Source organism: Paenibacillus sp. FSL L8-0641, assembly GCF_038006265.1.
Taxonomy (GTDB): Bacteria; Bacillota; Bacilli; order Paenibacillales; family Paenibacillaceae; genus Paenibacillus; species Paenibacillus polymyxa_D.
Genome location: NZ_JBBOUW010000002.1, coordinates 250,343 through 301,926, shown reverse-complemented (window position 1 = coordinate 301,926; position 51,584 = coordinate 250,343). Strand labels below are relative to the sequence as shown.

The following is a 51,584-nucleotide window of genomic DNA, read 5'->3' as shown; positions in this document are numbered from 1 at the left end:
CTGACAGCTCTGGGCACTGCAATTCAGGAGTGGGCGGGCATCCGTCAGGTGCTTGTAAATCTGGAGGGTCATGGACGGGAAGCCATTTTGCCGGATATGGATATTACGCGCACGGTCGGTTGGTTTACCAGCCAATTCCCGGTTGTACTTGATATGGACGAGGACCGGAATGTAGGACGGCGTGTCAAGAACGTCAAAGAAGGGCTGCGCCGTTTGCCGCATAAAGGGATTGGATACGGGATTTTGAGATATCTTGCTAGCGGTGAAGGAGAAGCAGCTTTTGTTGCCGAGCCAGAAATCAGCTTTAACTATCTCGGACAATTCGATCAGGATTTAAAGAATAATGCGTTCCGCATGTCTCCTTATTCCATCGGAGCTTCCATGAGTGACACGTTGACCAAGCGGTATGCTCTGGATATCAACGGCATGATCACGGACGGTGCACTGGAACTGACGATCAGCTACAGCAACAAAATGTTTATGAAAAAATCAATCAAAAAGCTGGCTGATCTGCTTCAAGAGAGCTTGCGTGAGGTATTGGCTCACTGTGTGGGCAAAGAGTTGCCGGAGCTGACACCAAGCGACTTGTCCTTCCAAGGACTGACGGCTGGAGAGCTGGATCATATTGTAGAGCAGACGGCTGCTGCGGGAGAACTGGAAAACATTTATTCGCTCACACCCATGCAAAAAGGCATTCTGTTCCACGGCTTAATGGAGCCGCAATCTGGGGCGTACTTTGAGCAGGCGACATTTGATCTGCAAGGCAGCTTTCAAGTGGAGGCTTTTGCCGAAAGCCTAAATCAGCTGGTGGATCGCCATCAAATATTCAGAACGAATTTTTATAGCGGATGGAATGAGCAGCCTTTACAGGTGGTGTACCGTCACAAGCACGCCGGGTTCCGTTTTGAAGATGTACGTTCGATGGAACAAGGTGAGCAGGACGCATATATTGCTGATTTTGCTGAGCGCGACAAAGCCGAAGGCTTTCATTTCAGCTCAGGCGAGCTGATGCGGGTGTCTATTTTACGTACAGGCGAGGAGTCGTATCGTTTTGTGTGGAGCTTCCATCATATTTTGATGGACGGTTGGTGCTTGTTCCTTGTTGTAGGGGAAGCATTTAATACGTACTTTGCCATCCTCGAAGACCGCAAGCCGGAGCTCGCTCCGGTAACACCATACAGCGAATACATTGAATGGCTGGATCGGCAGGACAACGTGGAGGCTGAACGGTTCTGGAGTGATTATTTTGCTGGCTTTGAGCAGCAGACCGTATTACCGCAGGTAAAACAGCTGGACAGTCACGCTAAAGAATATGAAGCGGACAAGCTTTCGTTTACACTGGGCCACGAAGTGACGGAACGGATGAACAAGCTGGTTAAGCAGAAGCAAGTAACGGTCAATACCCTTCTGCAAGCAGCGTGGGGCGTTGTGCTGCAACGGTATAACAACAGTCGGGATGTTGTATTTGGCAGTGTCGTATCCGGCAGATCAGCGGATATTCCGGGCATCGATAAAATGATTGGTTTGTTCATTAATACGGTTCCTGTACGAGTTCACAGTGAGAAAGATATGACGTTTGCTGCGTTAATGAAGCAGATACAGGAGCAGGCACTGGCTTCCCGTGCCTATGAAACCTATCCGTTGTATGAAATTCAGGCCCTGACTGAGCAGAAACAGGACCTGGTGAACCATATTATGGTGTTTGAAAACTATCCGGTGGAACAGCGTATAGAGCACATGGGGAGCCGTGACACGAACGGTTTTACGATTGTTAATGCTTCAATGTCAGAGCAAACGAATTATGATTTTAACATTACGGTTGTGCCAGGCGATGAAATAGACATTCATTTGGAATTCAACGCGCTGGTGTTTGAACGTGCAGCTGTCGAGCAAATCCGCGAGCATTTGCTGCATATGATTGAAGAAGCGATTAACAGACCAGATGCGCTGGTAGATGAGTTGGAGCTGGTGACTGCTGCGGAAAAAGCAAAAATCATCGATGGTTTTGGATCAGTAGGCGTATCTGCATGGAGTGACGAAAAAGAATCTGAATTGTTGTTCCATGCCTATGTGGAAGAACAAGCGCAGCTTGTGCCGGATCACGTGGCAGTGGTATACGAGGAGCGGCAGCTTACGTATCGCGAGCTGAACGAGCGTGCGAACCAGCTTGCCCGCCGATTGCGGATTGAGGGCATTGGGCGCGAATCCATTGTTGGTATTTTGAGCGAGCGCTCGGTGGACATGATGGTCGGCGTATTGGCGGTGTGGAAAGCCGGAGGTGCATATGTACCGTTAGATGCAGATTATCCGTCCGAACGGATCCGCTTTATGCTCGAGGACAGCGGTGCGACAGTGCTGCTAACGCAAATCGGTCTGCAGGAGCGTGCACAAGCATGGCTGGGGGAAAGCGGGCAGGTCTTGGTCGGACAGGCGGAGGGCGAACTGGAAACAGCGGCTGGCGCTGAAACGATGGAAAGAGACAACCTGAATGAAGGCGTGAGCTTGAAATTAGATTCGAATTCTGACAACGAAGAAGCATCCGAACCGGCAACAGGGCTGCGTCTGCATACCGTATTGGCATTGGACGATGAGTCGTTGTATACCGGGGATGCCACGGATATCGAACCGATCAATGAACCGCACGATTTGGCATATGTGATCTATACGTCTGGGACAACCGGACGTCCGAAGGGCGTCATGATCGAACATCGCAGCTTGGTGAATACGGCTGCGGCGTATCGCCGGGATTACCGTCTGAACCAGTTCCCGGTGCGACTGCTGCAACTGGCCAGCTTCTCCTTCGACGTATTCGTCGGGGATATCGCGCGGACGCTTTATAACGGGGGGACGATGGTCATCTGTCCGAAAGATGATCGCATTGATCCAAGCCGTCTGTACGGATGGATTCGCGATTACCAAATCACGGTGTTCGAATCGACTCCGGCCTTGATCGTACCGTTTATGCAGCATGTGCATGAACAGGGACTGGACATGAGCAGCATGGAACTGCTGATCACCAGCTCGGATAGCTGCAGCGTGACGGACTACCGGGTGCTGCAAGAACGGTTTGGCGCAGATATCCGCATCATGAACAGCTACGGCGTCACCGAAGCGGCGATTGACTCCAGCTTCTATGACGAAGAGCTGTCGAAGCTGCCAAGCAGCGGCCATGTGCCGATTGGTCAAGCGTGGCTGAACGCACGCTTCTACATCGTGGACAGCCAGCTGAATCCGGTGCCGATCGGTGTACTGGGCGAGCTGTGCATTGGCGGTGCTGGCGTGGCACGGGGGTACCTGAACCGTGCGGACTTGACCGCCGAGAAATTCGTAGTGAACCCATACGTGCCGGGGGAACGTTTGTATCGCACAGGCGATTTGGCGCGGTGGATGCCGGACGGTAATGTGGACTTTATCGGCCGGATGGACTACCAGGTCAAAATCCGGGGATACCGGATTGAGCTGGGCGAGATTGAAACGGCTATCCAGCAGGTGCCGGGTGTGCGTCAAGCCGTAGTCATCGACCGGACGGATGAGCGTGGACACAAATATTTGTGCGGATACATGACGGGGGAAGCCGAGCTGCGGATCGAGGAGGTACAGACAGCGCTGGAAGCCGGGTTGCCAGCGCACATGATGCCTGCACGTCTGATGCGACTGGAGACCATCCCGCTGACCAGCAACGGCAAAATCGACCGCAAGGCTTTGCCGGAGCCAGAAGGCAGCATCCATACAGGAGCAGCCTATGTAGCCCCGCGTACCAAGGTGGAGCAAGTACTGGCTGCGGTATGGGCTGGGGTGCTGGGCGTGGAAGCCGTAGGCACGCAGGATAACTTCTTCGAGCTGGGTGGCGATTCGATCAAAGCCTTGCAAGTCTCGTCCCGATTGCTGCAAGCAGGTTATCGATTGAACATGAAGGATCTCTTCAGTAATCCGACGGTAGCGGCACTCAGTCCTTTGCTTCGTACAGATGGCAAGATGGCCAGTCAGGAAGAGGCAGTAGGCCCGGTAGAACTGACACCTATTCAGCGATGGTTCTTCGAGCAGCAGCCGGCCGACCTGCACCACAGCAACCAGGCGATGATGCTGTACCGAGCTGGGCGCTTTGATATCGACGCGCTGCGCCGTACGATGGACCGTATGGTCCAGCATCATGACGCATTGCGCACGGTATTCCGTGAGACGGAGCAGGGTTATGTTGCTTGGAACCGCAGTGTAGCGGAAGGCGAGCTATACATGCTGGATATTGTAGATTTCAGCGCAGTGGAAGACGAATCCACCGCTGTTGAAGCCAAGGCGAGTGAAATTCAAGCCAGCATTCATTTGGGCAATGGTCCACTTGTGAAGCTTGGTCTGTTCCACTGCGCTGAGGGCGACCATTTGCTAATCGTCATTCATCATTTGGTTGTGGACGGTGTATCGTGGCGTATTTTACTGGAAGATTTGGCATCCGGTTATGAGCAGGCTGTTGCAGGTCAAACCGGCACAGCGATCCGACTGCCGCATAAAACAGATTCATTCCAGGTATGGGCCAAACAGCTGTCAGCCTATGCCAGCAGTGCGACGATGGAGCGGGAGCTTGCTTACTGGCAGCATATCGAACAAGCAGAAGCTAGCCTTGCGAAGCCTTTGCCGAAGGATTTTGCAAATGACAATGCTCTGCTTGGAGACAGTGAGGTTGTGACGGTCCGCTGGACGAAGCAGGAAACCGAGCAGCTGCTCAAACAAGCTCATCGCGCGTACAACACGGAAATGAATGACCTGTTGCTGGCTGCGCTCGGAAAAGCAGTCTATGACTGGTCTGGTTCCGAACGGGTGCTGGTCAATCTGGAGGGCCATGGACGGGAAGCCATTGTACCGGATGTGGATATTACGCGCACGGTCGGCTGGTTTACGAGCCAGTTCCCGGTTGTACTGGATGGAAGTTTGGGACAAGGGGGACATACCGCTCGTCTGATCAAAAGGATCAAGGAAGGGCTGCGTCATATTCCGCAAAAAGGCATCGGCTATGGTATTTTACGATACCTGTCAGATATGAACATGCTGGAGAAAGCAGGCGTGCAGTTACAGGCTCAGCCTGAGATCAGTTTTAACTATTTGGGCCAATTCGATCAGGATTATAAAGGCAATGATCTACAGCCTTCCGCCTATTCTATCGGTGTGCCTGTCAGCACGAACGCGACTATGGATTTTGCGCTGGATATCAATGGAGTGATCGAAGATGGCGAGTTGATGTTCACGATTCGCTACGGCACAACGCAGTTCCGTCATGAAACGATTGAACGGCTTGGAGAGCTGCTGGCATCCAGCTTGCGTGAGGTGATTCATCACTGTGTTGCCCAAGAAAGAACGGTGCTGACCCCAAGTGATGTTCTGCTAAAAAACATCACGCTGGACGAGCTGGAGCAATTGGTGGAAGATACGCGAGATCTGGGCGAGCTGGAAAATGTGTATGCCTTGACGCCGATGCAAAAGGGGATGCTCTTCTACAGCCTGATGGATGAAAATTCGGCAGCTTATTTTGAGCAGGCCACCTTTGAGTTGAACGGGCGTTTTGATGTGGTTACTTTCGGTAAAAGCTTTGATCTGCTCGTGCAGCGTCATGAGGCATTGCGGACGAACTTTATCAACTCCTGGAAGGATGAGCCTGTACAGGTCGTTTTCCGCAATCGTAGCGGACAATTATACTATGAAGACCTCCGCGGACTGGAAAAAGAAGAACGAAAAGCTCAAGTTGAAGCTTTTACCCTTGCCGATAAAGCGAAAGGATTCAAACTCGCAGAGGGCGCACTCATTCGTATCTCCATCCTGCAAACCGGGGATGAAACGTATCACTTTATCTGGAGCTTCCATCACATTTTGATGGATGGCTGGTGCTTGTCCTTTATGACACAGGAGGTATTCGGTAGCTATCTGGCACTGCGTGCGGGAGGGGAGCCAGTACTGGAGCCAGTCACGCCGTTCAGTCGATTTATTGAATGGCTGGAACGTCAGGACCGTGAGGCAGCCTTGCAATACTGGAGTGGGTATTTGGCGGACTATGAGCAGCAAATTACGCTTCCTCAGCAAAAAACACAGCCTAAATCGATGCACGTCGGGGAATATATCGCTGAAGATCTGGATTGCGAATTCCAGACAGAGCTGGTTGCCCAGATTGAACGGGTGGCGAAGCAAAATCAGGTCACGATCAACACACTGATTCAGACGGTATGGGGCGTCTTGTTGCAAAAATATAACAATAGTTCGGATGTTGTGTTCGGCAGCGTTGTGTCTGGCCGCCCAGGGGATATTCCAGGTGTAGAGCACATGATCGGGCTATTTATTAATACGATTCCAGTGCGTGTGCAGTCTGAACAAGGCGAAACCTTTGTCGAGCTGATGAAACGAACCCAGCAGCAGGCGCTGGCTTCCAATGCCTACGATGCGTTCCCGCTGTATGAAATTCAGGCGCTGACCGAGCAGAAACAGGATTTAATCAATCATATTATGATATTTGAAAATTATCCGGTGGAGCAACAGGTAGAGCAGTTGGGCAGTGAAGGAAAGGAGCCCTTCACAATTTCGAATGTGGTGTCTACAGAGGAAACCAACTACGATCTGAACGTCGTCGTTATGCCGGGAGAAGGCATTAAAATTCGTTTTATGTATAACACGCTCAGCTTTGATCAAGCAGGTATTGAGCGTCTATATGGGCATTTTGCACGTCTGCTGGAGCAAATTTCGCTCAACCCGCATATTCGGGTTGAAGAGCTGGAACTACTCACAGCAGCGGAAAAACAACAGATTACAGCGGCATTTAATGACACCGCTTGTGCATTCCCATGCAAACAGACGATCCATCAGCTGTTCGAGGAGCAGGTAGAATATACGCCAGACCAGGTGGCATTGGTGTTTGGACATCAGAGTCTGACTTATCGGGAACTGAATGAACGGGCCAACTCATTGGCACGCATACTTCAAGCACAGGGAGTAGGACCTGACAAACTGGTCGGCCTGATGGTGCATCGCTCAGTGGAAATGATCGTAGGTCTGCTGGCCGTTCTAAAAGCAGGTGGTGCTTATGTGCCAATTGATCCCGAATTTCCGTCCTCTCGTATTGCATACATGCTGGAAGATAGCGAGGCCACAGTGCTTCTGACCAGTCGTGATCTGTTGGAAGAGCATCATTGCCACGCCAATGCAATATTACTTGAGGATAAAGAACTGTATCAGGGAGAGAACGGCAACCTGGAGACAGTTGCTCAGCCAGAGCATTTGGCATACGTCATCTATACGTCTGGTTCGACTGGAAATCCGAAAGGAGTTATGCTCCAGCACCGCTCGGTCCTCAATTTTATTACAGGGATGCGCGAAGTCATTGACTTTGAAGCCAGCCAAACCATTTTGTCACTGACGACCATTTCATTCGATATTTTTGTCTTGGAAACCATCTTGCCTCTGCTGGGTGGAATGACGGTCGTGCTTGGCGACAGCCAGCATCAGGTGAATCCTCAGGCACTAGGTGATTTGATTGCTCATCATCATATTGAGATGTTGCAAATGACACCATCCCGGTTACAAATGCTGTTGGGTCATGAAGCAGGCTCGCGCGCGCTGCAAAGCGTGAAGGCAATTATGGTCGGGGGCGAAGCCCTTCCGTCCAAGCTGCTCGCGGCACTGCAAGCAATAAACGGTCCCCGTATTTATAACATGTACGGACCTACAGAAACGACGGTGTGGTCAGCCGTACAGGAACTGACCCATGCCCAAGAAATTAATATAGGACGTCCGATTGCGAATACCCAAATCTATATCATGAATGCGAATGGGGAATTGCAGCCCGTCGGCGTGCCGGGCGAGTTATGTATTGCCGGGGAAGGCTTGGCCCGTGGATATTGGAAACGTGAAGAACTGACGGCTGAGAAATTTGTAAATAATCCGTTTGCTGGTGGCAAGGCAGGCCATGAGCGGATGTATCGTACAGGCGATTTGGCAAGATGGATGCCGGACGGCAACATTGAATATTTGGGGCGAATGGACCATCAGGTGAAAATCCGGGGCTACCGGATCGAACTGGGTGAGATCGAATCGCAGCTGTTGCAGGTCGAGTCGGTACGAGAAGCGGTCATCATGGCTCGGGCGGACGAAACTGACCAAAAACAACTAGTAGCGTACTACGTCGCGAGTCAAGAGCTTGGAGCCGGTGAACTGAGACATGAGCTGGGACAAGAACTGCCAAGCTATATGATGCCGTCGTATTTCATCTGGTTGGAGCAGATGCCGCTGACACCGAACGGTAAAATCGACCGCAAGTCCCTGCCAGCACCGGAAGGCAATCTGCACAGCGGTGCGGATTATGTAGAGCCGCGCACTGCACCGGAACGAGCGCTTGTAGCGGTCTGGCAGTCCGTCCTGGGTGTGCCAACCGTCGGTATGTTGGACAATTTCTTTGATCTGGGTGGCGATTCGATCAAGGCGATTCAAATCGTATCCCGTGCGTTCCAGGTAGGCTACAAGCTGGACATGAAGGATTTGTTCCGCTATCCCATCGTCGCAACCCTGGCACCGCATATGCACGAGGTCAGTCGTACGGCAGATCAGGGAGAAGTAAGCGGAGAAACGGCATTGCTTCCGATCCAGCACGAGTTCTTTGCGCAGGAGCAAGTAGACGTGCATCACTTTAATCAGGCGGTGATGCTGCACCGGGAGCAGGGGTTTGACGAGTCGGCTCTGCGTCAGGCGCTTGGCAAGCTGACAAAGCATCATGATGCTTTGCGAATGGTGTTCAGCAAGACCGCGCAAGGCTATCAAGCATGGAATCGCGGAATACAGGAAGGCGAGCTGTATCAGCTGGACGTGCTGGACTTTAGGGATATAACGGATGAAGCCATGCTCAGCGTAGCAATGGAGGCGAAAGCTACCGAAATTCAAAGCAGTATCCAACTGCAAGAAGGGCCGCTGTTTAAAGCAGGTTTGTTCCACTGTGTAGATGGCGATCATTTGCTGATGGTGATTCACCATTTGGTGGTGGACGGGGTATCCTGGCGTATCTTGTTTGAGGATTTGGCTACTGCCTATGAACAGGCCATCCATGAAGAGGTGCTTCAGTTACCGGACAAAACGGATTCCTTCCGATCCTGGTCACAAAAACTTTCCGAGTATGCGAATAGCGCAGCCATGGACAGTGAACACGCCTACTGGGAACAATGGAACGCAGCTGCTTTGGCTGACCAAGTTCGTTTACCTGAGGATCAAGCACAGGCTGACTCATTTACTTTGGCTGACACAGATACAGTGGTCGTCAAGCTTACGAAAGAAGAGACAGAAAGACTATTGAAGCAAGCACACCGCGCATATAACACGGAAGTGAACGATCTGTTGCTGACGGCTTTGGGCATGATGCTGTATACGTGGACGGGTCATGAACGCAGTCTGATTCATTTAGAGGGACACGGACGTGAGAACATTTTGCCGGATACGGACATTTCTCGTACCATAGGCTGGTTTACGAGTCCATATCCGATATGGCTGGACATCGGTCGTGATCAGGCTTTGTCGGAACGCATCAAACAGGTCAAAGAGAGTCTGCGTGATATTCCGAATCAAGGAATGGGCTACGGAATTTGGAGATATTTGAGTGAATCTGGCCAAGCCATGGGTCAGCAAGCAGATGCACTGCATCTCGCTCAACATCAAGCTTTTGCCGAGCCGCAAGTGAGCTTCAATTACCTCGGACAGCTGGATCAGGACTTGCAAAACAGCGATATCCGTATGTCTCCTTACTCGATGGGATCGGCCGTTAGTGACCGGACGAAAATGAAATATGCGCTCGATGTGAGCGGGATCGTAACGAACGGCATTCTGGAACTCGATATTCGGTATAACGGCAAAGCCTTCCGTAAAGATACGGTCCAAATGCTGGCCAATCTGCTGAAATCCAATCTGCTTGAAATAATCGAGCATTGTGTCACACGGGAGCGGGCCGAATTGACTCCAAGTGATGTGCTGTTTAAAGGCCTGACAATGGAGCAATTAGATACGATTAAGGAGCAGACCCAGACGGTTGGGGAATTGGAAAATGTATATCCGTTAACCCCCATGCAAAAGGGTATGCTGTTCCACAGTCTGATGAATGCAGAAACAGGCGTGTATTTTGAACAGGCGACCTTTGATCTGGAGGGCCATTTTGCACCGTCCACATTCGAGGAAAGTCTGAAGCTGCTGATTAGTCGACATGCTATATTACGGACGAATTTCTACAGCGGCTGGCATGGACAACCCTTGCAAATCGTCTATCGTCATAAAAGTCCGAGCTTCCATTATCAAGATGTCAGAGGGCGTGAACATGCTGTAGCTGAGTTTGTGGTTCAAGATAAAGCTCGAGGCTTTGATCTAAGCAAGGATGCGCTTATGCGAGTATCCGTCTTCCGCACGGGTGAAAGCTCATACCGTTTTGTATGGAGCTTCCATCATATTGTGATGGACGGCTGGTGCCTGTCGCTGATGACAGACGAAGCGTTTGGTGCCTATGTTGCCATGCTGGAGAATAAGCAGCCAGAGCTCGCACCTGTCAAGCCGTATAGTGACTATATCGAATGGTTGGAACATCAAGATGCACAGGAAGCGACCCGTTATTGGAGTGACTATTTGGCAGGTTTTGAGCAGCAAACCTTGTTGCCTAGTGAGAACGTGCAAGCTTCTGTAGTAGAACGCGATGAAGATACAGATAGAAGCGGTGGAAGTTCAAATTCCGGTTATGTTTCGGAAAAGCTGCCATTTATGTTGGGTAAAGAACGGAGTGCCACATTAAACCGAATTGCCAAGCAACAACATGTAACGATTAACACATTGCTGCAGAGCGTTTGGGGCGTTATTTTACAGAAATACAATAATAATCAGGATGTTGTGTTTGGTAGTGTTGTATCCGGTCGTCCGGCAGAAATTGCAGGCGTAGAGAACATGATCGGTTTGTTTATCAACACGATTCCGGTACGGATATGCAGTGCACCGGATGCTACATTTGCTGAAGTATTGCAGCGTACACAGGAACAGGCTTTGGCCTCCAGTGTCTATGATACGTTTCCGCTCTACGATATTCAGGCACGGACTGAACAAAAACAAGACCTGATTCATCACATCATGGTCTTTGAAAACTACCCGATTGGGCAGCAGATGAAGCAGATGGGCGGTTCCGGCGAGACAAAGGCACAAACAGGCTTCTCGATTGCCAATGTGGCACTTGCCGAGCAAACCAACTACGATTTTAACCTGATTGTCGTGCCTGACGAAGATATCTCTATCCTGCTTGAATACAATGCGCTGGTGTATAACCGGTCTGCAATGGATCGTATCCAGGGTCATATCAACCACGTCATCGGACAAATCGTAGACAACCCACATATCCGTGTGAATGAGCTGGCATTGGTGACCCCGCAAGAACAGGCACAGATCGTTCAGGTCTGGGGCGATACGGCGGTAGCCTATCCGCAGGATCAAACGTTAAGCAGTCTGTTTGAGCAGCAGGCAGCGAACACGCCGGAGCAAGTGGCAGTGTTGCGCGGAGCGGAGTCGTTGACCTACGCGGAGCTGAACGAGCGAGCCAACCGTCTCGCACGCACCATGCGTGCGGAAGGGGTTAAACCAGATCAGCCTGTGGGCATTCTGGTCCACCGCTCGCTGGACATGATCGTAGGCATCTACGCGATCCTCAAGGCAGGCGGAGCCTATGTGCCAATCGATCCGGAATATCCGGCCGACCGCATCCGCTTTATGCTGGAGGACTCGGGCGCGAAGCTGGTGCTGACGCAATCGCATCTGGCGGAGCAAGCCTCACTGAGTTTCGACGGCCAGGTGCTGGTGCTGGATCGTCAGGAGCAGGATGGCCAAGACATTTACCACAAAGACGGTTCGAATTTGGAGCCACTGGCTGGGCCGCATCATGTAGCCTATGTCATCTATACCTCCGGCTCCACAGGAAAACCGAAGGGCGTGATGGTGGAGCATCATTCCGTGCTGAACCGGATTTTGTGGATGCATGATCGTTACGGCTTGAGTGCGGAGGATACGATCCTGCAAAAGACCGCCTTCACGTTCGACGTGTCGGTGTGGGAGCTGTTCTGGTGGTCAATGGTCGGCTCGAAGGTAAGCCTGTTGTCCGTGGGCGGGGAAAAGAACCCGGAAGAGATCGTGGACACGATTGCCCGCGATGGCGTAACCACGATGCACTTTGTACCCGCTATGCTGCATGCGTTTCTGGAGTACGTGGAGCAGCAGCCTCGGGAAGTGATGCAAGCGAAGCTGGGCACGCTGCGCCATGTCTTTGTCAGTGGTGAAGCTTTACCGCCACAGCATGTGGCCCGGTTCCAACGACTCGTGTCGAGCCTGACCGGAGCGAAGCTGATCAACCTGTATGGACCAACCGAAGCGACGGTGGACGTATCGTACTTCGATTGCGAGCCGGATGAGGAATATGCGGTGATTCCCATCGGGAAACCGATTCAGAATATTCGTCTATACATTGTGAAGGAAGGCACGGAACAAATGCAGCCGATTGGGGTTGCGGGTGAGCTGTGTATCGGCGGTGTCGGCGTAGCCCGAGGTTATCTGAACCGTCCAGAGCTGACGGCCGAGAAATTTGTGAAAGACCCGTTTGCCGGAGGGGAAGCCGGGTATGAACGGATGTATCGCACCGGCGATTTGGCGAGATGGATGCCGGACGGCAACATTGAATATCTGGGCCGGATCGACCATCAGGTGAAAATCCGCGGGTACCGGATCGAGCTGGGCGAGGTCGAATCGCAGCTGCTCCAAGTGGAATCGGTACGCGAAGCGGTTGTCATGGCGCGTGCAGATGAAACGGGCCAAAAACAAATGGTGGCGTACTATGTTGCGGGGCAAGAGCTAGGAGCCAGCGAGCTGAGGAGTGAGCTGGGCCGGGAGCTGCCAAGCTACATGGTGCCATCGTACTTTGTACAGCTAGAGCAGATGCCGCTGAGTCCAAATGGAAAAATTGACCGCAAGGCCCTGCCAGCACCAGAAGGCAGTCTGCAATTCGGAACGGATTATGCAGAGCCGCGTACCGCGCCAGAACGCGCTCTGGTAGCGGTCTGGCAGTCGGTACTGGGGCTGCAGACAGTCGGTATTTTGGACAATTTCTTTGATCTAGGCGGCGATTCCATCAAGGCCATCCAAATCGCATCGCGTGCGTTCCAGGCCGGCTATAAGCTGGACATGAAGGATTTGTTCCAGTATCCAACGGTTGCAACACTGGCACCGCATATGCATGAGGTCAGCCGTATGGCAGATCAAGGAGAAGTAAGCGGGGAAACCGCGCTACTTCCGATCCAGCATTGGTTCTTTGCGCAGGAGCGCGAGCGCCCGCAGCACTTTAATCAGGCGGTCATGCTCTATCGTGCCGAGGGCTTTGATGAGACGGCGATTCGCCAAGTCATGGATCACATCGTGAAGCATCATGATGCGCTGCGTACGGTATTCCGTCAGACTTCATCCGGTTACGAGGCTTGGACACGCGGTGTAGATGAAGGCGCGTTGTATACGCTGGAAACCGCAGACTACCGTGAACAAGTAGTCTATGCGGAAGCGCTGGAAGCGAAGGTAAATGAAATTCAAAGCAGCATTCACCTGTCCGAAGGACCGCTGGTGAAGCTGGGAGTGTTCCGCACAGCCGAAGGCGACCATCTGCTAATCGCCATTCACCACTTGGTGGTGGACGGAGTGTCGTGGCGGATTCTGTTCGAAGATTTCTCGACAGGCTACGAGCAGGCGAGCAAGGGTGAGCCTGTACGATTGCCCTATAAAACGGATTCCTTCCAAGCATGGGCACGGGAGTTGTCGTCTTACGCCAACCGTCCTGAGGCTGCCTCGGATGAAGTTTATTGGAAGCAGCTGGAACAGGCCAAAGCGGAAGCCGCACCGCTGCCTAAGGATTTTACCTACGAGGGCTCCTTAAACGCAGACAGCGAAGTGCTGACGGTAGAGTGGACCGAAGCTGAAACGCAGCAACTGTTAAAGCAGGTCCATCGCGCCTACAACACCGAGGTCAATGATTTGCTGCTGACCGCGCTGGGACTGGCGGTGCACAATTGGACAGGCGCAGGACAGGTACTGGTGAATCTGGAGGGCCATGGCCGGGAAGCGATCCTGCAAGAGGTGGATATTACACGTACCGTAGGTTGGTTTACGAGCTTGTATCCAGTGCTGCTGGAGACCGGCAAGGAAATGACACTGGCTCAGCGGATTAAAGAAACGAAGGAAGGTCTGCGCCGGATTCCACATAAAGGGCTGACCTATGGAACTTGGCGCTACTTGTCTCCTGCGTCTGCATCGGATGAAGCGCATACGATTGCAGCAGAACCGGAAATCAGCTTTAACTATTTGGGTCAGGTCGATCAGGATCTACAAAACAGTGGAATCGCATTGTCACCCTATAGTGCAGGGGAGACAGAGGATGCACATTCACCGCTGCAATATACGCTGGATTTAAACGCGATGATCTCGGAAGGCACGCTGCGCTTGACGATTGCTTACAGCCGCAAGCAGTATGGCAAAGAAACGCTGGAACGTGTGGCAGGACTGCTGCAATCCGCTTTGCAAGAGGTGATTACGCATTGCGTCGCTCAGGAACAGCCGGAACTGACCCCGAGTGATGTATCCTTCAAAGGTCTGACGACTAGAGAACTGGAACAAATTGCGAAACAGGCGGCACATACCGGTGATTTGGAAAATGTATACGCACTGACGCCGATGCAAAAGGGGATGCTCTTTTACAATCTGATGGATTCGCAATCGGGAGCTTATTTTGAACAGGCCTCCTTTGATCTGCGAGGAGAGTTTAATATCGCTGCCTTTGCGGCCAGTTTGGATGTTTTGGTGCAGCGGCATACAGTACTGCGTACGAACTTCTACAGCGGCTGGCAGGATGAACCGCTTCAGGTCGTGTACCGGAATAAGCGCAGCGAACTGTATGTTGAGGATTTGCGGGATAGGGAGGAAGAGCAGCAAAACGAGTACATGCTCGAATTTACGCGCCAAGACAAACAAAGAGGTTTTGATCTGGCGCAGGATGCTTTGATGCGTGTCGCTGTTTTGCGCACAGGTGAGGATGCGTACCGTTTTGTATGGAGCTTCCATCATATCGTGATGGATGGCTGGTGCTTGTCGCTGGTGACCAACGAAGTGTTTGCGAGTTATTTTGCGATCCTGGCCCATAAACAACCGGAACTGGCCCCTGTAACGCCGTACAGTCAATATATCGAATGGCTAGAGCAGCAGGATCTTCAGGCCGCATCGAGCTACTGGAGCAAGGCTCTGGAAGGATACGAGGAGCAGTCCCGCTTGCCACAGGCAAAAATCCAGGGCAAAACAGGGTATCAGACTGAGCGTCTGGATTTTGATTTGGGCGCGGAGCTAACAACTGGTATTCAGCGCATAGCCAAGCGTTATCAGGTGACGATCAATACGTTGATGCAGACCGTTTGGGGCCTTTTGCTGCAAAAATATAATGGCACCGATGATGTCGTGTTTGGCAGCGTGGTATCTGGACGTCCGGCAGACATTCCGAATGTGGAGCATATCATTGGTCTGTTTATCAATACGATTCCGGTGCGTATCCGCAGTCAAATGGACAGTGTGTTCTCTGACGTGATGAAGCAAACCCAAGAGCAATCGATTGCTTCCCATGCCTATGATACGTATCCGTTATATGAAATTCAGGGGCTGTCGGAGCTTAAGCAGGATTTGATCAATCATATTCTTATTTTTGAGAACTATCCGGTCGAGGAACAAATCGAGCAATTAGGCAGCGGTGATGAGTCCAGCTTCACGATCACCGGAGCCGAGTCTGTCGAGCAGACCAACTATGACTTTAACCTGGTGGTACTGCCCGGGAACACCATTCACATGAGCTTTGGCTATAATGCCCTGGCCTTTGAACGGGAAAGCGTAGAGCAAATTCGAGGTCATCTGGTGCAATTGCTGGAGCAGGTGACTGCGAATCCGAACATCCGTGTACATGAACTGGATGTGATAACCGCGCAGGAGCGTGAGCAAATCGTTAAGGTTTGGGGGAATACAGCAGCAACCTATGCAAGCGAGCAAACGATCCATGGCTTGTTCGAGACGCAAACGGCGCAGACACCGGAGCAGACAGCCTTGTTCTTTGAAGGAGAAACGCTGACTTATCGCGAGCTGAATGAACGCGCCAATCGCCTGGCTCGTACCTTGCGCAGTCAAGGCGTGACGAAGGATCGTTTGGTGGGTCTGATGACCGAGCGGTCGGTGGATATGATCGTGGGCATCTTCGGGATTTTAAAAGCCGGAGGCGCATATGTCCCCATCGATCCAACCTACCCGGAAGAGCGTATCCGCTATATGCTGGACGACTCGGGTGCGAAGCTACTGTTGACACAAAGTCATCTGGTGGACAAAGCAGTTATCGATGGCCAAGTGCTGGTGCTGGATGGAACGCAAACGGTGTATCACGAGGATGGTTCCAACCTGGAGCCGTGGTCCGGTCCAAATGATTTGGCGTATGTGATTTATACATCGGGTACAACAGGGCAGCCGAAGGGCGTTATGCTGGAGCATCACGGGCTGTGCAATCTGAAAACGTATTTTGATCAGACGCTTCGAATCCGCACGTCGGATCATGCGTTGCTGTTCGCTAGCTATTCGTTTGATGCGGCTTGCTGGGAAATCTTCCAAGCGCTGTTCTGCGGAGCCACGTTATATGTGCCAACGACAGAGACGATTTTGAACTACGAGCGGTTTGAGCAATATATGGCGAATCACCGGATTACGGTGGCCGCTTTGCCGCCGACCTATGCGGTGTATCTGGAGCCAGAGCGGATGCCACACCTGCGTATTCTGTTCACTGCGGGTTCAGCATCTTCCACCGAACTGGTATACAAGTGGAAGGATCAAGTGGCGTACTACAACGGCTACGGTCCAACTGAAAACTCAGTTGCAACGTCCATCTGGCCGGTGTCCGAGGATGCAAGGGCTGGACAACTCATTTCCATTGGACGTCCTGTGCCGAATCATCGGGTATACATGGTGGATGGGCATGGACATTTGGCTCCGGTAGGCGTAGCAGGTGAGCTGTGCGTGTCTGGTCCAGGTCTGGCGCGTGGATATCTGGATCGTCCAGAGCTGACGGCGGAGAAATTTGTAGCGAACCCGTTTGCGGTTGGTGAAGCAGGCTATGAACGAATGTACCGTACGGGTGACTTGGCGAGATGGATGCCAGACGGCAACATCGAATATTTGGGCCGGATTGACCATCAGGTGAAAATCCGGGGCTACCGGATCGAGCTGGGTGAGGTCGAGGCACAAATCTTGAAAGTGGAAGACGTGCAAGAGGTCATCGTACTGGCCCAGGTGGACGAACAGGGGCAAAACCAACTGGTGGCGTACTATGTCGCTGAAAGAGACGTAAGCGCTGGGGAGCTGCGTAGCTTACTGGGTGAGGATCTGCCCAACTATATGGTGCCTTCGTATTTCATCCAGCTGGAGCAGATGCCACTGACACCGAACGGTAAAATCGACCGCAAGGCACTGCCAGCACCGGAGGGCAGCTTGCAAAGCGGAGCGGATTATGTAGAGCCGCGCACAGCACTGGAGCAGACGTTAGTGTCCATTTGGCAGGCTGTATTAGGAGCAAAGAGAGTCGGCATTTTGGATAATTTCTTTGATCTGGGCGGCGATTCGATCAAAGCGATCCAGGTATCGTCCCGCTTGCTGCAAGCGGGCTACAAGCTGGAGATGAAGGATTTGTTCCAATATCCGTCCATTTCACTGCTGAGCAGTCATGTACACAAAGTTAGCCGCACAGCCGATCAGCGGGTGGTCTCGGGAGCAGTTAAATTGACCCCAATACAGCAATGGTTCTTTGGACAATCCTCAGCAGAGCCACATTATTTCAACCAATCGGTGATGCTGTATAGAGCACAAGGATTCGATGAAGCCGCATTGCATCAAACGGTGACCCAGGTGACGGAGCATCATGATGCATTGCGTATGGTCTTCCGTCAGACCGAACAGGGCTATGAAGCGTGGAATCGCGGTGTGAACGAAGGCGAGCTGTACAGTCTGGACGTTGTTGATTTGACAGGCGTCGAAGACACGGCAGAGGTGGCGATGGCGATTGAAACGAAAGCCAATGCCATCCAAAGCTCTATTCGTCTAGATGAAGGACCGCTGGTGAAGCTGGGACTTTTCCGCTGCATGGATGGAGATCATTTACTGATTGCGATCCACCATTTGGTCGTAGACGGGATTTCATGGCGGATTGTGTTTGAGGATTTTGCCACTGGGTATGAGCAGGCCGTGCGGGGAGAAGCGATTCGCTTGCCATATAAAACGGACTCTTTCTCTGCTTGGGCAGAGCAGTTGTCTCAATATGCGAACAGTCCGGCGATCGACAACGAACGCGAATATTGGCAGCATCTTGCCCAAATGGAAGTTGCATCGTTGCCTAAGGATCAAGAGAGAGCGGAGGGACAACATTCTCTAATCAGAGACACTGCGACGGTGAGCGTGGCTTGGAGCGAACAGGAAACCCGGCTACTGCTGCTGGAATCGCATCGTGCGTACAACACCGAGGTCAATGATCTGCTGTTAACTGCACTCGGCACCGCGTTATATAACTGGAGCGGTCAGGAGCGCGTACTGGTCAATCTGGAGGGCCATGGCCGGGAAGCCATTGTTCCAGATATCGACATCACACGTACCGTGGGCTGGTTTACGAGCCAATATCCGGTGCTGCTTGATGTGGATGGGAAGGCAGAAGTAGGGCAGCGAATCAAGCGGGTGAAGGAAGACCTGCGCCATGTACCGCATAAGGGCATTGGCTACGGCATTTTGAAATATATGTCTCAGCATGATGTCCATCCTTCCTTGACCTTGCAGCCTGAAATTAGCTTTAACTATTTGGGACAGTTTGATCAGGACTTGGAAAATGGGGATATCAGGCTGTCTTCGCATCCAGGTGGAGAGCCGATGAGTGATCATACCGTTCTGGAGCAGCCGCTGAATGTGAACGGCATGATTACAGCAGGCGGGCTGACACTGGACATTCGCTATGACAGTAAGGTATATCAACAGCAAAATGTAGAGAACTTTGCGCAGTTGCTGCAGGAAAGCCTGCAGGAAGTGATCGCGCATTGTGCCTCCCAAGAGCGGAGCGAACTAACTCCAAGCGATGTCTTGTTCAAAGGCTTGTCGTTGGAACAACTGGAGCAATTGACGGAGCAAACGGCTTCTGTGGGCGAACTGGAAAATGTGTATGCTCTTTCGCCGATGCAGAAGGGGATGCTGTTCCATAGCTTGATGGAGCCAGACTCAGCTGCATACTTCCAGCAAGCATCGTTTGATCAAAAAGGCAGCTTTGATGTTGCTATTTTCCGTAAGAGCCTGGATCTGCTGACACAGCGTCATGAAGCACTGCGGACGAATTTCCATCGGTTTGAGACAGGGCACAGTCAGGAGCCATTGCAGATCGTGTTCCGTCACAAAGATAGCGACCTTTCCTTCCAGGATATACGCGAAATGCCGAAAGCGGAGCAACAGGCGTATATCCAGGCGTTTAAGCAGGAAGACCAAGCTAGAGGTTTTAATCTGGGTACGGATGCGCTCATGCGCGTACAGGTATTGCAGACCGATGAAGAAACGTATCACTTGGTCTGGAGCTTCCATCACATTGTCATGGATGGCTGGTGCTTATCGCTTGTTACAGGCGAAGTGTTTGGTACGTACTTTGCGCTGCTGGAGCAGAAGCAGCCGGAGCTTGCTCCTGTTACATCATATGGTCAATATATTGAATGGCTGGAGCGTCAGGATGAACGTGCGGCAAAAGAGTATTGGAGCAGCTATTTGGCGGGCTTTGAACAGCAGACGTTGTTACCTGGACCGGATACTTCATCGAAAGACCACGTGGCGGACAGCAGGGATCATACGGTGTCCACTACAGCAAGTGAAACCAGCGAATATATTTCTGAAAAAATAACGGTAGATCTGGATTCAACGCGGAGCGAAGCCATGTACCGGATTGCAAAGCAGCAGCAGGTCACGATTAATACACTGATGCAGAGCGTGTGGGGCCTTATTTTGCAGAAATATAACAACAATGAGGATGTTGTATTCGGCAGTGTCGTATCTGGACGTCCGACGGATATTGCGGGTGTAGAGCATATGATCGGTCTGTTCATTAATACGATCCCGGTTCGGATTCAAAGTGAACGGAATGCCACGTTTGTGGACATCATGCGGAAAACGCAGGAGCAAGCGTTGGCTTCGGGGGTATATGACAGCTTCCCGCTATATGAAATTCAGGCGCTGACCGAGCAGAAGCAAAATCTGATTAACCACATTATGGTATTTGAGAACTATCCGGTTGAGGAGCAAGTCGAGCAGTTGGGTGAAGTTCGTCCATCCGCTTTTGAAATTACGAATGTAGAGGTTGTTGAGCAAACGAATTATGATCTGGACTTGATTGTGATGCCAGATGAAACCTTCCGTATCATGTTTAGATATAACGCCAATGTATACGATCGGTCTACGATCGAGCGGATGCAGGGACATGTACTGCATGTCATCGAGCAAATAATTGACAATCCGCATATCCGTGTGAATGAGCTGGAATTGGTGACACCGGAAGAGCAGGCACAGATCGTTCAGGTCTGGGGGGATACGGCGGTAGCCTATCCGCAGGATCAAACGCTAAGCGCACTGTTCGAGCAGCAGGTAGCGAACACGCCGGAGCAAGTGGCGGTGTTGTGTGGAGCGGTATCGTTGACCTACGCGGAGCTGAACGAGCGAGCCAACCGTCTCGCACGCACCTTGCGTGCGCAAGGGGTTAAACCGGATCAGCCTGTGGGCATTCTGGTTCACCGTTCATTGGACATGATTGTAGGCATCTATGCGATTCTCAAGGCCGGCGGAGCCTATGTGCCGATTGATCCGGAATATCCGGCTGATCGTATCCGCTTTATGCTGGAGGACTCGGGCGCGAAGCTGGTGCTGACGCAATCGCATCTGGCGGAGCAAGCATCGCTGAGTTTCGACGGCCAGGTGCTGGTGCTGGATCGTCAGGAGCAGGCTGGCCAAGACATTTACCACGAAGACGGTTCGAATCTGGAGCCACTGGCCGGACCGCACCATGTCGCCTATGTCATTTATACCTCTGGCTCCACGGGAAAACCGAAGGGCGTGATGGTGGAGCACCATTCTGTGCTGAATCGGATTTTGTGGATGCATGATCGGTACGGCTTGAGTGCGGAAGATACGATCCTGCAAAAGACCGCCTTTACGTTCGACGTGTCGGTGTGGGAGCTGTTCTGGTGGTCGCTGGTCGGCTCGAAGGTGAGCTTGCTGTCGGTAGGCGGGGAAAAGAACCCGGAAGACATCGTGGACACGATTGCCCGCGATGGAGTGAGCACGATGCACTTTGTACCTGCCATGCTGCATGCGTTCCTGGAGTATGTGGAGCAGCAGCCACGGGAAGTGATGCAAGCGAAACTGGCAACGCTGCGCCATGTCTTTGCCAGTGGTGAAGCCTTGCCGCCACAGCATGTGGCTCGCTTCCAACGGCTCGTGTCGAGCCTGACCGGAGCGAAGCTGATCAACCTGTACGGTCCAACCGAAGCGACGGTGGACGTATCGTACTTTGATTGCGAGCCGACGGAAGAATATGCAGTCATTCCGATCGGAAAACCGATTCAAAACATTCGCCTGTACATCGTGAAGGAAGGCACGGAGCAATTGCAGCCGATTGGGGTTGCAGGGGAGTTGTGCATCGGTGGTGTCGGTGTGGCACGTGGGTATCTGAACCGTCCGGAGCTGACGGCCGAGAAATTCGTAGCCGACCCGTTTGCCGGCGGGGAAGCCGGGTATGAGCGGATGTACCGCACCGGCGATTTGGCGAGATGGATGCCGGACGGCAACATTGAATATTTGGGCCGGATCGACCATCAGGTGAAAATCCGAGGGTACCGGATTGAGCTGGGCGAGGTCGAAACGCAGCTGCTCCAAGTAGCGTCCGTGCGAGAAGCGGTTGTCATGGCTCGTGCAGACGAAACGGGACAAAAACACATGGTGGCGTACTATGTCGCGGGGCAAGAGCTAGGAGCCAGCGAGCTGAGAAGTGAGCTGGGCCGAGAGCTGCCAAGCTATATGGTGCCGTCCTACTTTGTACAACTGGAGCAAATGCCGCTGAGTCCCAATGGCAAAATTGACCGTAAGGCCCTGCCAGCACCGGAAGGCAGCCTGCAAAGCGGAGCCGATTATGTCGCACCGCGGACGTGGGTGGAAGTGAAGCTGGCGCAAATTTGGCAGGATGTACTGGGCCTGGCGCAGGTCGGCGTGAAGGAAAACTTCTTTGAGATTGGTGGACACTCGCTGCGGGCGACGACACTGGCCTCGAAGATTCACAAGGAGTTGAACAAGCCGCTTCCACTGCGCAGTATTTTTGAAGCACCCACGATTGAACAACTGGCAGCCGTGCTGGAAGGTCTGGATCAGGTGGCGTATGCGTCCATTCCGGTAACGGAAGAGTGTAGCTTCTATCCACTATCCTCGGCACAAAAACGACTGTATGTACTGCATCAGTTTGATCCAAGTGATGTGAACTACAACATGCCGTCAGTGCTGCAAGTGAGCGGTCCGCTGGATGTGAAACGAGTAGAAGACGTGTTCCGTCAACTAATTGATCGTCATGCAACCTTGCGTACCCGCTTTGAGCTGGTAGACAATGAGCCGATGCAATGGATTGAGGATACCGTGCCATTCGAGGTGGAATATACGAAGGTACAGGTAGAGAGTACGACTACGGCTACGTACACGAGGATTAGCGAGGAAGCACAAGAACGGGTACGGCAGTTTATCCGTCCGTTTGATCTAAAAGCTGCACCGCTGCTGCGGGTAGGCTTGGTGGATCTGGGTGTCCAAGGAGTAGAGCAAGAATCCCAGCATTTACTCATGCTCGACATGCACCATATCGTTTCGGATGGCGTGTCGATGGAGGTACTGACCGATGAGTTTGTCCGCTTGTATGGCGGTGAAGAACTGTCGCCATTGCGGATTCAGTACAAAGACTATGCCGTATGGCAACAAAGCGAAACCCATCAGGAGTGGATGCAGCGTCAGGAAGCGTACTGGCTGGGCACCTTCCGGGGCGGAGTGCCTGTACTGGATCTGTCAACCGACTTTGCCCGTCCGGCGGTGCAGAGTACGGCAGGGGATACGATCGAGTTTGCACTGGGGCGTGAGGTTAGTGAACGCCTGAAAGAACTGGCTTCGCAAACAGGCTCTACCCTGTATATGGTGCTGCTGGCGGCGTACACTACGCTCTTGCACAAATATACAGGCCAAGAGGACATTGTCGTCGGCACGCCGATTGCAGGACGACCGCATGCGGAGCTCAGTAATCTGGTGGGTGTCTTCATTAACACGCTGGCGATTCGCAATTATCCGTCCAGCGACAAAACGTTCCTGGATTATCTGCAAGAGGTGAAGGAGCATGCGCTCAGTGCTTATGAGCATCAGGACTATCCTTTTGAAGAGCTGGTTGAACAGCTGAATTTGACGCGGGATACGAGCCGAAATGCGCTGTTTGACACGATGTTTGAGTTGAAAACCTTGGAGCAACAGGCGTTGCAGTTGGAAGGTCTGACCCTAAATTCGTATCCGCTGGAAAATCATACGGCCAAGTTTGATCTGACTTTAGATGCAGTGGAGCAGCCAGAAGGCATTCTGTGCAGTCTGGAATACAGCACGGCGCTGTACAAGCCTGAGACCATTGCGCGATTGGCACAGCATTTTACCGAACTCGTACGTGCAATTACACTGCATCCGCAGCAGCCGCTGGCAGTTTTGGATATGGTACCTGCCGAGGAAAAAGCACAGATCATCTATGGATTTGGAGATGTAGGAGTATCGGATGTTGCTGCTGAAGCAGGAGCCTTATTCCATACCTTTGTGGAAGAACAGGCACAGCTTGTGCCGGATCACGTGGCAGTGGTGTACGAGGAGGAGCAGCTCACTTACCGGAAACTGAATGAGCGCGCGAACCAATTGGCGCGGAGATTGCGGAATGAAGGCGTTGGACGCGAGTCGATTGTCGGCATTTTGAGTGAACGCTCGGTAGACATGCTGGTCGGCGTACTGGCGGTGTGGAAGGCGGGAGGCGCCTATGTGCCGCTGGATGCAGACTATCCGTCTGAACGGATTCGTTTCATGCTGGAGGACAGTGGTGCGACGGTATTGTTGACCCAAATCGGCTTACAGGAGCAAGCACAGATATGGCTTGGGGAAAGCCGACAGGCCTTGGCCGGAGGGCAGACTGAGGGTGAGTTGGAAACAGCGGCTGGTGCTGAAACGATGGAAAGAGACAGCCTAAATGAAAACTTAGGCTCGAAATCAGATTCGAAGTCTGACAGCGAAGCAGCATCCGAACCGGCAACAGGGCTGCGTCTGCATACCGTATTGGCATTGGACGATGAGTCACTGTACACCGGAGATACGACAGACGTCGATCACATCAACGAACCGCACGATTTGGCGTATGTGATCTATACATCCGGGACAACCGGACGGCCGAAGGGCGTCATGATCGAGCATCACAGCTTGGTGAATACGGCTGCGGCGTATCGCAGGGATTATCGCCTGAACCAATTCCCAGTCCGACTGCTGCAACTGGCGAGCTTCTCTTTCGACGTATTCGTCGGGGATATCGCGCGGACGCTCTATAACGGCGGCACGATGGTCATTTGTCCGAAAGACGACCGGATTGATTTTAGCCGTCTGCACGGATGGATTCGCGATGTCCAGATAACCGTGTTCGAATCGACTCCGGCCCTGATCGTACCGTTTATGCAGCATGTGCATGAACAGGGGCTGGACATGAGCAGTCTGGAGCTGCTGATCACGAGCTCGGATAGTTGCAGCGTGACGGACTACCGAGTGCTGCAAGAGCGGTTTGGTGCGGATATCCGCATTATGAACAGCTACGGCGTCACCGAAGCGGCGATTGACTCCAGCTTCTACGACGAAGAGCTGTCGAAGCTGCCAAGCAGCGGCCATGTGCCGATTGGTCAGGCGTGGCTGAACGCACGCTTCTACATTGTGGACAGCCAGCTGAATCCGGTGCCGATCGGCGTACTGGGTGAGCTGTGCATTGGCGGAGCCGGGGTGGCACGAGGCTACCTGAATCGTACAGACCTGACAGCCGAGAAATTCGTAGCGAATCCGTATGTACCAGGTGAACGGTTGTACCGTACAGGCGATTTGGCGCGATGGATGCCGGACGGCAATGTAGACTTTATCGGCCGGATGGATGATCAAGTCAAAATCCGGGGCTTCCGGATTGAACTGGGCGAGGTGGAAGCGCAGCTGCTGACCGTGGACGGCATTCAGAAAGCCATCGTCACCGCCTGGGAAAACGAAGACGGAGACAAGGATCTGTGTGCGTATGTCGTAGCCTCGGAGGCGCTGAATTTGCCGGATCTGCGCAGCACACTCCAGCCCAAACTGCCGGGCTATATGATCCCGACCTATGTCGTACAACTGGATCGTTTCCCGCTGACACCGAACGGAAAAATTGACCGCAAAGCGTTGCCTGCGCCAGAAGCGCGCCTCGAAGGAGGCACGGCGTACGTGGCACCGCGCACACCGCTGGAAGAGCAGTTGGTACGTATTTGGCAAAGTGTTCTGAATCATCCGCAGATCGGTATTAAGGACCATTTCTTTGAAGTCGGAGGACATTCTTTGCGCGCGACAACACTGATGGCGAAAATCCATCAGGAGCTGAATTACAAGCTGGCTCTGCGAGATATTTTCCAATATCCGACGATTGAACAATTGGTGCAGGTGATGGGTGAAGATCAGACCCAGCAAACGTATGTATCTATTCCTGTGGTGGAGGAGCGTGAATATTATCCTGTTTCCTCGGCGCAAAAACGGATGTACGTGCTGAGTCACCTGGAAGGTGGAGAGGTTAGCTACAACATGCCAGGAGCGTTGATTATCGAAGGCTCCTTGGATAAAATGCGACTGGAACAAGCCTTCCGCCAGCTGATTGCCCGTCATGAAGCCCTGCGAACCCGATTCGAGATGGTGGATGGTGAGGTGATTCAACGGATTGAATCGGGCGTCGCATTCAGCGTGGAGCATGTGCAGGCAAGCGAAGAAGAGACCCAGCAGTATGCCCAAGACTTTGTACGCGCATTTGATCTCGCACAAGCACCATTGCTGCGGGTTCAGCTGGTGGAAACCGGACCGGAGCGTCACGTCATGCTCTATGACATGCACCATATTATTTCGGATGGCGTCACGGAAGGAATTATCGTGCAGGAGTTCTCTCAATTGTATGAAGGCAAGGAACTGCCGCCACTCCGTATTCAGTACAAGGACTATGCGGTTTGGCAGCATGCAGATATGCAAAGTGAGCGGCTTCGTGAGCAGGAAAGCTACTGGCTGAACACGATGGCTGGTGACATTCCGGTGCTGGATATGCCTACGGATTTTGCAAGACCAGTCGTACAGCGTCTGGAAGGAGCGCGATTGGAATTTGCGATCAGCCTGGAGGACAGCGAACAGTTGAAACAGCTGTCCGCGCAAACCGGCTCCACCTTGTACATGGTATTGCTGGCCGCGTATAGCACGCTCTTGCATAAATATTCGGGACAGGAAGACATTATCGTCGGCACGCCGATTGCCGGAAGACCGCATGCGGAGCTGGAGGGCTTGGTAGGCGTATTCCTCAACACGCTGGCGATCCGCAATTATCCGGCTGGTGACAAAACGTTCCTAGATTACTTGCAAGAGGTCAAAGAGCATGCGCTCAGTGCTTACGAACATCAGGAATATCCTTTTGAAGAGCTGGTTGAAAAGCTGAATTTAACGCGGGATACGAGCCGGAATGCGCTGTTTGACACGATGTTTGAGTTGAAAACATTTGAGCAGCAGGAGTTCGAGCTGGAAGGTCTGACCTTTAAAACGTATCCGACAGACAATCATACGGCCAAATTTGATCTGACCTTGGATGCCGTGGAGCAGCCGGAAGGCATTCTGTGCAGTCTGGAATACAGCACGGCGCTGTACAAGCCTGAGACCATCGCGCGATTGGCACAGCATTTTACCGAACTTGTACGTGCGATTACTCTTCATCCGCAGCAGCCACTGGCAGCTTTGGATATGGTAACTGTCGAGGAGAAGGCACAAATCATCTACGGTTTTGGAGATGTGGGAGTATCGGATGTTACTGCTGAAGCAGGAGGCTTATTCCATACTTATGTGGAAGAACAGACCCAGCTTATACCAGATCATGTGGCGGTGGTGTACGAGGAACAACAACTGACGTACCGCACACTGAACGAGCGTGCGAACCAATTAGCCCGTAGACTGCGAAATGAAGGCATTGGACGCGAGTCGATTGTTGGCATTTTGAGTGAACGTTCGGTCGACATGCTGGTTGGCGTACTGGCGGTGTGGAAGGCAGGAGGCGCCTATGTGCCGCTGGATGCAGATTATCCGTCCGAACGTATTCGTTTCATGCTGGAGGACAGTGGTGCGACGGTACTGTTGACCCAAATCGGCTTGCAGGAGCGTGCACAGGCATGGCTCGAGGAAAGCCAACCTACATCCGAACCCGCAACAGGGCTGCGTCTGCACACCGTACTGGCACTGGACGATGAGTCGCTGTACACCGGAGATACCACAGACGTCAATCACATCAACGAACCGCAGGATCTGGCGTATGTGATCTACACCTCAGGGACAACGGGACGTCCGAAGGGCGTCATGATTGAGCATCGCAGCTTGGTGAATACGGCTGCGGCCTATCGCCGGGATTACCGTCTGAACCAGTTCCCGGTACGACTGCTGCAACTGGCGAGCTTCTCCTTCGACGTGTTCGTCGGTGATATCGCGCGGACGCTTTATAACGGCGGCACAATGGTTATCTGTCCGAAAGACGACCGCATTGATCCGAGCCGTCTGTATGGCTGGATTCGCGACTATCAGATTACCGTGTTCGAATCGACTCCAGCCCTGATCGTACCGTTTATGCAGCATGTATATGAGCAGGGACTGGACATGAGCAGTCTGGAACTGCTGATTACCAGCTCGGATAGCTGCAGCGTGACGGATTATCGGGTGCTGCAAGAACGATTTGGTGCGGATATCCGCATTATGAACAGCTACGGCGTCACGGAAGCGGCGATCGACTCCAGCTTCTACGACGAAGAACTGTTGAAGCTGCCGGACAGTGGCAGTGTACCGATTGGACAGGCATGGCTGAACGCACGCTTCTACATCGTGGACAGCCAGCTGAATCCGGTGCCGATCGGCGTACTGGGCGAGTTGTGCATCGGTGGAATTGGGGTAGCACGGGGATACCTGAACCGTGCGGACCTGACGGCCGAGAAATTCGTAGCCAATCCGTTCGTGCCAGGTGAACGATTATACCGCACAGGTGACTTGGCGCGATGGATGCCGGACGGCAATGTGGACTTTATCGGCCGGATGGACTATCAAGTGAAAATCCGGGGCTATCGGATCGAGCTGGGCGAGATCGAAACGGCGATCCAGCGGGTGCCGGGTGTACGTCAAGCGGTAGTCATCGACCGGACGGATGAGCGTGGACACAAGTACTTGTGCGGATACATCACAGGAGAAGCTGAGCTGCGGATCGAGGAGGTACAGGCCGAACTGGAAGCCGGACTGCCAGCGCACATGGTGCCTGCACGTTTGATGCGACTGGAGACGATCCCGCTGACCAGCAACGGTAAAATCGACCGTAAGGCCTTGCCGGAACCGGAAGGAAGCATCCATACGGGTGCAGCCTATGTGGCACCGCGTACCACGGTGGAGCAAGTACTGGCTGCGGTATGGGCCGGGGTGCTCGGCGTGGAAGCGGTAGGTGCGCAGGATAACTTCTTTGAGCTGGGTGGCGATTCGATTAAGGCCTTGCAAGTATCCTCCCGATTGCTGCAAGCAGGTTATCGACTGGAGATGAAAGACCTGTTCAGTCATCCAACCGTGTCCGCCTTGGCACTGAAAGTTCAATCGGTGACCCGATTGGCGGATCAGAGCGAAGTGGTGGGCGCTGTGAAGCTGACACCTGTTCAACACTGGTTCTTTGAGCAAAACCTGACGGATGCTCATCATCATAACCAGTCCATCATGCTGCATAGCAAGGATGGTTTTGATGAACCGGCCCTGCGCACGGCGATGGATCAAATCGTTAGCCATCACGACACACTGCGGATCGTTTTCCGTCCTACGGAGCACGGATATGAAGCCTGGAATCGCGCAATTGGGGAGGGCGAGCTGTATACGCTGGAACGTATAGACCTCAGCCATGAGACTGAGGTGTCAGCGGCGATCGAGGCTAAAGTGAATGAAATTCAGGCGGGTATTCAGTTAAGCGAAGGACCGCTGGTGAAACTGGGGCTGTTCCATTGCCCAGATGGTGATCATTTGCTGATGGCGATTCATCACTTGGTGGTGGATACCGTATCTTGGCGCATTTTGTTCGAGGATATTACAACCGCCTACGAGCAGGCATTGAACGGACAAACGGCTCGCCTTCCGCACAAAACGGATTCGTTCCGCACCTGGGCGGATGGGCAGTCTCAATATGCGAATAGTCCGGCTATGGCAGCAGAACTTGCATTCTGGAAGGAAATCGAACAGGGCGTATATCAGCCGCTTCCAAAAGACGAGTCCCCTTCTCATTCCTTGAATAGGGACAGCGAGAACATGACAGTTACGTGGACAGCTCAGGAAACGGAGCAGTTGTTAAAACAGGCGCATCGTGCCTACAACACGGAGATGAATGATTTGCTGCTTACCGCATTGGGACTGACGATTCATCGCTGGGCGGGCCTGGAACGAGTGCTCGTGAGCCTGGAAGGCCATGGGCGGGAATCCATTCTGCCAGAACTGGATATTACGCGCACCGTGGGCTGGTTTACGACCCAATTCCCGGTGGTGCTGGATATGAGCGTGGGGCAAGACCTTTCACAGCGCATCAAACAGGTGAAAGAAGGACTACGCCGCATTCCGCAAAAGGGCATTGGCTACGGGATGTTGAGATACCTGTCCGCAGCCCGTGAGCAAGAGCGTTTTGTAACCGAACCTGAAATCAGCTTTAACTATTTAGGACAATTTGACCAAGATATGCAAAATCAATCTATTGGCGTATCTCCTTACTCTAGCGGTGCAGAGCTTAGCGCCCATGCAGCCAGATCGCACACGCTGGATATGAACGGACTGATTTCGGAAGGTAAGCTGCAATTGACAATCAGCTACAGCAAGCAGGAATATCGTCATGAAACGATGGAGCAGTTAGCTGAAGAGTTCAAAATCAGTTTGCAGGAAATCATTGCGCATTGTGTAGGCCGCAAACAGCAAGAACTGACGCCAAGCGATGTCATGCTTAAACATGTAACCATGGCCGAGCTGGATCAGTTGGTAGAGCGGACTCGTGACATCGGGGAACTGGAAAATGTATATGCGTTGACGCCGATGCAAAAAGGCATGCTGTTCCATAGTCTGATGGATGCAGCGTCAGGAGCTTATTTTGAACAAACGACCTTTGATTTGCACGGACGCTTCCAAGCGGATATTTTCCAAGATAGCTTGAATCATTTGGCGCAGCGGCATGAGATCTTTAGAGCTAATTTCATCAGCGGTTGGCAGGATGAGCCTGTGCAGGTGATTTTCCGCCGCAAGGAGGTTGGTTTCAGATGTGAAGATTTGCGTCATCTGAATGAGCAGGAGCGTGACGCGTATGTGCAGGAATTTATTCGCCAGGACAAGGCAGCCGGATTCGATTTGTCCCGGGATGCGTTGATGCGCGTGGCGATTTTACGAACAGGTGATGAGGATTATTATTTTGTGTGGAGCTCTCATCACATCTTGATGGATGGCTGGTGTGTGGCTTTAGTCACGGATGAGGTGTTTGAGGCTTATTTTGCAGCCGTGGAGCATAGACAGCCGAAGCTTGCCCCCGTGACTCCATACAGTCAGTATATTGAGTGGCTTGAAGCACAGGATGAAGAAGCAGCAGCTTCCTACTGGAAGGATTATTTGCTCGGCTATGAGCAGCAAACTTCGATTCCGACCGGAAAAGTAGGCGTGAAAGCGGACGATGCCCAATTTGAGCATATCCTGTGTGATCTGGGCAAGGATTTGACTGGACGTATGGAAATGGTGGCCAAGCAGCACCACGTGACCCCGAATACATTGCTGCAAACAGCTTGGGGCTTGCTGCTCCAAAAGTACAACGGTAGTGATGACGCTGTTTTTGGTGGTGTAGTGTCGGGTCGTCCAGCGGATATTTCGGGGATCGAAAACATGGTGGGCTTGTTCATTAACACCATTCCAATACGTATCCGCAGTGGGGTTGACGATACCTTTGCCGACCTGATCAGAACGAATCAGCAGCAGGCGCTGACTTCTCAAGATTATGAAACGTATCCGCTGTATGAAATTCAAGCCTTGACCGAGCAAAAGCAAGACCTGATCAACCACATTATCGTGTTTGAAAACTATCCGGTGGAGGAGCAGGTCGAGCAACTTGGCGAAGGTGCAGCGTCGGACTTTGAAATTCGCAATGCCGGCATGATTGAACAAACCAACTATGATTTCAATCTGGTTGTTATGCCGCAGGAAGCGATGAAAATCCGATTTGAATACAATGCGAAGTTATATGATCGGGAAGCCGTTGAACGGACTCAGGGCCATCTGATACAGCTGTTGGAGCAGGTGGTAGCGAAGCCGGACATTCGGGTGCAGGAGCTGGATATGGTAAGTGAGCAGGAGCGTGAGCAAATTCTCACCGTATGGGGCAATACAGCTGCTGAGTATCCAAGCGAGCAAACGATTCATGGCTTGTTCGAGACACAAACGGTGCAGACACCGGAACAGCCAGCGTTGTTCTTTGAAGGAGAGCAGCTGACCTATCGCGAGCTGAATGAACGTGCGAATCGTCTGGCGCGCACCTTGCGTAGTCAAGGCGTGACGAAGGATCGACTGGTGGGTCTGATGACCGAGCGTTCGGTGGACATGATCGTGGGCATCTTCGGGATTTTAAAAGCCGGGGGCGCATATGTGCCCATCGATCCGACCTATCCAGAGGAGCGTATCCGCTACATGCTGGACGACTCGGGTGCGAAGCTGTTGTTAACGCAAAACCATCTGGTTGATAAAGTGGCTTTCGACGGTAGCGTGCTGGTGCTGAATGGGGCACAGGGTGTGTATCACGAGGATGGTTCCAATCTGGAGCCGTTGTCTGGTCCGAACGATCTGGCCTATGTCATTTATACGTCAGGTACGACGGGTCAGCCGAAGGGTGTTATGTTGGAGCATCGCGGTCTATGCAATCTGAAAACGTATTTTGATCAGACGCTCAAGATCCGCACGTCGGATCATACGTTGCTGTTTGCTAGCTATTCGTTTGATGCGGCTTGCTGGGAAATCTTCCAGGCGCTGTTCTGCGGAGCCACGTTGTATGTACCAACGTCAGAGACGATTTTGGACTATGAGAGATTCGAACATTATATGACAGAACATCAGATTACGGTGGCGACGTTACCACCGACCTATGCGGTGTATCTGGAGCCGGAGCGGATGCCATACCTGCGTGTTCTGTTCACTGCGGGTTCAGCATCCTCAACAGAATTGGTATACAAGTGGAAGGATCAGGTGGCGTACTACAACGGCTACGGTCCAACCGAAAACTCGGTGGCGACGTCCGTCTGGCCGGTATCCGAGGACGAGAGAGCAGGACAACTCATTTCCATCGGACGCCCTATGCCAAATCATCGGGTGTACATGGTGGATGTGCATGGACATTTGGCTCCGGTAGGCGTAGCGGGTGAACTGTGCGTGTCCGGTCCGGGTCTGGCTCGTGGTTATCTGGATCGCCCAGAGCTGACGGCTGAGAAATTTATACCAAATCCGTTTGCGGCTGGTGAAGCCGGCTACGAACGAATGTACCGTACGGGTGACTTGGCCAGATGGATGCCAGACGGCAACATCGAATATTTGGGCCGGATCGACCATCAGGTGAAAATCCGGGGCTATCGGATCGAGCTGGGCGAGGTCGAGGCACAAATTTTGAAGGTGGAGGACGTACAAGAGGTCATCGTACTGGCACAAGCGGACGAACAGGGGCAAAACCAACTGGTGGCGTACTATGTTGCTGAACGGGAAGTAAGCGCTGGTGAGCTGCGCAGCTTACTGGGCGAGGAGCTTCCAAACTACATGGTGCCTTCGTATTTGGTACAGCTGGAGCAGATGCCGCTGACACCGAACGGTAAAATCGACCGCAAGGCACTGCCAACACCGGAAGGCAACCTGCAAAGCGGAGCTGATTATGTCGCACCGCGGACATGGGTGGAAGTGAAGCTGGCGCAAATTTGGCAGGATGTGCTGGGTCTGGCGCAGGTCGGTGTGAAGGAAAACTTCTTTGAGATTGGCGGACACTCGCTGCGGGCGACGACGCTGGCCTCGAAAATTCACAAGGAGCTGAACAAGCCGCTTCCACTGCGCAGTATTTTTGAAGCGCCAACGATTGAACAACTGGCAACGGTCATGGAAGGTCTGGATCAAGTGGCGTATGCGTCCATTCCGGTAACGGAAGAACGCAGCTTCTACCCGCTTTCCTCGGCGCAAAAACGACTGTTTGTGCTGCATCAGTTCGACCCGAATGATGTGAACTACAACATGCCGTCAGTGCTGCAAGTGAGTGGTCCGCTGGACGTGAAGCGAGTGGAGGACGTGTTCCGTCAACTGGTCGCCCGCCATGCAACTTTGCGTACCCGCTTTGAGCTGGTGGACAGTGAGCCGGTGCAATGGATTGAGGACACCGTGCCGTTCGAGGTGGAGTATACAAAGGTACAGGTAGAGGGTGCGACTACGGATACAGATCAGGATACAACCACGGATACGGACACGATGGTCAGCCAGGAAGCACAAGAACGGGTTCGGCAGTTTGTACGTCCGTTCGATCTGAAAGCCGCTCCGCTGCTGCGGGTAGGCTTGGTAGATTTGGGCGTACAAGGAACCGAGCAGGAATCGCAGCATTTACTCATGCTCGATATGCACCACATCGTCTCGGATGGCGTGTCCATGGGAGTACTGACCGATGAATTTGTCCGCTTATATGACGGTGAAGAGATTTCGCCATTGCGTATACAGTACAAGGATTATGCGGTATGGCAGCAAAGCGAAGCCCATCAAGAGTGGATGCAACGTCAGGAAGCGTACTGGCTGGGCACCTTCCGGGGTGAACTGCCTGTACTGGATCTACCTACGGACTTTGCCCGTCCGGCGGTGCGAAGTACCGCAGGCGACACGGTGGTGTTCGGGCTGGAGCGCGAAGCTAGCGAACGCCTGAAGGAACTGGCGGCGCACACAGGCTCCACGCTGTATATGGTGCTGCTGGCGGCGTACACCGCGCTCTTACACCAATACAGCGGGCAAGAGGACATCGTAGTTGGCACACCGATTGCCGGACGACCGCATGCCGATCTGGAGCCGATGATTGGGATGTTCGTCGGAACGCTGGCATTGCGAAACTATCCGACAGCGGAACATACCTTCCGCAGCTACGTGGAAGAAGTGAAAGTTTGTGCACTGCAAGCCTATGAACATCAGGACTACCCATTTGAGGAGCTGGTGGAAAAGCTAAATGTGAAGCGGGATATGAGCCGCCATCCACTGTTCGATACGATGTTCACCCTGCAAACCACCGAGGAAGGCGAACTGCAACTGGCAGATCTGAGCTTCCGTCCATACGGCTTGGAACAAACGCCAGCGAAGTTTGATTTGACGCTGGAAGCCAGAGAGGAAGAGGCGGGTATCCAGTTCGGATTGCAGTATGCAACTGCGTTGTACGAGCGCGAAACGGTAGAACGGATGACGCGTCACTTTGTTCGCTTGGCCGAAGCCGTGGCGGCGAACCCGGATGCGAAGCTGGGAGAGCTGGAGTTGATTACGGTAGAAGAAACCGAGCAGATTCTGAAGGTGTTCAATGATCCGAATGCGCACAGCCTGCTTGGAGCATTACAAGGCCGTTCGCTCAGCGAACGCTTTGAAGAGCAAGCTGAGCGCAACCCTGAGCGGATAGCCGTTGTGTCTGGGGCCACCGCGCTGACCTACACTGAGCTGAATGAGCGTGCGAACCAATTGGCTCGTGTGTTACGAGCCAAAGGGGTCGAAGCAGATCAACCGGTTGGCGTATTGCTGGAACGTTCTGCGGATATTCTGGTGAGCATTCTGGGGGTACTGAAGGCCGGAGGCGCGTATGTGCCGATGGATACGATGTATCCGCAGGAGCGCATCGACTACATGCTCCAAGACAGTGGGGCCAAGGTCGTGATTACAAGTAGAGTTGCCAACCTGTCGCTCAGCTTGCCATCCACAGTTCGAGCTGTAGTCTTGGATGACGAGGACGTTCAAGCTCAACTGGGAGCACAGGATGCGAGCAACCTGATCCCTGTCGCCGGCCCGCATAACCTGGCCTATATGATTTACACGTCAGGCACCACCGGTCAGCCGAAAGGGGTCATGATCGAGCAGGGCAGTGTTAGCAATCTGGTAGATGCTTTATGGAAACGAGTATACAGCCGTTACGAACAGCCGCTTCATGTCGCATGGCTGTCAGCATTTGTATTTGATGCTTCGGTGAAGCAAATCTTTGCCAGCTTGCTGTTAGGCCACACTCTGCATGTGGTGTCCCGTGACGTCAGCCTGAGCGGAGAGCATTTGATCGCCTACTACCGCACGCACCGGATTGATCTGTCGGACGGCACACCTGCGCATCTGCATATTTTGAACGAAAGCGTCAGTGTGACGGAAGCGCCGGAAGTGAAGCATTACCTGATTGGTGGCGAAGCATTATCCGTGCAGCTGGTACAAGTGTTCCTGCACAAGTGGTCCGGGTATCGTCCGGTGATTACGAACGTGTACGGTCCGACCGAAACGACGGTAGATGCGACCGCTTATACGATTGAAGATGTGGAGTCCCTGAACGCACTGCTGGAAAAAGGGGAGCATACGGTATCCATCGGAACGCCGATCGCGAACCAGTCGGTGTACATCTTGAACAGCCAGCAACAGCTGGTGCCGATCGGTATCGCAGGTGAGCTTTATATCGGGGGTGCAGGTGTCGGACGAGGATACCTGAACCTGCCGGAGCTGACGGCAGAGAAGTTCGTCCTGAATCCGTTTGCTGATGCGGCAGCAACCGATCCAGCGGACAGCACTCACGCAAACCGGATGTACCGCACGGGCGACTTGGCACGGTGGATGCCAGACGGCAGTATTGAGTATTTGGGCCGGATCGACCACCAGGTGAAAATCCGGGGTTACCGGATCGAGCTGGGTGAGGTGGAAGCGCAGCTGCTGACCGTGGATGGCATTCAGAAAGCCGTGGTCACAGCATGGGAAAACGAAGACGGACACAAGGACCTGTGTGCCTACATCATAGCTTCAGCGTCCCTGAGTTTGCCGGAGCTACGGAATGCGCTGCAGCCGAAGCTGCCCGATTACATGATCCCGACGTATGTGGTACAACTGGATCGTTTCCCGCTGACACCGAACGGGAAAATCGACCGCAAGGCGCTGCCGGCGCCGGAAGCACGCCTCGAAGGAGGCCTGGAGTACGTTGCACCGCGGACGCCGCTGGAAGCCAAGCTAGCCCAAATCTGGCAGGATGTCTTGAAGCTGTCCAGCGTAGGAGTCACCGACTCATTCTTTGACGTGGGTGGGCACTCCCTGCGGGCAACGACGCTGGTGGCCAAAATCCATCAGGAACTGGACAGCCGGATTACGCTGCGTGAGGTGTTCCAACACTTTACGATTGAGCAGCAAGCCCAGCTCATCGCAACGCACGGCACAGACACCTATACGGTGATTCCTGCGGCGGCGAAACAGGCATACTACCCGGTTTCCTCGGCTCAAAAACGACTGTACATTTTGAGCCATCTGGAAGGTGGGGATCTCAGCTACAATATGCCGGGTGTATTAACCGTGGAGGGACCGCTTCAGGCCGATCGGCTGGAGGATGCGTTCCGTCAGTTAATAGCTCGCCATGAAACGCTGCGGACTTCCTTTGAAATGCTGGAAGGCGAGGTCGTACAGCGGGTGTACGATCAAGTGGAGTTTGCAGTAGAGCACCTGCAAGCCAGGGAGTCCGAAGCCGATGCCTATATCGAGTCCTTTGTACGCAGCTTTGACCTTCGCCAGGCACCACTGCTGCGTGTCCGTCTTATTCAAACCGGACCAGAGCGCCATCTCCTGATGTACGACATGCACCATATTATTTCAGACGGTGTATCGTCGAACAATATCGTGCAGGAGTTGGTACAACTGTACGAAGGACAGGCATTGGAGCCGCTGCAAATTCAGTACAAAGACTACGCCGTGTGGCAGCAGCAGGAGATGCAGCGTGAATCATACCAACGCCGGGAACACTTCTGGCTGGAGCATTTAGCTGGAGAGTTGCCGGTACTGAATTTGCCAATTGCTTATCCTAGACCTGCTGTTCGCAGCTTCGAAGGTGCGATGTATGAATTTACAGTGGACGCGAATGTATCCGAGCAACTGCACCGAATTGCGACACAAACCGGAAGTACACTGTACATGGTGCTGTTGAGCGCCTACACCGTTCTGCTGTCCAAATACAGCGGTCAGGACGATTTGATCATCGGTACGCCAGTAGCAGGCCGCTTGTTGCCTGAGCTGGAGCCACTGATCGGAATGTTCGTCAATACGCTAGCCATCCGGCATCAGCCGAAAGGCAACCAAACGTTCCACAGCTACTTGCAGGAAGCCAGAGATCGTACGCTGCAAGCCTTTGAGCATCAGGATTATCCACTGGAAGAGTTGGTGGAAAAGCTGGATGTAGCACGGGATGCAAGCCGTAACCCGTTGTTTGACACCATGTTTGTACTGCAAAATACAGAGTCGCAGGAAACGAAGCTAGAAACGCTGTCCTTCAGTCCATATGTTCAGGAGCACAGCATCTCCAAATTCGATTTGACCTTGTCTATGAGTGATGAAGACGGGGAAATCAAGGGTTCGTTTGAATATTGCACGAAGCTGTTTGGGGCCGACGCTATTGAGAGATTAACCAGAGATTTGATAGCGATCCTGTCCCAGATTGGAATCGATCCAGATTTGCTGTTAGGCGATATTCAGGTTAACTCGGACGAGCGGCCGGAAGGCTTCTCACCGGATTCCATCGACTTTGTTTTTTAAATCCGTTTTCTAAAATGCAATGAGTTCACTTTGCGTGTGCAGAGGGCGGCGGCTTGTCCGACTGCCCTTGCCTGCAAAGTATTCTTTTTCTGACACAACGCTCATGTACGTAACAACGCACCATCCAACCGGGGAACAGGCCCCGAGAAGCAGGAGGGATGTCATTGAAAGCCTTATTTGAGAAGGAAAAAAATTACTGGAGTCATAAACTGGAATCTGAGGATCATACCATCTGCCTACCATACACTAACCATGTGTCCAGAAGTACAACTGTAACGAGTTTAAATTCCCATATGTACACGCTCACATTTCCAACTGAAATTTCCCAAAGAATATCATCTATAACAGGTGGCGCTCCATGGGCCGTGTTTATGGTCCTGCTTGCTGGAGTAGAGAGCTTATTGCATAAATACACAGGTGAGGAACGTGTGCTGCTGGGCATTCCGGTAGCCAAGTCTAGCAACGGTGCTACAAAGCCGATCAACCATCTACTTTTATTGAAAAATACGCTGGATTCCAGCACAACCTTCAAAGCCTTGCTGTCTCAAATCAAAACCTCTGTCGGCGAAGCTATTGAACATCAAAACATTCCTTTTTGGAACTATTCTGAATTACTTGACATTCAACGTGATGAGGATGGAAAGCCTCTTATTCACACCACAGTATCCTTGCGAAATATTCATATTTCTGATTTTTTGGATCACGTACAATCTGAACTAGATTTCCAGTTTCAATGGGAACATGAAGCGGTTTCCCTAAACGTAAAGTATAGTAGCGACCGTTATAGCGAGACGACGATTGAGCACTTTGTTGAGCAGCTTCTGCGGCTGTACACTATTGTTTTGCAGCAGCCAGAGTTGGCGATTTCCACAGCACAAGTGCTGTCAGAGCAAGAAATAGAGCAGCTGCTCCATACCTTCAACGATACAAATGTGGATTATCCACGTCATGCGTCTATTCATGAATTGTTCGAGAAACAGGCGAAGCAGACACCACAGCAGGTGGCGGTAGTGTATGGGCAAGATAGCCTAACCTATGCAGAATTGAATGAAAAGGCCAACCGACTGGCTCATTCTTTACGTAAGCAGGGAATCCGCACCGAGCAGACGGTCGGCATTGTAGCTGAACGCTCGATTGAGATGATTGTCGGTATGCTCGGAATTCTCAAAGCAGGTGGAGCGTATGTACCCATTGATTCTGATTACCCGGATGAGCGTGTACTCTATTTGCTGAAGGATTCCGGTGCGGACATACTGCTCGTGCAGCGAATGGAACATCGGCCCACTGATTTTAAGGGAATGGTGCTTGACCTTAGCGATGCCGCAATTTATGGAACGGATGATGCTGATCGTTACGATCCCATTTTGTCGAATGAGCACGGGACGAATACTGATTCGGGATACGTGGACTGCCTAGATCCGTTCTACTCCATTTCCGCCAGTCCCGAACTTGCTTCTACGACAACCATACAACCAGAAATCATGCAACCAAAAGCTACGCAATCAGAACAAGCAGAACCAGAACAAATACAGCAGACTTATGCAGCTAAAGAACAACCACAGGCGAGCGCAGCTGGTCGCTTGGCCTATATTATGTACACCTCAGGGACTACAGGCCAGCCCAAAGGGGTTATGGTGGAGCACCGTAATGTCGTGCGTTTGGTGACAAACACAAACTATGCACGCTTGAATGCCGACACACGCATTTTGCAGACCGGGTCTGTTGTCTTTGACGCGTCCACCTTCGAAGTTTGGGGTGCGCTATTGAACGGTGGACAGCTGGTGCTGGTGAGTCAGGATGTTATTTTGGACGCGCCCAAGCTCAAGGAAGTTGTCCGCAATCACGGCATTACCACGATGTGGCTGACCGCACCACTCTTTAATCAGCTATCCCAGCAGGACTTGGAACTATTTGAGGGGATGCGGGAGCTATTGGTCGGTGGTGATGTGATGTCCGTACCGCATATTAATCGGGTATTGGAGGCCCATCCGAATCTACATATTATTAACGGCTACGGTCCGACGGAAAATACGACTTTTTCTACCACACAAGCCATTACTGGCGTTCAATCGGGATCTGTGCCCATTGGTAGCCCGATCTATAACTCGACGGCATATGTCGTGGACGGTTCGATGCAGCTCCAGCCTGTTGGAGCGTGGGGGGAACTGATTGTCGGCGGTGACGGGGTGGCTCGTGGATACCGCAACCGCCCAGACCTGACGACCGAAAAGTTCATTGACAGCCCGTTCCGTGGCGGCGAACGCTGCTATCGAACAGGGGACCTGGTGCGTTGGAATGCGGACGGGACGCTGGAATATAAGGGACGGATCGACGCGCAGGTAAAAATCCGGGGCTACCGGATCGAGCTGGGCGAGGTGGAAGCACAGCTGTTGAAGCTGGAGGCAGTCCGAGAAGCTGTTGTAATTGCACATGAAGATGAACAGGGGCAAAAGCTGCTCTGCGCATATGTGGTCACCCAAACGGAAGTAGCGACAAGTGAGCTGCGTAGCGCTTTGAGTCAGGAGCTGCCGGGCTACATGGTACCGTCGTATTTTGTACAGCTAGAGCAATTGCCACTGACGCCCAACGGCAAGGTGGATCGCCGAGCGTTGCCACAGCCAGAGGGAGGTGTAGGCTCAGGCGCAGAATATGTACCTCCTCAAAATCAATTACAAGCACAACTGGCTAGCATCTGGAAAGATGTGCTTGAGCTTGAGCGCATTGGCATTAAGGATAACTTTTTTGAGGCAGGAGGACATTCCCTGCGGGCGACACATGTCATATCACTCATCTATAAAGAATTGCATAGAAATGTGCAGCTAAAGGATCTGTTCCAGCATCCGACCATTGAACAGCTGGCGCAAGTTATTGAAGCACTGGAGCAAACCACTTATGAATCCATCCCTGTTACGGAGAATAAGCCATTTTATGCGGTCTCTTCGGCTCAAAAACGGATGTATATCCTCAATCAGCTTGATGGAGCGGGAATTAGCTATAACATACCTGGTGTCCTGACTCTGACCGGTTCACTTAATCACAAGGCACTGGATAGCGCGTTCCGTCAGCTTATTGACCGTCATGAAACATTGCGCACAAGTTTTGAGACCATGAACGGTGAACCTGTCCAGCGAGTACATGACGAGGTTCCTTTTTGCATGGAATTGACTAATGCTCACGGAGCTACCCCAAAGGAAACGGATGAGCTGGTACGTAACTTTGTCCAACCATTCGATTTGGGGCAGGCTCCGTTATTCCGAGTTGGTTTGATTGAAACAGACCCAGAGCATCATATTTTGCTCATGGATATGCATCATATCATTTCGGACGGCACCTCTATAAATGTACTAATTCAGGACTTCATTCATTTATATGCAGGCGACACGCTGCCCTCGTTACGCATTCAGTATAAAGACTACGCCGCTTGGCAACAGAAGCAGCAGCAAAGTGAACGCTACCGGGAACAGGAAAACTACTGGCTCAATACCTTCGCAGGAGAGCTACCAGTGCTTGATCTACCGACTGATTATCCACGCCCAGCGGTGAGAAGCTTTGAAGGAGATGTGCTGGAATTTACGCTTGACCAACGACAAAGCGAAGGCTTAAAAAGCATTGCGGTGCAGACGGAATCGACATTATATATGGTGTTGTTGGCTGCCTATTCGGCTTTGCTTAGCCACTATAGCGGGCAGGAGGATATTATTGTCGGTTCGCCAATTGCAGGGCGGCCCCATGCGGATCTTGGCAGTCTGATCGGGATGTTCGTGAATACACTGGCAATCCGTAATTATCCAGAAGGCGGGAAAACGTTCCGCGATTATGTGTTGGAGGTCAAGGAAAACGCGTTAAAGGCTTTTGAACATCAGGATTATCCGTTTGAAGAGCTGGTGGAGAAGCTGGGCGTGGATCGAGATTTAAGCCGTAATCCGTTATTTGATACCATGTTTGCACTACAAAACATAGAGCAAAAAGAGCAGCAGCTGGCGGGGCTGCAATTGGCATCTTATCCAAGTGAGCAAACGACGGCCAAATTTGATTTGAGTCTGTTCGCAGTGGAGGATGGAGAACAAATTTCCTGTGCTCTTCAATACGGAACTCGGCTGTACAAACGAGAAACCATTGAACGACTGACTGAACATTTGCAGCAGCTTATCAATGCGGTTATTCAACAGCCGGATATCGCTCTTTCGGCTATAGAAATGGTTTCGGTCGAAGAAAAAGAGCTGCTTGTGCAGAGATTCAATGATACGGTAGCAGACTATCCGTATCCACGAGATCAAGCACTGCATGTGCTGTTCGAGGAACAGGTAGCGCAATCACCTGATCGGCTGGCCATCACCTTTGCGGACATGCAGCTTACCTACCGTGAGCTGAATGAACGTGCCGACCGTCTGGCACGCATTCTTGCTTCCCATGGGATACGGCGCGGGTCCGAGCCAGAGACACAGCGAGTAGCAATTATGGCTGAACGCTCCATTGAAATGGTCGTCGGTATGCTGGCGATTTTGAAGGCCGGAGGGGCTTACGTTCCCATTGATCCCGATTATCCTGAGGAGCGTATCCGTTATTTACTGGAGGATTCCGGTGCGGGGCTGTTACTGTTACAACGACGTGAGCAGATGCCTTTTGAACCCGGCATTCCGGTCATCGATTTGAGTGATGAACAACGATGGAGTACCAAATTTGAATTTGACGCTCATACGGATGGAACAATTCCGATTACAACAGGGGGATCTTCCTCGGATCTTGCGTATGTGATCTACACCTCTGGTACGACAGGCAAGCCGAAGGGCGTGATGATTGAGCACCGTAATGTCGTGCGCCTAGTGAAAAACAAAAGCTATGCCACGCTTGATGAAAATACACGTATGCTGCAATTGGGCGCAGTTGTGTTCGATGCCTCCACATTTGAAATCTGGGGAACGCTGCTGAACGGGGGACAACTGTATGTGGTAAGTCATGACACTATTCTGGATGCCTCCAAGCTCAAACAGGCAATTGACAAGTATCGTGTTAACACGATGTTCATGACCACGGCTTTATTCAATCAATATTCGCAGCAAGAAATCGGAGTGTTTGCGTCCTTGAAGGAGTTGCTCGTGGGTGGTGATGTGTTGTCTGTACCGCACGTCAATCGTGTGTTGAAGGAGTACTCGCAGCTTCGCCTAGCCAATATTTATGGGCCGACTGAGAACACCACCTTTTCCACCATCTATGACATTACAGAACCGCAAACCCAGGCTATTCCCATTGGACGTCCAATTGATCACTCGACCGCTTATGTGGTCAATCGTTCGTTGAAGCTGCAACCTATCGGGGCCTGGGGGGAACTGATCGTCGGTGGTGATGGTGTTGGGCGTGGATATCTGAATCGGCCCGAGCTTACGGCGGAAAAATTTATTGAAAGTCCATTCCGGTCTGGAGAATATTGCTATCGTACAGGGGACTTAGTGCGTTGGCGTGCTGATGGTGTACTGGAGTACAAGGGAAGAATGGATGAACAGGTCAAAATTCGCGGCTACCGCATTGAACTGGGTGAAATTGAAACCCGTTTGTCCACGATTCCAGGTGTGAAGGAATCAGTTGTTACCGTGCGGCAGGACGATCACGGACAAAAACAGCTATGTGCCTATTTTGTAACAGATAGCGAACTGAGCGCCAGCGACTTACGTAACATTTTGTCGCAGGATCTGCCTGGCTATATGGTGCCGTCCTACTTTGTGCAGCTCTCCAGACTGCCTTTGACGCTGAATGGCAAAGTAGACCGCAGGGCACTGCCCGCACCTGAGCACAATCTCGATACAGGTATGGACTATGTGGCACCCGAGACGGATGTCCAACAGGCACTGGCTACAGCTTGGGGAGCCATTCTTGGTATCCCGAAAGTCGGAATACAGGATAACTTTTTCCATTTGGGTGGTGACTCCATCAAGGCCATTCAAGTATCGTCCCGCTTATTTCAGGCTGGATACAAGCTGGAAATGAAGGACTTGTTCAAATACCCGACAATTGCAGGACTAAGCACATATATTCAGCCTGTTAACCGAATAGCCGAGCAGGGCGAGGTTACAGGAAATGTAGTGCTTACACCGATTCAGCGCTGGTTTTTTGAACAGCCAACGGGAGAACCACACTATTTTAACCAATCTGTCATGCTCTATCGTCAGGAAGGCTATGACGAACAGGCACTACGGCGGGCGCTCCATCAGATTACATCGCACCATGATGCACTGCGTATGGTTTTTAGTTTGTCGGAGAACGGATGTAGAGCATGGAACCGCAGTGTAGAGGAAGGCGAACCGTACCATCTAGAGTGCTTTGATTATAATGACAGCGATGTAAACCAGCAAGATTTGGCGAAGATAATTGAAGCGAAGTGCAATGAAATTCAATCTGGTATTTCTCTAAGTGAAGGTCCGCTGATGAGACTGGGGCTGTTCCGTTGCTCGGATGGAGATCATCTGCTGGTCGTGATTCATCATTTGGCGGTGGACGGGGTATCTTGGCGCATTTTATTCGAGGATTTGGCGACTGCCTATGATCAAGCTTCCAAGGGTGAACAGGTGATTCAGCTGCCTCATAAAACAGATTCGTTCCAAACGTGGGCCGAGCAGCTGCACGCTTATGCCAACAGCCCAGCTATGGAACGTGAGCAAGCGTATTGGGGGAAACTTGCACAAGCGGAACGGACTCCTTTGCCGCAGGATTACGGGTATAATGAGCACGAAAAGCCATTGATTGGCGATAGTGAATCGGTTACTGCTTTGTGGACACACGCAGAGACAGAGCAGCTGCTCAAACAGGCCAATCGTGCCTACCGTACAGAAATTAATGACCTGTTGCTAACGGCGGTAGGAATGGCATTGCAAGCATGGAGTGGAAATGATCGGTTCCTGATTAATCTGGAGGGACATGGACGTGAAGCCATTTTACCAGAGGTGGACATTACCCGGACGATAGGGTGGTTTACAAGCCAATATCCTGTTTTGCTCGATATGCCTGAAGAACTGGCACTTTCGCAACGGATTAAGCGGGTGAAGGAAGGACTGCGCGGCATCCCGCAAAAAGGGATTGGCTACGGTGTACTGAAATACTTAGCCGATCATCAGACACAGGCACCGGAGGCATCTCCAGCCCTATTTACGACAGACCCCGAAATCAGCTTTAACTATTTGGGACAGTTCGATCAGGATATGAAAGGGAACGACTTGCAATCATCCTCATATGAGGGTGGGATGCCGCTGAGCCCGACCATGGCTCGAACGTATACGCTGGATTTTGGTGGCATCATTTCGGGAGGTCAACTGGGTCTGACGATTAGCTATAGCCGTACCAGCTATAGACCGGAGACGATCGAGCGATTGGCGAAATTACTGGAATCGAGCCTGCGCGAAATTTTGGTGCATTGCATCCATAAAGAACACCCGGAGCTTACCCCAAGTGATATTTCCTATAAAGGAATGAGTGTGGAGGGCTTGGACAGCCTCTTATCTGAAATGGGTGCTGCAGGTGAGATCGACAATGTATATGCACTGACCCCGATGCAGAAAGGGATGCTGTTTCACAGCCAGCTAGATAGTCAAGCAGCCGCGAATGACGCGTATTTTGAGCAGGTTTCTTATGATATGCGAGGTCAGATGGACATTCGGGCTTTTGCAGAAAGCCTGAATATTCTGGTTCGGCGACATGAGGCGCTGCGTACACATTTTTATTTTGGCAGAGATACGGAACCGTTGCAGGTGGTGTATCGAAATCAGGATTGCGGCTTTCAATATGAAGATTTACACCATCTGGAGAAGGATGAAATAGATACCCGGGTGAAAAATTTCAAGCTACAAGATAAAGCACGAGGCTTTGATCTGCGTAGGGATGTTCTGCTGCGTGTAGCGATTTTACGTACCGGAGAAGACAGCTATCATTTTGTATGGAGTTTCCATCATATCGTCATGGACGGCTGGTGTCTGTCCCTTATAAATAAAGAAGTGTTTGAAAGCTATGCAGCACTTCAGGAGGGCAGAGTACCAGAGCTAGCACCCGCAGTGCCGTACAGCCGCTTTATTGAATGGCTCGAAGCACAGGATCGCAAGGCGGCAACCGACTACTGGAGCAGCTATTTATCCGGATATGAGCAGCAAACAGCATTACCAGCTGTAAAATCCGGTCGCAAGAGTGGAGGCAACACGGCTAGTGATTGGGTGACGGTTTTGGAACGTGAGTTGACCCTCCGGGTGGAGGAGACGGCTAAGCGATATCAAGTGACCATGAATACGTTATTACAAACCGTCTGGGGGATTGTGCTGCAAAAATATAACAACCACAGTGACGTCGTATTTGGCAGTGTCGTCTCAGGCCGTCCATCGGATATTATCGGGGTAGAGGATATTATCGGCTTGTTTATTAATACCATTCCTGTTCGCATCCTTAGTGAGGCAGGGGAATCTTTTGCAGAAGTTATGAAGAAAACGCAGGAGCAGGCTCTGGCTTCTCATGCGTATGATACGTATCCACTGTTTGAGATTCAGGCATTGACCGATCAGAAACAGGATTTAATTAACCATATTATGGTGTTTGAAAATTATCCGGTAGATGAGCAGGTCGAAGAACTGGGAAGTGACGGGCAGGAACTATTCCCGATCTCCAACGTGGTGGCTGCGGAGCAGACTAACTATGATCTGAGCTTAGTCGTTATGCCAGGAGAATGCATCAAGATTCGTTTTATGTATAATGCGTTAAGTTATGATCAAACAGGCATTAAGCGTCTGCATGGACATTTTGTGAATCTGTTGGAGCAAGTTTTGCTTAACCCGAATGTTTGCATAGAAGAGCTGGAACTGGTTACAGCGGCGGAAAAACAACAAATTACAGGAGAGTTTAATAACACTGCCTCTGCATATCCAAGCAATCACACGATCCAAAAATTGTTTGAGGAGCAGGCAGAGCGTACGCCGGATCATATTGCCGTCGCTTTGGGTCATCAATCATTGACCTACCGGGAGCTCAATGAGACAGCCAACCGATTAGCGCATACGCTGCGTGATGCAGGGGTGAAACCCGATGAACCTGTTGGCATTTTGACGGAGCGCTCGCTGGATATGATTACGGGAACACTCGCTATTTTGAAGGCTGGTGGCGCGTATGTGCCGGTAGATCCACAATATCCGGAGGACCGTATCCGTTATATGCTGGAGGACTCGGGAGCCAAACTGCTGCTGGCTCAACAAGATTTGCTGGATCGTTGCTATTTTGACGGACAGATTGTTAATCTGAATGAGGATACGTCCTACAGTGCAGATGCTTCCAATCTGGGTATAGATGGAGCGGGTAATCATGCTGCTTATGTTATTTATACCTCAGGCTCAACAGGTAAGCCTAAGGGTGTCGTTGTTGAGCATCAAAGTGTCGTGCGCCTTGTCCGCAATACCGATTATGTGCCATTTGATGAATCGACTCGAATGCTGCAGACTTGCGCGTTTGTATTTGATGTATCTACGTTTGAAATTTGGGGCGCGCTGCTGAACGGCGGTCAGCTTGTTCTTGTGCATAAGGATGATCTATTGGACGCGGCCAAGCTTAAAGAGACGATACGGGATCATAGCATCACCATGATGTGGCTGACCACACCGTTATTTAATCAGCTTTCACAGCAGGATAGTAAACTTTTCGGCGATGTGAAGTATTTGCTGGTTGGTGGTGATGTTTTGTCTGCACCCCATATTAACCGGGTTCTGCGTGATAATCCGGACATGAACATCATTAACGGCTATGGACCAACGGAAAATACAACCTTTTCGACGACGTATCACATTACGGAAGAACAGCTGGATTCTGTGCCGATCGGACGTCCCATCTGCAATTCGACGGCGTATGTTGTGGATTCGTCATTTAACCTGCAACCGGTCGGAGCCTGGGGTGAGCTGGTTGTCGGCGGAGACGGAGTTGCACGTGGTTATTTAAATCGTTCTGAGCTGACGGCTGAGAGATTTCTTGCTAACCCGTGGGTGGACGGAGATCGCCTGTACTGTACAGGAGATCTTGTTCGCTGGCGTGAAGACGGCATATTGGAATACGCCGGACGGATTGATCAACAGGTTAAAATTCGCGGTTACCGGATTGAGCTGGGCGAAGTGGAGGCGCGGCTGGCAAGTGTACCGTCCGTGCGGGATAGCGTCGTTATCGCTTTGCGGGATGGAACGGGTCAACAGCAATTATGTGCTTACTTCACTGCCGATGAACAGCTGACCGTCCGTGAGATTCGAGCTGCGATGTCGGCCAGTCTGCCGAGCTATATGATTCCATCCGCATTTGTACAACTGGATCGGCTTCCGCTGACGACAAACGGCAAAATCGATCGCAAAGCTTTACCTGTGCCGGACAAAGGGCTGCACACGGGTATAGAATATGTCGCCCCGCGAACCGATGTGGAGCAGTTGCTGGCATCCATTTGGCAGGAAGTGCTTGAAATTCCACAAGTGGGTATCCATGATGACTTTTTCACGTTGGGTGGACATTCCTTGAAAGTACTGGAGCTTATACGCAAAGTTCACCTTGCCACAGACATTGAGCTCCCCATCCGTAGTGTTATGGACTTCCCGACTATAGAAGAGCAGGCGCTCACATTATTGAAAGCGGATCTGGAATACAAGGCCGATAGTCCAATCATACGGTTGAATGAACACGGTCCGATCTCCATCTTCTGCTTTCCTCCTATGCTTGGATACGGGCTGTCGTTCGCGGAGCTGGCCAAACAACTGGATCAGGACGCAGTCGTGTATGGATTGGAGTTCGTGGATGATGCTGCCGATGAGCAGGCCATGCTGGCACGTTACGTTGATTTGATCGTCAGCACGCAAGCGCAAGGTCCGTATGTACTGCTTGGTTATTCCATAGGTGGTAATCTGGCGCATAAGGTTGCTGACACACTGGAACGTCAAGGTCATACCGTATCAGATATTTTTATGCTCGATTCGGTCAAAAGGGCGGAAGCCCTGCCCTTCACAGCTGAAGAAACAGAGCATGAAATTCATGACATGCTGGAACAGGTTCCCGACTCCTACCGTGAGCTGTTGAATGAAACGTACCAACGTAAAATGATCGCTTACGCGGTGTATGGCAACCAGCTTGTGAATACAGAGAGCGTTCAGGCGAATATTCACGGCTTTGTCGCCGTTGGATCGGAAACGGTGAGGGGTACAGGAGATAATCGACTTTTATGGAAAGACGCTACACAAGGTAGCTATGAAGAGCATAGCTTGATTGGTAATCATTATGAACTACTGGAACCCGGATTTATCGAGAAAAATGTAAACAGTATCCGTGCCGCAATACAAAAGATAACTCGGAACACGGACAAAGACATGACACAAGATTTAGCACATCATAAATCTTGAAAATCTACGGTTGATGATTTTAAGAACTGAATCACTAATTTTTTAATCTGTAACACATGAATCCTGATCGACAGGTAAGATGCCGTCTGCTTACACGACTCGATCAGGATTCGCTTTATTATGTGCACTCCCGCGATGGGAAGTGCGATGATTCCATAGCGCCATGCTGATGGCTTCCATACGGAGTATAAATATCTGCTCGCTATGCAATCACCGCACGGTTCAAATCATTAAATCAACTCCATACGTAAGGATGGTACTTCAATATGAAGAATAAAGGCATTTGCTACCTATCCGCATTTTTAGCAGCGTTGTTTCTCTGGAACCTGCTCATTGCTCCGGCATGGGCAATAGACAGCATAACACCTAATTCATTGGAAAAAAAAGTGGACGATATCATGGTTACAAAATTGGAAAAATTGCATATTCCGGGGGCTGCGGTCGTCGTGACTCAGGGAACCCAAATTCTTTTTAGTAAAGGCTACGGATATGCAGATCTGGAGCGGAAAATGGCATTCGATCCAGCAAAGACCATTGTTCGTGTCGGCTCTCTAACCAAATCATTTAGTGCAAGCGCCACGATGCAGCTGGTTGAGCAAAACAAGCTTGATTTGAATGAAGACGTGAATAACTATCTCCACAGCTATAAAGCTACGCAATACCAGAATCAGCCTTTCAATTTGCATCAGCTTTTGACACATACCTCAGGATTGGATGAAGCGCTGTACGACATTAACAGCTCGACTCGGGCAGGCGTTTTACCCACAGAACAGTATCTCAGCACGTATTTTCAAAATCAGCCACCTATCCGCAAACCTGGAATTCAGTATGAATACAGTAATGTCGCCTTCGGTCTGATCGGTAATATCGTGGAGCAAGTAAGCGGTCAGGGACTGAATGATTACCTTCGTACACATCTGTTCCAGCCGATGAATATGCCCAGCGCGACACTGGAATTGCCGTTAAATCATCCTGCACAGGCCCAGTCGTATCAGTGGAAGGATGGAGCGTATTTGAAACAGCCTTTGTCGTATATCAATCTGCCCGGAGCAGGAGCGTTGAACGTCACACCCAACGAGTTTTCCCATTACTTGATCACTCATTTAAACCAAGGCAAGTATGAGGGCAAAGTGGTGCTCCAGCCACATACGGTAAAAGTGATGCATGCGCAGCAATTTGCAGTCGATGCACGCCTGGATGGCGTGGGCTACGGATTTTTTCGTGGTCATTTGGAGACAGGAGTACCTATGCTGTGGGCTACCGGGGAAATTGATGATTTTATTTCCGAAATGGTACTGATTCCGTCACAAAAGATCGGTATTTTTGTGATCATTAATTCAGCTGACACGGACACTCTGCTTCATGGAAAAGTCATCGATGCGATAGCCCAAATGCTGCCCGCAAATCCGCAGGCCGCTTCTCAGTCACTGGCTCGTTCTACCACGCAAGTGAAGCTTTCGCCAGAGATTGAGGGCGTATATCAGGTGGATTCTAATCCTGTTCATGGGTGGGGAAAATGGATTCGAATACTGGGAAACATTACATACACCGTGCGAATTCAAGATGATCATACGTTAATTGTTAAAGGAAAATACCCAAATGAGAATGAAGCAACAGACAAAGTTTTTCAAGCAGCAGGCGATGGATTGTTTGTGGAAAAGGAGGGCCAGCTTAAAATTTTGCTGTATCAGGAAAACGGTACGTGGATGATGGTTGCCCCGGATAGTAAAACCATGAAGCAAACGACACTTTGGCACCGCACCTGGACTCTGCTTGTCAGCTATGCAGCCGCCTCCTTATTTTTCATCACAACCTTGCTGATTTGGATCGTAAGATATGTGATCAAAGCTATCCGTAAAACGAATAATCACATTTCGTCCAACCTTGCATTCATTGCGTCACTAAACACGATTTTTCTCGGAGTGCAGGTCGTCTATG

3 protein-coding genes (1 of these 3 cut by a window edge) are annotated in these 51,584 nt (G+C 51.6%); all 3 read left to right on the top strand.

Annotation, left to right across the window (positions count from 1 at the left end; translation table 11 throughout):
- Positions 1 to 38,262 (top strand): non-ribosomal peptide synthase/polyketide synthase (locus MKY16_RS26025; protein ID WP_340957798.1); only part of this gene is annotated, 38,262 nt, incomplete at its 5' end.
- A gap of 164 nt (positions 38,263 to 38,426) precedes the next feature.
- Positions 38,427 to 49,646 (top strand): amino acid adenylation domain-containing protein, encoded by an 11,220-nt coding sequence (locus MKY16_RS26020; protein ID WP_340957796.1) that lies wholly within the window; start codon positions 38,427 to 38,429, stop codon positions 49,644 to 49,646.
- A gap of 266 nt (positions 49,647 to 49,912) precedes the next feature.
- On the top strand, positions 49,913 to 51,584 hold the 5' portion of the coding sequence (locus MKY16_RS26015) for a serine hydrolase domain-containing protein (RefSeq protein ID WP_069011683.1). The gene runs 230 nt beyond the window's last position; only the first 1,672 of its 1,902 coding nucleotides appear in the window; the start codon lies at positions 49,913 to 49,915; the stop codon falls past the right edge of the window.